The sequence below is a fragment of the Taibaiella chishuiensis genome, from assembly GCF_003014535.1.
In the GTDB taxonomy this organism is placed as follows: domain Bacteria; phylum Bacteroidota; class Bacteroidia; order Chitinophagales; family Chitinophagaceae; genus Taibaiella; species Taibaiella chishuiensis.
Map to the genome: position 1 here is coordinate 115344 of NZ_PYGD01000009.1, position 57671 is coordinate 173014.

General features: G+C 50.5%; 53 protein-coding genes (2 of these 53 cut by a window edge). 31 read left to right on the top strand and 22 right to left on the bottom strand.

Annotation, left to right across the window (positions count from 1 at the left end; genetic code table 11):
• A protein-coding gene (locus B0I18_RS19475) for a T9SS type A sorting domain-containing protein (RefSeq protein ID WP_181358538.1) crosses the window boundary here: on the top strand, window positions 1-1475 show its 3' portion. It extends 340 nt beyond the left edge of the window; 1475 of the gene's 1815 nt are visible here — the last part of the coding sequence; the start codon falls outside the window, past its left edge; its stop codon occupies window positions 1473-1475.
• 69 nt (window positions 1476-1544) lie between these two features.
• On the opposite strand, the gene B0I18_RS19480 is transcribed toward B0I18_RS19475, so the two are convergent.
• The 3 genes from B0I18_RS19480 to B0I18_RS19490 are packed head-to-tail and all read right to left on the bottom strand — an operon-like array spanning window position 1545 to window position 5395.
• On the bottom strand, window positions 1545-2567 hold the full coding sequence (locus B0I18_RS19480; RefSeq protein ID WP_106524427.1) for a T9SS type A sorting domain-containing protein: 1023 nt from the start codon (window positions 2565-2567) through the stop codon (window positions 1545-1547).
• 10 nt (window positions 2568-2577) lie between these two features.
• Window positions 2578-2946, bottom strand: a complete 369-nt coding sequence (locus tag B0I18_RS19485) for a hypothetical protein (RefSeq protein ID WP_106524428.1) — start codon at window positions 2944-2946, stop codon at window positions 2578-2580.
• Between the two features lie 28 nt (window positions 2947-2974).
• Entirely contained in the window at window positions 2975-5395 is a 2421-nt protein-coding gene (locus B0I18_RS19490) for a beta strand repeat-containing protein (RefSeq protein WP_219906009.1), read from the bottom strand.
• 243 nt (window positions 5396-5638) lie between these two features.
• On the opposite strand from B0I18_RS19490, the gene B0I18_RS19495 reads away from it, so the two are divergent.
• The 6 genes from B0I18_RS19495 (at window position 5639) to B0I18_RS19520 (ending at window position 10865) form a co-directional block, all read left to right on the top strand.
• Window positions 5639-6235, top strand: coding sequence for an acyltransferase (locus tag B0I18_RS19495; protein WP_106524429.1), 597 nt, complete (start codon window positions 5639-5641; stop codon window positions 6233-6235).
• A 105-nt stretch (window positions 6236-6340) separates the two neighbouring features.
• Window positions 6341-6814, top strand: coding sequence for a hypothetical protein (locus tag B0I18_RS19500; protein WP_146146815.1), 474 nt, complete (start codon window positions 6341-6343; stop codon window positions 6812-6814).
• A 263-nt stretch (window positions 6815-7077) separates the two neighbouring features.
• Window positions 7078-8874: a translation elongation factor 4 gene (gene lepA, locus B0I18_RS19505; protein WP_106524431.1), complete on the top strand. Its 1797-nt coding sequence runs from the start codon at window positions 7078-7080 to the stop codon at window positions 8872-8874.
• Between the two features lie 32 nt (window positions 8875-8906).
• Window positions 8907-9191, top strand: coding sequence for a 1,2-phenylacetyl-CoA epoxidase subunit PaaB (gene paaB, locus B0I18_RS19510; protein WP_106524432.1), 285 nt, complete (start codon window positions 8907-8909; stop codon window positions 9189-9191).
• Window positions 9192-9239: 48 nt separating this feature from the next.
• Window positions 9240-10055 carry a 1,2-phenylacetyl-CoA epoxidase subunit PaaC gene (paaC, locus tag B0I18_RS19515; RefSeq protein ID WP_106524433.1) on the top strand — a complete coding sequence of 272 codons (816 nt, stop codon included), beginning with the start codon at window positions 9240-9242 and terminating at the stop codon, window positions 10053-10055.
• Window positions 10056-10256: 201 nt separating this feature from the next.
• On the top strand, window positions 10257-10865 hold the full coding sequence (locus B0I18_RS19520; RefSeq protein ID WP_181358539.1) for a polysaccharide deacetylase family protein: 609 nt from the start codon (window positions 10257-10259) through the stop codon (window positions 10863-10865).
• 449 nt (window positions 10866-11314) lie between these two features.
• Here the strand turns inward: B0I18_RS19520 and B0I18_RS19525 are convergent, their stop codons facing one another.
• Both B0I18_RS19525 and dapF read right to left on the bottom strand, forming a co-directional pair.
• Window positions 11315-11728 (bottom strand): EVE domain-containing protein, encoded by a 414-nt coding sequence (locus B0I18_RS19525; RefSeq protein WP_106524435.1) that lies wholly within the window; start codon window positions 11726-11728, stop codon window positions 11315-11317.
• Between the two features lie 217 nt (window positions 11729-11945).
• On the bottom strand, window positions 11946-12725 hold the full coding sequence (dapF, locus tag B0I18_RS19530; RefSeq protein ID WP_181358540.1) for a diaminopimelate epimerase: 780 nt from the start codon (window positions 12723-12725) through the stop codon (window positions 11946-11948).
• 126 nt (window positions 12726-12851) lie between these two features.
• Here dapF and serA point away from each other — a divergent pair, with 126 nt between their 5' ends.
• On the top strand, window positions 12852-14081 hold the full coding sequence (gene serA, locus B0I18_RS19535) for a phosphoglycerate dehydrogenase (protein ID WP_106524436.1): 1230 nt from the start codon (window positions 12852-12854) through the stop codon (window positions 14079-14081).
• A gap of 187 nt (window positions 14082-14268) precedes the next feature.
• On the top strand, window positions 14269-15048 hold the full coding sequence (locus tag B0I18_RS19540; protein WP_106524437.1) for a L,D-transpeptidase family protein: 780 nt from the start codon (window positions 14269-14271) through the stop codon (window positions 15046-15048).
• A gap of 64 nt (window positions 15049-15112) precedes the next feature.
• Here the strand turns inward: B0I18_RS19540 and B0I18_RS19545 are convergent, their stop codons facing one another.
• On the bottom strand, window positions 15113-15742 hold the full coding sequence (locus tag B0I18_RS19545) for a hypothetical protein (RefSeq protein ID WP_146146817.1): 630 nt from the start codon (window positions 15740-15742) through the stop codon (window positions 15113-15115).
• Between the two features lie 49 nt (window positions 15743-15791).
• Window positions 15792-17285, bottom strand: coding sequence for a rhomboid family intramembrane serine protease (locus B0I18_RS19550; protein ID WP_219906010.1), 1494 nt, complete (start codon window positions 17283-17285; stop codon window positions 15792-15794).
• 225 nt (window positions 17286-17510) lie between these two features.
• On the opposite strand from B0I18_RS19550, the gene B0I18_RS19555 reads away from it, so the two are divergent.
• Window positions 17511-18704, top strand: a complete 1194-nt coding sequence (locus B0I18_RS19555; RefSeq protein WP_106524439.1) for a hypothetical protein — start codon at window positions 17511-17513, stop codon at window positions 18702-18704.
• A gap of 89 nt (window positions 18705-18793) precedes the next feature.
• On the opposite strand, the gene pnp is transcribed toward B0I18_RS19555, so the two are convergent.
• The 5 genes from pnp to B0I18_RS19580 all read right to left on the bottom strand — a co-directional run bounded on the left by pnp (window position 18794) and on the right by B0I18_RS19580 (window position 24210).
• Window positions 18794-21058 (bottom strand): polyribonucleotide nucleotidyltransferase, encoded by a 2265-nt coding sequence (gene pnp, locus B0I18_RS19560; RefSeq protein WP_219906011.1) that lies wholly within the window; start codon window positions 21056-21058, stop codon window positions 18794-18796.
• 130 nt (window positions 21059-21188) lie between these two features.
• Window positions 21189-21737, bottom strand: a complete 549-nt coding sequence (locus B0I18_RS19565; RefSeq protein WP_106524440.1) for a hypothetical protein — start codon at window positions 21735-21737, stop codon at window positions 21189-21191.
• 27 nt (window positions 21738-21764) lie between these two features.
• A complete protein-coding gene (locus B0I18_RS19570) occupies window positions 21765-22181 on the bottom strand; it encodes a hypothetical protein (RefSeq protein WP_106524441.1) in 417 nt (138 codons plus the stop codon).
• A gap of 251 nt (window positions 22182-22432) precedes the next feature.
• On the bottom strand, window positions 22433-22711 hold the full coding sequence (gene rpsO, locus B0I18_RS19575) for a 30S ribosomal protein S15 (RefSeq protein ID WP_106524442.1): 279 nt from the start codon (window positions 22709-22711) through the stop codon (window positions 22433-22435).
• Window positions 22712-22836: 125 nt separating this feature from the next.
• Window positions 22837-24210, bottom strand: coding sequence for a pyridoxal-phosphate dependent enzyme (locus tag B0I18_RS19580; RefSeq protein ID WP_106524443.1), 1374 nt, complete (start codon window positions 24208-24210; stop codon window positions 22837-22839).
• A 193-nt stretch (window positions 24211-24403) separates the two neighbouring features.
• Here B0I18_RS19580 and pdxA point away from each other — a divergent pair, with 193 nt between their 5' ends.
• The 5 genes from pdxA (at window position 24404) to B0I18_RS19605 (ending at window position 28318) form a co-directional block, all read left to right on the top strand.
• Window positions 24404-25453 carry a 4-hydroxythreonine-4-phosphate dehydrogenase PdxA gene (pdxA, locus tag B0I18_RS19585; RefSeq protein ID WP_106524444.1) on the top strand — a complete coding sequence of 350 codons (1050 nt, stop codon included), beginning with the start codon at window positions 24404-24406 and terminating at the stop codon, window positions 25451-25453.
• A gap of 81 nt (window positions 25454-25534) precedes the next feature.
• Window positions 25535-26179, top strand: a complete 645-nt coding sequence (yihA, locus tag B0I18_RS19590) for a ribosome biogenesis GTP-binding protein YihA/YsxC (RefSeq protein ID WP_106524445.1) — start codon at window positions 25535-25537, stop codon at window positions 26177-26179.
• A gap of 146 nt (window positions 26180-26325) precedes the next feature.
• The gene (locus tag B0I18_RS19595; protein WP_106524446.1) at window positions 26326-27240 is read left to right on the top strand and encodes a zeta toxin family protein; all 915 of its coding nucleotides are present in this window, start codon (window positions 26326-26328) and stop codon (window positions 27238-27240) included.
• Window positions 27241-27250: 10 nt separating this feature from the next.
• On the top strand, window positions 27251-27460 hold the full coding sequence (locus tag B0I18_RS19600; RefSeq protein WP_106524447.1) for a hypothetical protein: 210 nt from the start codon (window positions 27251-27253) through the stop codon (window positions 27458-27460).
• 189 nt (window positions 27461-27649) lie between these two features.
• Window positions 27650-28318: a DUF7691 family protein gene (locus B0I18_RS19605; RefSeq protein ID WP_106524448.1), complete on the top strand. Its 669-nt coding sequence runs from the start codon at window positions 27650-27652 to the stop codon at window positions 28316-28318.
• A gap of 174 nt (window positions 28319-28492) precedes the next feature.
• Here B0I18_RS19605 and guaA read toward each other — a convergent pair whose 3' ends face one another.
• Complete coding sequence (gene guaA / locus B0I18_RS19610; RefSeq protein WP_106524449.1) at window positions 28493-30025, bottom strand: glutamine-hydrolyzing GMP synthase; 1533 nt, start codon at window positions 30023-30025, stop codon at window positions 28493-28495.
• 65 nt (window positions 30026-30090) lie between these two features.
• Complete coding sequence (locus tag B0I18_RS19615; protein WP_106524450.1) at window positions 30091-30411, bottom strand: DUF3467 domain-containing protein; 321 nt, start codon at window positions 30409-30411, stop codon at window positions 30091-30093.
• 168 nt (window positions 30412-30579) lie between these two features.
• Between B0I18_RS19615 and lnt the strand changes: the two genes are divergently transcribed.
• From lnt to B0I18_RS19635, 4 genes are all read left to right on the top strand, one after another.
• Window positions 30580-32091, top strand: a complete 1512-nt coding sequence (gene lnt, locus B0I18_RS19620; protein WP_106524451.1) for an apolipoprotein N-acyltransferase — start codon at window positions 30580-30582, stop codon at window positions 32089-32091.
• A gap of 20 nt (window positions 32092-32111) precedes the next feature.
• Window positions 32112-34130 carry a PKD domain-containing protein gene (locus B0I18_RS19625; RefSeq protein WP_106524452.1) on the top strand — a complete coding sequence of 673 codons (2019 nt, stop codon included), beginning with the start codon at window positions 32112-32114 and terminating at the stop codon, window positions 34128-34130.
• Window positions 34131-34353: 223 nt separating this feature from the next.
• Complete coding sequence (locus B0I18_RS19630) at window positions 34354-36732, top strand: Ig-like domain-containing protein (RefSeq protein WP_106524453.1); 2379 nt, start codon at window positions 34354-34356, stop codon at window positions 36730-36732.
• A gap of 163 nt (window positions 36733-36895) precedes the next feature.
• Window positions 36896-37666 carry an AMP nucleosidase gene (locus B0I18_RS19635; RefSeq protein WP_106524454.1) on the top strand — a complete coding sequence of 257 codons (771 nt, stop codon included), beginning with the start codon at window positions 36896-36898 and terminating at the stop codon, window positions 37664-37666.
• A gap of 13 nt (window positions 37667-37679) precedes the next feature.
• On the opposite strand, the gene B0I18_RS19640 is transcribed toward B0I18_RS19635, so the two are convergent.
• A complete protein-coding gene (locus tag B0I18_RS19640; protein WP_106524455.1) occupies window positions 37680-38561 on the bottom strand; it encodes a 1,4-dihydroxy-6-naphtoate synthase in 882 nt (293 codons plus the stop codon).
• A 138-nt stretch (window positions 38562-38699) separates the two neighbouring features.
• Between B0I18_RS19640 and cmk the strand changes: the two genes are divergently transcribed.
• A complete protein-coding gene (gene cmk / locus B0I18_RS19645) occupies window positions 38700-39398 on the top strand; it encodes a (d)CMP kinase (protein ID WP_106524456.1) in 699 nt (232 codons plus the stop codon).
• Window positions 39399-39481: 83 nt separating this feature from the next.
• On the opposite strand, the gene B0I18_RS19650 is transcribed toward cmk, so the two are convergent.
• Window positions 39482-40561: a TolB family protein gene (locus B0I18_RS19650; protein WP_106524457.1), complete on the bottom strand. Its 1080-nt coding sequence runs from the start codon at window positions 40559-40561 to the stop codon at window positions 39482-39484.
• A 108-nt stretch (window positions 40562-40669) separates the two neighbouring features.
• Window positions 40670-43792 (bottom strand): protein translocase subunit SecDF, encoded by a 3123-nt coding sequence (secDF, locus tag B0I18_RS19655; RefSeq protein WP_106524458.1) that lies wholly within the window; start codon window positions 43790-43792, stop codon window positions 40670-40672.
• Between the two features lie 207 nt (window positions 43793-43999).
• Here secDF and B0I18_RS19660 point away from each other — a divergent pair, with 207 nt between their 5' ends.
• Window positions 44000-44371: a septal ring lytic transglycosylase RlpA family protein gene (locus B0I18_RS19660; protein WP_106524459.1), complete on the top strand. Its 372-nt coding sequence runs from the start codon at window positions 44000-44002 to the stop codon at window positions 44369-44371.
• A 75-nt stretch (window positions 44372-44446) separates the two neighbouring features.
• Here B0I18_RS19660 and B0I18_RS19665 read toward each other — a convergent pair whose 3' ends face one another.
• Entirely contained in the window at window positions 44447-44698 is a 252-nt protein-coding gene (locus B0I18_RS19665) for a type B 50S ribosomal protein L31 (protein ID WP_106524460.1), read from the bottom strand.
• 228 nt (window positions 44699-44926) lie between these two features.
• Between B0I18_RS19665 and B0I18_RS19670 the strand changes: the two genes are divergently transcribed.
• From B0I18_RS19670 to rplI, 5 genes are all read left to right on the top strand, one after another.
• Window positions 44927-45304 (top strand): hypothetical protein, encoded by a 378-nt coding sequence (locus B0I18_RS19670; protein ID WP_106524461.1) that lies wholly within the window; start codon window positions 44927-44929, stop codon window positions 45302-45304.
• 11 nt (window positions 45305-45315) lie between these two features.
• On the top strand, window positions 45316-45948 hold the full coding sequence (locus tag B0I18_RS19675; RefSeq protein ID WP_106524462.1) for a SprT-like domain-containing protein: 633 nt from the start codon (window positions 45316-45318) through the stop codon (window positions 45946-45948).
• A gap of 153 nt (window positions 45949-46101) precedes the next feature.
• A complete protein-coding gene (gene rpsF, locus B0I18_RS19680) occupies window positions 46102-46485 on the top strand; it encodes a 30S ribosomal protein S6 (protein ID WP_245882122.1) in 384 nt (127 codons plus the stop codon).
• 20 nt (window positions 46486-46505) lie between these two features.
• A complete protein-coding gene (rpsR, locus tag B0I18_RS19685) occupies window positions 46506-46772 on the top strand; it encodes a 30S ribosomal protein S18 (protein WP_106524463.1) in 267 nt (88 codons plus the stop codon).
• Window positions 46773-46780: 8 nt separating this feature from the next.
• Window positions 46781-47227 carry a 50S ribosomal protein L9 gene (gene rplI, locus B0I18_RS19690; RefSeq protein WP_106524464.1) on the top strand — a complete coding sequence of 149 codons (447 nt, stop codon included), beginning with the start codon at window positions 46781-46783 and terminating at the stop codon, window positions 47225-47227.
• 328 nt (window positions 47228-47555) lie between these two features.
• On the opposite strand, the gene B0I18_RS19695 is transcribed toward rplI, so the two are convergent.
• Complete coding sequence (locus B0I18_RS19695; RefSeq protein WP_106524465.1) at window positions 47556-48968, bottom strand: MBL fold metallo-hydrolase; 1413 nt, start codon at window positions 48966-48968, stop codon at window positions 47556-47558.
• Window positions 48969-49141: 173 nt separating this feature from the next.
• Between B0I18_RS19695 and pckA the strand changes: the two genes are divergently transcribed.
• The 5 genes from pckA (at window position 49142) to B0I18_RS19720 (ending at window position 54056) form a co-directional block, all read left to right on the top strand.
• The gene (gene pckA, locus B0I18_RS19700; protein ID WP_106524466.1) at window positions 49142-50761 is read left to right on the top strand and encodes a phosphoenolpyruvate carboxykinase (ATP); all 1620 of its coding nucleotides are present in this window, start codon (window positions 49142-49144) and stop codon (window positions 50759-50761) included.
• 119 nt (window positions 50762-50880) lie between these two features.
• The gene (locus tag B0I18_RS19705) at window positions 50881-51366 is read left to right on the top strand and encodes an RNA polymerase sigma factor (RefSeq protein WP_106524467.1); all 486 of its coding nucleotides are present in this window, start codon (window positions 50881-50883) and stop codon (window positions 51364-51366) included.
• A 7-nt stretch (window positions 51367-51373) separates the two neighbouring features.
• Window positions 51374-52207, top strand: a complete 834-nt coding sequence (locus B0I18_RS19710; RefSeq protein WP_106524468.1) for an anti-sigma factor family protein — start codon at window positions 51374-51376, stop codon at window positions 52205-52207.
• 88 nt (window positions 52208-52295) lie between these two features.
• Window positions 52296-53183 carry a hypothetical protein gene (locus B0I18_RS19715; RefSeq protein ID WP_106524469.1) on the top strand — a complete coding sequence of 296 codons (888 nt, stop codon included), beginning with the start codon at window positions 52296-52298 and terminating at the stop codon, window positions 53181-53183.
• Between the two features lie 78 nt (window positions 53184-53261).
• Window positions 53262-54056: an amidohydrolase gene (locus B0I18_RS19720; RefSeq protein ID WP_106524470.1), complete on the top strand. Its 795-nt coding sequence runs from the start codon at window positions 53262-53264 to the stop codon at window positions 54054-54056.
• A gap of 6 nt (window positions 54057-54062) precedes the next feature.
• On the opposite strand, the gene B0I18_RS19725 is transcribed toward B0I18_RS19720, so the two are convergent.
• The 3 genes from B0I18_RS19725 to B0I18_RS19735 all read right to left on the bottom strand — a co-directional run.
• The gene (locus B0I18_RS19725) at window positions 54063-56150 is read right to left on the bottom strand and encodes a ComEC/Rec2 family competence protein (protein ID WP_106524471.1); all 2088 of its coding nucleotides are present in this window, start codon (window positions 56148-56150) and stop codon (window positions 54063-54065) included.
• An 84-nt stretch (window positions 56151-56234) separates the two neighbouring features.
• Window positions 56235-57242 (bottom strand): hypothetical protein, encoded by a 1008-nt coding sequence (locus B0I18_RS19730; protein WP_146146818.1) that lies wholly within the window; start codon window positions 57240-57242, stop codon window positions 56235-56237.
• A 113-nt stretch (window positions 57243-57355) separates the two neighbouring features.
• On the bottom strand, window positions 57356-57671 hold the final stretch of the coding sequence (locus B0I18_RS19735) for a histidine kinase (protein ID WP_181358542.1). 1604 nt of this gene lie beyond the right edge of the window; the window shows 316 of its 1920 coding nt (coding positions 1605-1920); its start codon lies off the right edge, out of view — the gene reads right to left on this strand; its stop codon occupies window positions 57356-57358.

Sequence of the window (57671 nt, forward strand, 5' to 3'; positions counted from 1 at the left end):
ACATGAGTAGCTACAGCCCCGCCGACTCGGTATACCTCAGCTTTTTTTACCAGCCCAAAGGCAATGGTTTTTCGCCACGGCCGGCCGACTCCCTGATGCTGTACCTGTTGAAGTCGAACGGTACCTGGGAAAAAGTATGGTCGATGAAGGGCGATACCCTGCTGCCGTTTCGCCAGGCTATGATCCCCATTACCGATACCGGCTATTTCAATAACGGATTCCAGTTCCGCTGGGTCAACCTGGCGACGAAGGGTATTGGCGATTCCCACTGGCACCTCGACTATATCCGGCTCGACAAAGGCCGTACTTACCTCGACACAGCCGTCCGGGATATTGCCTTTACCAGCGAGCCTTTATCCATACTCAACGATTTTACGGCTATGCCCTTCCGGCATTTCAAGACCAATCCCGCCTCCTTCCTGGCTACAGAATTAAACTGTACGTTGCGGAATAACGGTAATGTACAGCAAAACGTACTAGCCGGTTATGTGGCTAAAGTAAAAGCTACGGGCGCCAGCCTGGGCACGGGTACGGCCAACTCTTCGCTGCCTGTTAATGTCAATTTTACCCGCACTTTCCCGATGTATAATGCCGGTGGTTTTTCGCCTGCCGACCCTAACGGCGCCGTGGTGTACGAACATACCTATTACTGCAACAGCAACTATCCCGGCGAATCGAAGGTCAACGATACCACCGTCTTCAGCCAGGTATTCGATCAGTACTTCGCTTACGACGACGGCTCGGCCGAGCAGGCTTATTTCCTGAACCTGCTGCCCAGCGCGCCGGGCACAACGGCTGTAGAGTACGCCGTATACCAGCCCGATACGCTCAGGGGCATTGCCATCAGGTTTGCAAGGCAGGTACCCGCCGGTACCCATAAAGAGTTCTCCATCGTCGTGTATAAAGACATCGCCTTTAACGGAGGCTCCAACCAGGTACTCTACCAGGAAGACTTTTTGCTGCCGGCTTACGAGGACACGGCCAATAAGCTGTCGGTGTACCGGTTTGAGCAGCCGCAGCTGCTCAGCACCGGCGTGTTTTATATCGGCATTATCCAGCCTGCAGGCGGCATCAGCGACTCGCTGTATATCGCACTCGATGTAAACCGTAAAGGGGGTAATCACAGGTATTATAATGTAGACGGTACCTGGCAGTCGTCGCAGCTTGACGGGGCCCTGCTGTTGCGGCCCCTGGTCGGTCCGGCACTGCCTGTAACGGGTATCGCAGATAAAACAAAAACGCAGCTCAACTGGAGCCTGGCTCCCAACCCGGCCAGCGACTATATTCATATACAGGTAGCCGATAAAGGTACTTTCGATTACCGGATCTCCGATGTGCAGGGTCGTATACTGGATAAGGGCCGTATCGTGGGGAATGCCGATATCCCCGTGGGTAAGCTTAGCCCGGGTATGTACTTTATACAGGTGGGCAACGGTAAAGGTTATGCCGCCCCCCGGAAGCTGCTTAAGTTATAAAACCGCTGATAAAAACAAGGAGCCGTCATTCGATAATGACGGCTCCTGCATTAAGGGCATCCAAACAACCTACTGTTTAACAAGCTGGGTGTTAAACAGGGCCCCTATTTTTAGCCAGTAAGTTCCTGCAGCAATACCGCTGAAATCCAGGTCGAATGCATTCGCACCCTTTACCAGCAACAGTTCGCGTGTTGCAATTACTCTTCCGGCAATATCGAGCAGGTTGCATTGCTCTTTGCCGTCGTCCTGTGCATTCAGGTCTATATGAAGCCTGGAGGCAAAAGGATTGGGATATACGGAAATGCCTGCGCCGGCTCCCGGTCCGAAGAATACCGACTCGGTCCTGGAATAGGTAAAGCCACCATCGCGGTCTACCTGTTTCAGGCGGTAATAGTTCCAACCGGCCTTCGGACTGTTATCGTAGTCCTGGTAGCTGTGTTCGCCGGCGATACTGCCCCGGGCCTCCCGCGAGAGCAGGAAACTAAAGTGGGTCGCATCGTCCGAACGTTCCACGTCAAAATGATCGCAGTTGAATTCGTTGGCGGTAACCCAGGAGATCAGCGACTTCTGCCCTGCTGCTTTTACCTTGAAATCGATAAGGTGTACGGGCAGCGGCGTGCCATTATTTACCGAGGTTATTTTCTTGATCGTAAGGGTATTGATCCCGGTTGTGGCCAGCACGTAATGGTTGCTGTTGTCGATGGTAGCTGCGCCGGCTGCGTTAAAGCCGCTTACCCCGTCGCTGTAAGCAAACGACAGCAGTGCAGCGGTATTCCCGTTCAGCTCGGCATCGGTATAATAAAGCCCCGTGTTGCCGCGGAACGCGAGGGAGGGCGTTATCTCGTATACCCGTTTGATACTGCCCAGGCCGGGGCCAACGGGCGGTACGGGGGTATAACCATGCGTAATCTGTACGTTAGCCAGGCTCATGGGCGCAACAGCAGGCTGAAAGGTAAGACTGTCGATAAACACAGCCGTACCGGGGGCCACATAGAATCCGCTACCGGAACTGAACTGCGCCCGGGCGCCATAAGCCAGCAACAGCAGCAGGATACAGGCATACCCTTGTTTAAGCTTCAGATATTTGTTCATAGCTGCAGGTTTACTGGGTTAAGTTTTTCGGAGTTTCCGGCATTTTTATAGGTGCTGTTTTCTCCGCTTTTTTATCGCTTGCAACACCGGTAGCTGATGCTGAAGATTGCTGGGTCGCAGCGCTGGCGCCGCCCGTATTGCTGGTCTTATACGGTACGCCCGGCAGTGTATTTTCTTTCAGCTGCGCACCATAGCTTTTTTGCGGCACAGCGCCTGCCTTGCTTGTTTTTACCGAAGGGTCGCTGTAGCGGGCGCCCGGTAAACTGTTGTTGACATACTGGCTGCGTACACTTGCTCCTGTTCTGTAGCGCGACTGCGACTGTGCCTGTGCGGTAGCCCCGATGGCCAGGGCAAAAAATAAAACGATTATATTTTTCATGATTCTTTTTTTTGAAGTGAGCAATGAATTATTTAATGTTTACGAAAACATTGATCTTGCCGTTACCGGTACCGGAATAGTTCTGCAATGCTTTGCCGATTACCTGGCCGGTTTTTACTTTTTTAAGATCGGCTTTCATCGCTACGCCCCGTTGAGAAGAAGTAACCAGCAGGTCGCCGCGTTTGATGGCGCCGCCTTCCAGGCAAACTTTAGTAGGGATAACGCCTACGACACCCATCGGTACTTTGCCTTTCAGGTCGCTGTCGATACCTTCTTCGGTAAGCAATACACCCGGTTTGGTGGCATATACGCCCAGTACCAGCGAAGAGTAAGCGCCGCTGCTCTTTTCTACGGTACGGTCTGCATCTTCAGCAATGCTCAGCACATCGCCGGGTTCGTATTCGGCTACATCTTCGGTTACATCAAATGCTTCTGCCAGATCCGCACCGCTGTTTTGCGTACCGTCGTTAAAGAACCCTTTACCGGCTTTGTTGATACGCGCTACGTTTGTGCCGCCGCTCTGGAAGATGGCCAGGTTGCCGGAGGGGCCGGTATGGTTGGCCAGGATAGTGGAGCCGGTACCGGTGGTGGTAATATGTACAACCGGGTTGCCATTAGCATTATTAAAGTTGGCAAAGCGGCCTGCACGACCCGTACCGAAGTTGGGAATAAAGCCATACACAGCATTGCCGCTACCATCGCAGGACGATTCGATGCCATCGCCGGTGCCGCCTGCATTGGCAGTAATCGCGTTACCTGAACCTTCGGTGAGTGAGAGTACGCCGGGGCCGTTACCTGCAGGGTTAGAGGCGTAGAAAAGGCCCGCATAGCCACCGGTACCTTCGGAACGGCCATAAATACCTGCGGTGCCGAAGTTGGCAAATATGGAATTGACAGTACCTAAAACCGCAGCGGAGGTGCCGGTTGTTCTGTCTACCATAAACTCTCCGGCGTTACCGTTACCCACGGTTTTTGCCGTTACTACCGCAAAGTCGTTGTCCGCACTGAAGTGGCGGAATTCGGCTGCACGGCCGGAGTCGCTGAAGCTCGGAACCCAAGCATATAAGGAGCGGCCATTACCATCGATATTGGCTTCAACCGCATTGCCGTTTTTGCCGGCATTGGCGGTGATGGCATTACCATTGCCATCGGTAATAGCCACGAGCGAGGGTCCGTTGCCATTGGTGTTGGAGGCATGGAAAAGGCCTGCGAAACCGCCTGTTCCGGAACTTTTGCCGAAAATGGCCGCAGCGCCGAAGTTGCCGAAGATGGTGTTCACCTCGCCGCGCACGGCTGCGCCAACGCTATTGGTGTTATTTAAAACAAATGAAGATACATTGCCCTTTGTGTTGTCGGGGATATTGCCGTTGCCGTTGGAAGCAACTTCCATGGTATTGGCAACGATATTGGTCTGGCTGAAATTTTCGAAACGCCCGGCCCGGCCGCGACTTCCGTTTACACCCACACGACCGTATACACCAATACCGGTGCTTGTCGTATCGGTTCCGATAAAGCCGTGTACACCGTAGCCGCCGCCATCGTTGCGGCCTACTACCGCACCCGCGATATTGGACGTGTTACGGCCTACAATCGCTTCACCCCCGGCGTTGTTATCCGCAACAACCCCGGCTGAAGTCTGGTTGGCAGTAATACCGTGTATCGCAAAGCCCGAGGTAGTGTTGGCAAGCAGGCCTTTACCTGTACCGGTGGTGCTAATGCTTACCACATTTCCGTTGCCGACGGTAGAGGCCGTCAGTGCATTGTTGCTGTTGGCATTATTGTTGATCACCACAGAAGCCGCAACACCATTGGTAGAGGTGGCATTGAGGCCGGTGCCGCTATTACTGTTGGCATATACGCCGTAACCGTTTGTGGTGGCGTTGCCATACACACCCAGGCCATTGGGGGTGCTGCCGTATACGCCCCAGCCGGAGCCGTCCTGCGAACCCCATACACCGATACCCAGTCCGCCGGTACCATTGTTGATACCTCTTACGGCGGAAGAGAACCCGCCCGGGGCCGTAGAGCTGATCTGGCCACGTACCGCTGCCACACTGGATGTGGTAGTACTATTGACGCCTTCGATCGAGGTGCCGTCATTGTTGTTGGTCAGCGAGAATAGCGTACCTGCATTGTTTTCAATACTCGCATAGGGAATAGTGAAGCCGCCACTCGTGATCTGGGTCCAGCCGGGACCCGTTTTGTTGAACCAGAATGTCTTGGTGTCGGTATCGTATACCAGCAGGCCGTCGGCCGGCGTGGCGATAGCCGTACGCTGGGCGGTGGTCATCCTGGGTACCAGTACGCCTTTGTTGGTGGAAGTAACATCGAGTTGTGCACTTGCATGAGGTGTCAGCGTGCCAATCCCAGTCTGGGCATGCGCCATCTCTGCATAACCTGCACCCAGCAGCATGAGGCATGCCGCCTTAATTGCATAATTTTTTTTCATAAGAAGGTTTTAAATGGTTAAAAATAAAAGGGCCGTGATCCGCCGGTTGTTTGGTGTGTGAGGAGAGAGGATGTAAAGCCGGGTTATTTTCAATACAAAATTAGAAGGGCATTGGCCCTTCTGAAATACGTAAAAACACGTATTTTAAGGGGAATTGTGTTAAAAGTTGCGTGCAACAACGAATGGCCGGCCGCCATAAGGCTCCTGCAATTCCTTACTTTTGCTCAAAATATTTTACTTCAAATGGTCTATGCATTCAAGGGGTTTATCCCGGTCGTACATCCTTCTTCTTTTATCCATCCGCTGGCAACGGTAACCGGTAATGTCGTAATCGGGCGCAATGTTTATATCGGTCCCGGCTGTGCCCTGCGCGGTGACTGGGGCGGGATCGAGATCGCCGATGGTTGTAATGTGCAGGAAAACTGTACCATCCATATGTTCCCCGGTGTTACCACCCGCCTGGAAGAAGGCGCCCATATCGGTCACGGCGCTATTATACATGGTGCGCACATCGGCCGTAATGCCATGGTGGGTATGAACGCTGTAGTAATGGACGATGTGGAGGTAGGCGATGAATGCATCATCGGTGCGCTTTCCCTCGTTACCGCGAATACCATACTGCCGCCAAGATCGCTGGTAGTCGGCAACCCCGGCAAGATCATTAAAGAAGTAAGCGACGATATGATCGCCTGGAAAACCAAGGGTACCCGGCTGTATCAGGCATTGCCCGCCGATATGCAGCAGTTCTGGCAGGCCTGCGATCCGCTGAGCGAAATGCCCGCCGACCGCCCGGCACAGGAAAGCCTCTACGAAACCTGGAACAAGATCAAAGGATCCTGATAACCCGGTTGGCCTGCTTGTACATGAACTGTTAAGATCGTCGCAGTGCTTAAACTTTTGCTTTACCCGCTTATCTATTCCTGTAGTAACCAAATCATTTTTGTTATGAAAAAGGTATTTGTAATGGCATGTTTGCTGGCCGGGTTTATGATGATGCATGGCGATGTTGCTGCCCAGGGCAGGGGACACGGGTACGATAAGCACCATAAAGAAGATAAAGCGTATCGTAAAGGTTACCGGAAAGGATATAATACCGCGGCAAGACAGAACGGTCCGCCCGCCTGGGCGCCTGCACATGGCTACCGCGCCAAAAACCATGTGTATTTTCCCGATTATTATACCTTTTACGACCCGAGTCGTAATGGTTATGTATACTGGCAAAATAATGCCTGGCTCTTTTCCCGTACGGTACCCTCCTTTATGGCCAGTGTAGACCTGGGCAGGGCAAGGATACAGGTACTGGGCGACCTGCCCTTGGCTACGCGTCCCGAGCCTAACTTCAGCAGGTATTACCGGATGTACCCTCCGGGGCCATCGGTAAACATTAATATTCCGCATCCGCCGTTTCCACGCCGTTAATAATAAAAGAACAAACAAGTAAGCAGCCTGCCGGTACCACCGGCAGGCTGCTGATGTAAACGGGACAGTGGTTTATATATTAAAGAAACGGGCTTGCCGGGTGGAATAGCTCACTGATCCCGGTTGCAAAGCCATTCCGCGTGCTGCCTTCTGTATACCTGGCGGGCCGCAGGCAACCGGCCGGTACCGGGCAGCACCTTATTATTGCCCGATGTATTAACTAATGCCACATTTTAAGTAACTTCGCGGCCTATTTAAGTAACATGAAGCATATCCGTAATTTTTGCATTATTGCCCATATCGACCATGGGAAGAGTACCCTTGCCGACCGCCTGCTGGAGCATACCAAAACGATATCCTCGCGGGATATGCAGGCCCAGGTGCTCGACGACATGGACCTGGAACGAGAGAAAGGCATTACGATTAAGAGTCACGCCATCCAGATCGACCATGTGCATAAAGGCGAAAAATACACGCTTAACCTGATCGATACCCCGGGTCACGTAGACTTCTCCTATGAGGTGAGCCGTGCGCTGGCTGCCTGCGAAGGCGCGCTGCTGCTGGTAGACGCCTCCCAGGGTATACAGGCACAGACCATTTCCAACCTCTACCTTGCTATCGAAAACGACCTGGAAATTATCCCGGTTATCAATAAGATCGATATGGACGGGGCCATGATCCCCGAAGTAACCGACCAGATCGTAGACCTGATCGGCTGCAAACCCGAAGATATTATCCTGGCCAGCGGTAAAAGCGGTATCGGTATCGACGAAATCCTCGAAGCCATTATCGACCGGATACCCTCACCCAAAGGCAATGAAGAAGCGCCTTTGCAGGCCCTGATCTTCGATTCGGTATTCAACTCCTTCCGCGGTATCATCGTATACTACAGGGTAGTAAACGGTACCATCAAAAAAGGCGATAAAGTAAAATTTGTACATACCAGTAAAGAGTACGGCGCCGACGAGGTGGGTATTCTGAAACTGGGCCTCAGCCCCAAGCAGGAAGTAAGAGCCGGCGATGTGGGTTATATCATTACGGGCATTAAAAATGCCAAAGAAGTAAAAGTGGGTGATACCATTACCCTGGTAAGCAATCCTACGCAGGAAGCCGTAAAAGGTTTCGAGGATGTGAAGCCCATGGTATTTGCCGGTATCTTCCCGGTAAGCACCGACGAATTCGAGGAGCTGCGCGACTGCATGGAAAAACTGCAGCTTAACGACGCTTCGCTTTCGTTCGAACCGGAGACCTCGCAGGCCCTGGGCTTCGGGTTCCGTTGCGGATTCCTGGGCATGTTGCACATGGAGATCATCCAGGAAAGGCTGGAAAGGGAGTTTAACCAGACGGTGATCACTACCGTGCCGAACGTTAGTTTTTATGCCTATACCACCCGGGAAAAGGATGTGAAAATTATCGTGAACAACCCGGCGCAGATGCCGGATCCCAGCAGGCTGGACCGTATCGAAGAGCCGTTTATCCGGGCGCAGATCATTACCCTGCCGGACTATATCGGTAATATTATGACGCTTTGCCTGGGTAAAAGGGGTATCCTGATCAACCAGAACTACCTGACGCCAACCCGTGTAGAGCTGATCTTCGAAATGCCGCTGGCCGAGATCGTGTTCGACTTCTACGATAAACTGAAATCCAGTACCCGTGGTTACGCCTCGTTCGACTACCAGCCACTGGACTACCGCGAAAGCGATATCGCTAAAATGGATATCCTGCTGAACGGCGATAAAGTGGATGCGCTGAGCGCACTGATCCACCGCAGCCGCGCCCAGGACTTCGGCCGCAAACTGTGTTCCAAACTGAAAGAGCTCCTGCCGAGCCAGCAGTTTATGATCGCGATACAGGCTGCCATCGGTTCCAAGATCGTAGCCCGCGAAACCATTTCTGCACAGCGTAAGGATGTAACGGCAAAATGTTATGGCGGTGACATCTCCCGTAAACGTAAACTGCTGGAGAAACAGAAGGAAGGTAAGAAACGTATGCGCCAGATCGGTAACGTAGAAGTGCCCCAGGAAGCATTCCTTGCCGTATTGAAACTCGACGATTAAATAATACTAAGTACCATACTAAAAACGAATTTATGAATAACGAATGGCCGCTGTGGGAGATCTTTATCCGCAGCAAAACAGGACTGGATCATAAACATGTAGGCAGCCTGCATGCAGTAGATGCGGAAATGGCGATCGAAAATGCCAGGGACGTGTATACCCGCCGTATGGAAGGGGTAAGCATCTGGGCCGTGGAGAGCAAATACATCCACGCTTCCAATCCCGATGATGCCGGTGAGCTGTACGATCCTGCGAATGATAAGGTGTACCGCCATCCTACCTTTTATGAATTACCGATAGAATTAAAACACATGTAAGCTGCGCCCCCCGGGGCTTATAGCTTATGCTTAATTTTTTTGCGGAGCATGTCGATCAATAAACTCAAATATGTGCTGCAGCATGCAGACAATGCCCTGATCATGGGGCACCGTATCAGCGAGTGGTGCGGGCATGGTCCTATTCTTGAACAGGACATTGCCCTGACCAATACTGCGCTCGACCACCTGGGCCAGGCACGCAGCCTGTACCAGTACGCCGCAGACCTGTACAATGGCCTGCCGGATGCGGAAAAAGCAGATTTTTTCTCTTCTCCTGTATTTGCCGGTCTGCAAACCCCGGTTACAGAAGATACCCTTGCTTACCTCAGGGATGGCTGGGACTTCAGGAATGTATTACTTGCAGAACAAGGAAACGGTGATTGGGCTTATACCATAGCCCGTTCGTTCCTGTACGATAATTATACCGTATTGCTCTATACTGCCCTGCAGCAGAGTAACGACGAGCGTCTGGCCGCCATTGCCGAAAAATCCCTTAAAGAAGCGCTGTACCATCGTAAGTGGAGCAGCGAATGGGTGATACGCCTGGGCGACGGTACCGAAGAAAGTCATGCCCGGATGAAAGAGGCTATGGAAGAACGCTGGTCGTTCGCCGGCGAAATGTTTATCGGATCGGAGGCTGACAAAGCAATGCTTGCCGAAGGCGCAGGCGCAGATCTCGAAGCCCTGAAGAGCCAGTGGAGCAACCGGGTGAACGAAGTGCTGACCGAAGCCACCCTCGACCTGCAACCGGCCGATGCCTGGATGCAAACCGGTGGTAAAGACGGCAATCACTCTGAACATCTCGGTTACATTCTCGCTGAAATGCAGTACATGCAGCGGGCTTATCCCGGTATGGAATGGTAAAAAAGAACCTGTAAATTTTTAGTTCTGAACACTAAGTTTCATTATTTCTCCCTGTTTGCACTCCTGCTATTCCTTCATGTAATAGCAGGAGTCTGTTTTAATGGCTATTCCGCCTGGTGGATCCTGGTGTGTATCCTGGCCTATGTAACGACACTGGCCTTGGGTAGTTTTTTTATAGGCTGGAATTTTTATATGCGGTCTATGAATAAGTTGCCCCTGTTGCGTATCGGCTTCCAGCAGGCGCAGTTCCAGGTGGCGCACCGGGGTAAAGAGGTGGCGCTCACCTTCGACGACGGTCCGGCAGCGCCCACGGCAGCTATATTGGATGTGCTGGCCAAAGAAAAGGTGCCGGCAACTTTTTTCCTGATCGGTAAAAACATAACCGGCAATGAGGCCCTGGTTAAACGCATGGCCAACGAAGGGCATACGATCGGCAATCATAGCTTTAACCATGCCGTTGGCTTCGACTGGCAGTCGGTCGGTGCGATGCAGTTGGAACTGGAACAAACCTCCGCTGCGATAGAAGCAGTAACCGGTAAACCGGTAAGCCTGTTCCGGCCACCCTACGGCGTTACCAATCCTAACCTGGCCAGGGCCGTTGGCCGCAGCGGGCTGCGGAGTATCGGCTGGAACCTGCGTTCGATGGATACCTTGGCGAAAGAGGAAAGCCAACTGCTCCGTAAGCTATTGCGCCGGACAAGGCCGGGTAGTATTATCCTGCTGCACGACCGTTGTGAGATAACGGCCCGTATCCTGCCGGACCTGGTTGCCGGGCTAAGGAAAAAGGGCTATACCTTTGCGGCGCTGTAGGGGAGATCGGATTTGAGATGTTAGATATTAGGAGTTAGACGATTGTCATCCTGAGCCTCGCGAAGGATCTCATCAGTAAGCTGGCTTTGTCTACGGGTGCATGTTACGCGTGTTGCACTTATCGCTTACTTGCAGTTGTCCTCCCTCCGGTAAGATCCTTCGCGAGGCTCAGGATGACAACCGGAGTAGCAAGGGCGAAGTAGCAGGTAGCAGGTATCAAGTGGTAATCCAAAATTCAACACAGCATAGTGTTATAACGAAAAAGGCAAGACTACCCGGAGGTGGTCTTGCCTTCTTTATTTAGCGTAAGTCGTCAATTAGATGTTAGATCGTAGATGTGAGTATTGGGATGAGAGATATAAGATCAAGACTAATCCAAAATTCAATACTCAACATGCAACACTACATTGAATTCATTCAAAATTCAACATTCAAAACTCAACATTAAATCAAGGTTTCGTACCGCCCATCTTCAGCACCAGTTCATATTCTTCTTTGGTCAGTGCACTCACGGATAACCGTCCCTGCCGGATCAGGCCCATGTTTTCGAGCCCGGGCTGTTGTTTCATCTCCGCCAGGGTTACGGGTTGCTTCAGCGCTTTTACCGGCTTCAGGTCTACCACTACCCAACGGTCATCATCGATGGTAGGGTCGGGATAGGCTTCCTTCGCGATCTCGGCAATACCGATCACACAAAGTCCCTCGTTGCTATGGTAGAATAAGGCACGGTCGCCTTTTTTCATGTCGCGGAGGTTGTTACGTGCCTGGTAGTTGCGTACGCCGTCCCAGAAGGTCTTGCCGTCTTTTACAAATTGCTCCCAACTGTATTTGAAGGGTTCCGATTTTACAAGCCAGTAGTTCATTGATTAAGTATTGGGTATTAAGTATTGGGTATTGAGATGTTAGATGTTAGATATTGGACGTTAGATATGAGATATCAGATGTGAGATATTAGATGTTAGGTGTTAGACGTTAGATATTAGCTATCAGATGTTAGATATTAGCTGTCAGATGTTAGACGTTAGATATCAGATGATAGCTTGCGTTGCTGACGGTGAATATTGAAATGCCGCGGTTGGGTTATGCCACGTCGATACTGCCTTTGAATACAAATTGTGCGCCGCCGGTAAGGACAATGTGTGTTGCGTTGGTCGCTTCCTGTTTTTCGAAGGTTACCCGCAGATCGCCGCCTACTGCTTTTACCGGGATATCGAAACGCCCGGTATTACGGCCCGCCGACACGATCGCCGCCGCGGTTACGCCAGTGCCACAGGCCAGGGTTTCATCTTCCACGCCCCGCTCATAGGTGCGGATTACAAGGGTATCGCCCTTGCGGCTTACAAAATTTACATTGATGCCTTTGGGCTGAAAGCGGTCTTCGTTGCGGATGCTACGGCCAGTCGCAAATACGTCGATCGCACCGGTATCGGTTACCCACTGTACATAATGCGGCGAGCCGGTATCCAGTATTTCGTAAGTGCCGGCAAAGGTGATGTCCGTTACATCCTGCATCTGCAGCGCCACGGTACCATCGGTATTGATCGTGGCTTCATGCATACCGTCTATGGCCATAAAACGCATCGAGGTACCCGCTGCGCCCAGCCGGTGTGCAAAGGCCGCAATACAACGGCCGCCATTGCCGCACATGGTGCTTTCGTTACCATCCGAATTGAAATAGACCATCTCGAAATCCGCATCCTGGCTGTGTTGCAGGTACATAAGCCCGTCGGCGCCCACACCAAAATGACGGTCGCAGATCTGTGCTACCTGAGCGGTGCTCAGGCTTACATTGCCTTCACGGTTGTCGATCAGTACAAAGTCGTTGCCCGCACCCTGGTATTTATAAAACGTAATTTCCATCCCGGCAAAATTAGTTATCTTTTGCTCAATGTCCTACATCGGCCTATCGTCAACTATTATGGCGGCCATATAGCCCGTTTGCTTTTCGCAGGGCAAACCGCTAAATTCGCAAATTCAATACCCTGTATGCAGATCACAAGTTATCCCAAAGAGAAAATCAATATCCTGTTCCTGGAAAATATCAGCGAAAAGGCTGCTTCGTTTTTTACCGACAAGGGGTATACCCAGGTAACCCGGATGAAAGGCGCTTTGAGCGAAGAAGAGCTGATAGAAGCGGTTAAACACGTACATCTGCTGGGCATCCGTTCCAAAACAATGGTTACGGAAAAGGTACTCGCCGCGGCCTCCAAATTGCAGGCAATAGGCTGCTTTTGCATCGGGGTGAACCAGGTAGACCTGCAGGCCGCGACCAGGGCCGGGGTATCTGTCTTTAATGCGCCGTATAGCAATACCCGTAGCGTGGCGGAATTGGTAATCGGGCTTTCGATTATGCTGATGCGCCGCATTACTGATAAAAACAAAGCCGCACACGAAGGTACCTGGTTTAAGGAATCGGCAGGCAGTTATGAGCTGCGGGGTAAGACTATCGGCATTGTCGGTTATGGCAATATAGGCTCACAGGTAAGCGTATTGGCCGAAGGCCTGGGACTTAAAGTCTTGTTCCACGACCTCGAAACCCGCCTGCCCCTGGGCAATGCACAGTCCTGCAAAAGCCTGGACGAACTGCTGGCGGCTTCAGACATCGTAACCCTGCACATACCTGCCAATAAGGCTACCCAGAACCTGGTCGATGCTGCGCGGTTTGCACATATGAAACCAGGGGCCATATTCATTAACTGCGCCCGTGGCGAAGTAGTCGATCTGCAGGCTTTAAAAGAAGCATTGAGCTCCGGTCATCTTTCCGGCGCCGCGGTAGATGTGTTCCCGGTAGAACCGGAAAAATCGGGCGCTGCATTTGTTACACCGCTGCAAGGGTTACCCAATGTAATTCTGACCCCGCATATCGGCGGATCTACCGAAGAGGCGCAGGAAAATATAGGGGAAGACGTGAGCCTGAAATTGTTCAACTACCTGGAAAGCGGCATCAGTTATGGCTCCCATACGATACCGCCGATCAGCCTGCCGCCGGTAACAGGTGCACACCGCATCCTGCATATTCACAACAACGTGCCGGGTGTACTGGGGGCGCTTAATGCCCGCTTGTCCGACAACGGGATCAATATCGTAGGGCAATACCTGAAAACCAACGAACAGATCGGTTATGTAGTGCTCGATGTAGACCAGCAACTTTCCCAGCAGGCCATAGAGCTGCTGAAAACCGTAAAGGAAACGATTAAAGTGCGGCTGCTGTACTAAACAGGCTGGCCTCGTATAGCGGTTATGGCCTTGGTTTTCAGTAAGAAAGGATGAGGTTCGTTAGCCTGTCCGGGACCTGTTATTTTTTTAAAAAACACTTGTTAATTGATCGGGAGTGTATTCTTTGGTTTTCAAATAAAACTTACCTTTACTTTTAACATTCAAACAAGATATTTCGCTAAGAATCATGAGTTTTAAAAATAATGCCTTTGTGTTGCGGTTAGTTGTGGCGTGCCTCACCCTTAGTTTTTCCTCCCTGTTACATGCACAAACAGATAACAATGCTTTCCGGAATTACCAGATGGGCGCTCCCCGTGTAGCCAAGGCATACAGCCAGTACAACGAGGCCCTGAAAAAAGAGTTCAAGGAAAAAGACCTGAATTATCCACCCAACGAGATTTATATACGCGCTTTTAAAGCCCATAACGAATTCGAGGTTTGGGTACGGAATAAAGGTGTAGATACTTTTACCATGTTTAAGAAGTACAAGATCTGTGCCCTGTCCGGCTCGTTAGGGCCCAAAAGGTGGGAAGGTGACCGACAGGTGCCCGAAGGTTTTTACTTCATCTCCGATTACAACCCTAAAAGCGATTTTTACCTGTCGCTGATGCTCAACTATCCCAATTATTCCGATCTCATCCTGGGCAATAAAACCATGCCCGGCGGCGATATCTATATTCACGGTGGTTGTGTTACCGTAGGTTGTATGCCCATGCAGGATGCGGGTATCCAGGAGATCTACACCTTATGTCTTAATGCGCGGCTCAACGGTCAGACCAATATACCGGTGCATGTATTCCCGGTACGCTTCAATAAAACGGGGCTTAATTTCCTGGGCCGCGAATACGGTGACGATACTACCCGCCAGCGTTTCTGGATCAATCTTAAAGCCGGTTACGACTACTTCGAAAAGACCCATAAGATACTGCCCGTCATGTATAACCAGGAAGGGAAGTACATCTTCTAAAATAAAAAAATAAAGGCCCTGCACAGGGCCTTTATTTTTTTGGCGCTCCGGCATAAAACGATGTTTATAGTTGCCGGGCTTTCCGGATAACGGCCTGTATCCTGTTGATCTTACTTTCCCTGGGCACGTCCGGCAGGCGTTGGTGCAGGATATCTATAAAAGCTTGTTTATGGTCCGCGCGGATTATGGGCAGGCTTTGCTCCGCATACATCGGCAATTGGTTGGGCGCGGCTTTCAGCAACTGTTCCAGCAATAAAGCCAGGGCATCATCGTAATATTCCGGATGGGTGCTTAAGCGCACCAGGATGCCTACGGCATGATCTTTGGTAATAACCGATCCCCGGTCTGCAACGGCAATAATCTTTCCTAAAATCGCGTACACCTGGTCCGGTACCAGGTCTGTAACTGTATCCAGGGCCGTCATAGCACCCCATTGCAGGCGGTTGTTTTTACTGGTAAGTAACTGCTCCAACGCGGCGATATGCGGTGCGACCAGCGCCGGGTTAAGGCTGCCGGTTTCATACAGCACCTTAATACAATCCTGCTGGATGGCTTTGTTTTTGTGCTGCAGGTTATCGATAAGTTCCTGTACGGCCGCCCGGTCGCCGGCGGCGGCTATGCGGGCGGCCAGTTCCTGGTTAGGCACTTCGTCCTTGCGTTGCAACGACGATGATAATTGATCGAGTACAGACATATTGTTCTACCGGGTTGTGATGATGTGTTATTTAAATATGGTGCTCCGGCTACTGCATATCTTCCATTTGCTTCCCTATAGCTTCTATTTGACTGATACACGATTTTAATTCGGCATCATACTGGTGGCTCTGTTCTGCTATGGACTTATAAGTGAGTTGATAGCTCTTTAACCTTAAGTCGTAATACGCATGTATCAGCTTTACCCTTTTCTGCAAAGGTTCAGGCAGGTCGGCTTGTTCCAGCTCACCGACAATCGACAGGCAGGCATTCCAGGCGGGTATACCTTTATTTTTGATATTGTTGAGAAAAACGGAATCGGGGGCGTTTTCCGGAAGGTTGTACAGCTCCAGGGCTTGTTGTTCCAGCAGGGTAAATTCCTGCACCTTGGCATCATACAAAGCAGCTGTATTCGGCAGTTTTTTATACACGATAAAACTACAGGTAAGGATCAGCAATGCGGGTATTAATAAGGTAAGCGTTCTGAGTTGTGCGAGTGCCGGCTTTTTTAAAGATGGGGTAACCGAATAGCCGACCAGGATACCGCTCACCAAACCGCCAATGTGGGCTGCATTGTCAATACCTCCTTTTAAACCAAATACCAGGTTATAGGCAACGAACACGCCGATGCTCGACAGCATGGCTTTCCGGGCTGAGGCTTCTACCAGGTTGGTGGTAAGTAATGCCAGGAATACACCATACATGCCGAATATTGCCCCCGAGGCCCCGGCGCTTATCGTGAGATCGTGCCACCAAAGACTTACGACACTTGCCGCAATGCCGGTAAGGACATAAGCTACGGCGAAACGCAGCCGGCCCATGAAAGGTTCCAGCAACATGCCGATGTAAACAAGCGCATACATATTCATCAACAGGTGAATGACGCCGATGTGTATAAAACAATTGGTGAGCAGGCGCCACCATTCGCCGGCGAGTGTAAGCGGTCTGAAGTTGGCGCCCCAGTTAAGCAGGCTCTGACTTTCCGGCGAAATGATGTTGACACCGGTCAGCGACATGATAATAAAGATAAGGATGTTGAGGTTGACCAGGATAGGCGTGATAAAGTAGCCCTCTACAGGTATAAACATGGCCAGGAAACCGGCGAGCTTTCCTTTTTCTTCCTGTTGGATCAGCGTGTCATCGTCGGGAGCGCCGGGAGGAACAAGTTGTTCCAGCTGAGCCTGCATAAAGGCACGGTCCGTATCGGAAGATCCGGTTTTCAGTTGCTCAAATGCGTTCAGGAAATCGGCTATGTTGCGTTGGTTCTGGCCGGTATCCTCAGTTTGGCTATGTGCGGACGTGCTTGTAATGGTTGCGGTAAGCCCCGTGAGCGGCGCCGCGATACCAAGGGTGATTTCCTCGTCAAAGAGGTCTGGCGCTGTGCCTGTAGTGGCCCGGAAGCCATTGGGTGCAGTATGCACCATGTTCCAGCCGGCTTGTTTTGCCGCTTTGAGCGCCATGGCAAGATATTGTTGCCTGCTGAGTTCGCCGAGCAGTACGGTCTGTGTAAAAGTCGGGGAGGGGGCGGTAGTCCTGTTTTTCATTGTTGATGGGATTACTGATAATACAGTATATGATGGCAGCAAAGTAAAACAAAATTCGCCGCTCTATGCGTGTCTCGCTACACCTGCGATGGGATTGGCGCAAAGCGGCGCGGTGCCCGGAAAAAATAAACGTAAACGAAGGCTTGAAACAAAGGCGTAAAGGCTATCTTTGCACTTCTTTAAGAAATGGTAAATATAATTTATGCGAAAAATTTCACTCACATTTTGTTTTCTTTTGTATTGCCTGGCATCGTTGGGCAGATAAGGTTTGAAAAAGGATATATTATCGGGCAGGATGGCGTACGCACGGAATGCCTGATTAAAAATAACGAATGGGCCAATACCCCGGTAACTGTAAAATACAAGTTACCCGGGAGCGAGGAAACACTGGAGGGCAATGCTACGACCATTAAAGAATTCGGGTTTACCAACGATTTCGGATCGTTGAAGTATATCGGGGCTACAGTCCAGATCGACCGCTCGCTGGATGCTTCTAAAGACATTGCAACGGGTGCTACACCGATGTGGCAAACCGAGAGCTTGTTTTTAAAAGAACTGGTAGGCGGCAAAGCGGTACTGTACGGATACGAAAAGGGCGAATTAAACGCTTTCTTTTATGCTGTCGAGGGCGCTGCACCCAAACAGCTGATCTATAAAGAATACTGGACTAAGGGCGCCGAGAGCCGGATTATGTACAACAAGGGGTTCCTGGGGCAGCTATGGGCCGATGTGAAATGCCCGTCTACCGATTTTGCGGCGCTCCAAAGACTGCGCTACGTGAAGAAGGACCTGGAAAAATACTTCCGGACCTATAACCAATGTGTGAGTGGCAAGGTGGAAGTGGTGCAGGCCAGGAAGAAGCGGAAATGGTTGAACCTGTACGCCATGGGTGGATTAACCTACGGCAACCTGATCTCTTCACACTTATGGACCGGTTACCAGATCGATTTCAAAAACCTGTCGGGATACCGTTTTGGAGCCGGGGCCGAGTTTGTGCTCCCGATTAATAAGGGGCGATGGAGCCTGTTGCTCGAACCCACTTTCGATTATGCGTCGGCTGAAAAGGACGCGGAACCGGAAAAACTGATTTATTATGGCAAGGTGAAAATGGTCAAGAAGATGCTGGAGATGCCGATCGGTGTACGACATTACTTCATACGGGAAAAAATGCTGAATGTCTACCTGACCGCTTATTATATGATGTTGTTTGGTAAAAGCGGTTCCTACGTGTCTTATATGATGACTAACGGTCAGCCCATTATGAAGCAGGAACTGGATCCGTATATGGGCTTTGCCGCTGGTGCGGGCGTAACGGTTTACCGCTTTGGCGGTGAGTTGCGTTACAACTATAACAGCAACAGCGGATGGGGTTCAAGGTATTATGGTATAACCTTAACCGGCCGGATCCGCATTTTCTAAGATGAATCATTACCGTTAATGCTGTAAAAGAACAAGGCCCGTTATCAACAGATAACGGGCCTTGTGTTATGTATAGCATCGGGCAAAAACTATTCTTCAGTTTTGTCTTCTGCTTTCTTTTCAGCGTTATGACGTTGCTTGAACGGCCTGTCGCCGCCTTTGCGATCGCCACGGTCACCACGATCTCCGCGGTCGCTACGTTCAGGGCGCTCCGGGCGCTCGGGCTGCTCTACATATCCTTCGGGTTTTTCCATAAGCACTTTGCGGCTCAGGCGGAATTTACCGGTTTTAGGATCGAGGCCTACCAGCTTGATCTTGATATTGTCGCCTTCGTTCAGCACGCCGTCGAGGTTGTCCAGGCGTTTCCAGCTTACTTCTGAAATATGCAGCAGGCCTTGTTTGCCCGGCATAAACTCAACGAATGCACCGTAAGGCATTACGGATTTTACCACAGAGTCGTAGGTTTCGCCGATCTCGGGCACCGCTACGATACCTTTGATCCAGTTCATCGCTTTCCTTAAGCTTTCGCCATTGCTGGAGAATACTTTTACGACACCGGTATTGTTTACTTCTTCGATATTGATCTCGGCGCCTGTTTCGCGCTGGATCTCCTGGATGATCTTACCTCCTGGTCCGATAACCGCACCGATAAACTCGCGGTCGATGATCAGTTGTTCGATACGCGGAGCGTGCGGTTTCAGCTCTTCGCGGTATACAGGAATGCAGGCGTACATAGCTTCGAGAATGTGCAGGCGGCCGCGTTTGGCTTGCTCCAGCGCGCTGCGCATTACGTCCATGCTCAGGCCGTCTACTTTAATATCCATCTGGATACCGCAGATCCCTTCGCGGGTACCGGTTACTTTAAAGTCCATGTCACCCAGGTGATCTTCGTCGCCGAGGATATCGGTCAGTACCGCCCATTTGCCATCGTCAGCACGGCTGATCAGGCCCATGGCCACACCGCCTACGTGTTTGGCGTAAGGTACGCCGGCATCCATCAGGGCCAGCGAACCGGCACAAACGGTAGCCATAGAAGACGAACCGTTGGATTCCAGGATGTCGGATACAACACGTACGGTGTACGGGTAATCTTTCGGCATCATCATTTCCAGCGAACGCTTGGCCAGGTTACCATGCCCCACCTCGCGGCGGCTCGGGCCACGTTGTGGTTTTACTTCGCCTGTAGAGAACGGCGGGAAGTTATAGTGCAGGTAGAACGTTTTGTATTCGGAGGTGCCGGCAGTTTCGATCAGCATCTCGTCGTTCTTGGTACCTAAGGTCGCTGTGGTCAAAGACTGGGTTTCACCACGGGTAAAGAGGGCAGAACCGTGCGGTGAAGGCAGGATGTCGGTTTCCATTTCCAGCGGACGTACTTCATCCAGCTTACGGCCATCGAGACGACGGCTTTCGTCCAGGATCATATTCCTTACGGTATAGTACATCAGGTCTTCGTATACGCGTTTGGCCAGGGCGATGTCTTCTTCCGGAGTTTCTTCGTCGAAAGTAGCCATCAGCTCTTCTTTCAGCGTTTTGAAGGCGCCGCTGCGTTCGTGTTTTCCTGTGCCGGCACGGGAAATTTCCAGTACGCGTGCACCGGCAAACGCTTCTACTTTATTTTTGATCTCCTCGTTTTCGTAAGGAGCGGCAACTTCTCTTTTAGCGGTTACCCCTACTTTGGCACGCAGCTCTTCCTGGGCTTTCACCTGTACGCGGATGGCTTCATGTGCTTTTTCGATGGCAATGATCATATCTTCTTCCTGGCACTCTTTCGCTTCACCTTCCACCATCATGATGTTCTTCTCGGTAGCTGCGATAATGAAATCCATATCGGACTCCTGCAGTTGCGTGGTAGTAGGGTTAACGATAAAGTTACCGTTGATACGGCTTACGCGTACCTCGGAGATAATTTCCTGGATGGGAATATCGGAAACGGCTAAAGCAGCAGAGGCAGCAAGACAAGCCAGTGCATCAGGCTGTACTTCAGGATCGTTGGAAATAAGGTTTACAATAACCTGCACTTCGCAGAAATAGTTCTCAGGGAACAGCGGGCGGAGTGCGCGGTCGATAAGACGGGAGATCAGGACTTCGTAATCGCTGATACGGCCTTCACGTTTGAAGAAGGAACCGGGGATACGGCCCGCAGAAGCGAATTTTTCCTGGTAATCGACAGTCAGGGGAAAGAAAGACTGTCCGGGTTTAGGCTCGGTTGTAGCCACTACGGTTGCCAGCAGGATGGCATTGCCACAGCGTACGGTCACGGCGCCATCGGCCTGGCGGGCAAGTTTGCCTGTTTCGATTGTAACTTCACGTCCATCGTCCAGTTTGAACGATACGGAAATTGGATTCAGCATCATATAGATTTATTTATAGTCATCTTGGGGCTTTGTTTCAGCTTGGTGTCCTTTTGCCCCGAGTATAAAAGGACGGTATTATATAAGAATGTTAGGTATTGCATTGTTCTGGATAACCAGGTTGCTTTGCCGCCTACCGGAAACAGGCGGCGGTCTCCATGATCTTTTCTCCTTTTTTACCCAGCTCAGCGGCGATTTCCCGCGAACCCGTTTCGAGTTTGAAATCGGTAGCGGGCGATTCGCTTAAAGCAGTTATGGCCGCGGCATCGGTTTTGAACCGCAGGTCATAGTGGGTATATACGGCAAGACCGGTCATATACGAAGGCAATACGTCCGTTTCGGCTGTAAGTATGATTATCTTGTCGTTGGCAAGACGCAGATAGGCCTGTTGTCCTTGCTGCACCACATCATCCCGTTTGCCCAGCATAATCACCTTAAAGGCGATAAAACGATTGCCGCCTTTTTGCTCGAAGGTCATGGTCCAGCCCACTTCACGGTTTTTACGCGTATCGATGGTCTGCGGTCCTATTTTCAACGTGGTGCTGCGCAGCTGTTCCTTGCTGAACGCATCGGTTTTATCTACGTCGTACCTGCACTTCTGGGCCATCGTTGCCGTGGTCGCAGCGGTCAGTATCAATAGCGGAAGCAATGCCTGTATCGTCTTTTTAAAGGAAGTTATCATTTTAAAAGGGATTGGGGTATTATGTTTTTATGATGCTCCCGGTACTGCTTCGTAATCTCCGGGCAGTATCTCGATGGCGCTTACCAACTTGCCTTCTCGGTCATAATAGGTATAGGTGATCCGTACGTTATGGTCGCGGAAAAAAGCGGCATTGCCCCCGGTCTGCAAACTACCCAGTACATCGAGCCGGGCCCTTTGTGCAAAAATGGTGGAGTCGAAATCCGCTTTACCATTATTGATCAGGGTAAAGTTGAACCGCAGGCGGGCGCCCGATGCAGAGGCACTGTCGATCCGGATACCACTGGGTGTTACGGCATTGCTTTGCCGGTTAAAGGCATCGGCTTCCTGTTGCAGCCTGGCGGTAACAGCCGGATCTACCGGGCTGCTGCAGCTGCTGATCAGGAGGCCTGCACCAAGCAGGGTAAGGATTGCGGGTCTCTTCATAAGGGACGGGCCGTTTTTATCGTTCATGTTCCGGGGCCGCCGGGCCGTTGCGTTGTTCACGCCGGTCCCGCAGCTTGCGCATATTATGTTTGCTTCGTGTGGTGTTGCCGGTAGTTGCGGCGCAGGCGCCGTTTGGTAATAATTATTACCGGCTCCGGAAAGGGATTGTTATCCCAGACCTATAAACACAAAAAACTATTCCCAACACGTAACCTCGGTTGGGAATAGCATTTATGGAAACCATAATATAATTATTTACGCAAGCCCAGTTTCGCGATCAGCTCACGGTAGCCTTGAAGGTTGGTGCGGCTTAAGTAAGTAAGCAGGCGTTTACGTTGTCCTACCATTTTAATCAGGCCCAGGTTAGAAGAATGATCTTTTTTGTTGCCATTCTTGATGTGAGCAGAAATGTGCAGGATACGCTCTGTCAGCAAAGCGATTTGCCCTTCAACAGAACCAGTATTTTTTTCAGAGCCGCCGTAAGTTTTAAATATGTTAGCTTTTTTAGCGTCTATGGTTGCGTTAGCCATTGTAAATTTCTAATTTTTAAATTCTTCACAAAATAAGGGTGCAAAAGTACGGACTATATTTCAAATTACAAATTTTAAATTCCTGTCCGGGACTAAATCTCCCTTCTTTAACTTTTGGTGCTTGCTTATCCTTTGGAAAGAGCGTTTAATACATCATATTTTGTTATGATGTGGTAGTCGCCGCTATCATCTTTGGCCAGTACGGCGCCATTATCCTTATTGATATAACCGGTCAGTCTTTCGATAGGCGTGTTCATAGCTACTACCGGTATGCCGGTCTCCTGTACGTTCGATACGGCCTGGTCTTTCAGGTTGAGGTCCTGCATCAGTTTTTTGAACAGGCCATGCTGTGATACCGAGCCGGTAATATCATTGCCGGTCTTAACGGGTATCTGTTCGATATCGTATTGCTGCATCAGCTCCATAGCCTGTTGTACGGTCTGTGCGGCATCGATGGTTACCAGGCGGCGGCGGCCCAGGCCCCCGATCAGGTCCTGTACCGTATTTACATCCAGGAAGCCGCGATCCAGCATCCATTCGTCGTTGTATACTTTACCTACATAACGGCTGCCGTGGTCGTGGAAGATCACGACTACCACGTCGTCCTTGGTCAGCTTGCTTTTCAGCTGCTTTAAGCCGGAGAGGGCAGAGCCGGCGGAATAACCTACAAAAATGCCTTCTTCCTTAGCAATACGGCGGGCCATTACGGCGCCATCTTTATCGGTTACTTTTTCGAAATAATCGATCACATCGCGGTCGTAGTTCTCGGGTACAAAATCCTCGCCGATACCTTCGGTAATATACGGATGCACCTCTTTCATATCGATCTCGCCCGTGTTGAACCATTTGGTCAGCAGGGAGCCATAGCTATCGATAGCCCATACCTGGATATCGGGGTTCTGCTCCTTCAGGTACTTACCGGTGCCGGTAATGGTACCGCCGGTACCGGTAGCGACTACCAGGTGGGTTACTTTACCTTCGGTCTGTTTCCATATCTCGGGGCCGGTTTGTTCGTAATGCGCCAGGCGGTTGGCCAGGTTGTCGTACTGGTTTACATACCAGCTGTTGGGTACTTCGGTAGCCAGTCTTTTAGAAACGGAATAATAAGATTTGGGGTCTTCGGGCTCTACATTGGTAGGGCAGATAATCACCTCTGCACCCAGGGCCTTCAGGATATCGGCTTTTTCTTTGGATTGTTTGTCGGTAGTGGTAAAGATACAACGGTAGCCTTTCTGGATGGCGGCCAGGGCCAGGCCCATACCGGTATTGCCGGAGGTGCCTTCGATAATGGTGCCGCCGGGTTTCAGTTTACCTTCAGCCTCTGCTACTTCTACCATTTTAACCGCCATACGGTCTTTGATGGAGTTGCCCGGGTTGAAAAATTCTACTTTGGCATATACCGGGCAGGGCAGGTCGGCTACGGTTTTATGCAGTCGGATGAGGGGCGTATCCCCGATGGTCTCGAGGATATTGTTATAAACTTTTTTATCAGCCGTCATAATTTAGGATAATGTGATTGAGGCGCGAAGTTAAGCAATTTAAGGAAAGGCAGGTATTAAGCCTCCGATAAGCCCCTGAAATGCCTTTTGCAACAAGGCTTTCAGCCTTTACCGAAGAATATGGATATCATTCTGTAATTTGCAGCTTCAATTGCCGGTAGCGTTACCGGTATAAATGCCAAGTTATTGTAACATGGAAAAACCAATTATAGGTATTACTACAGGCGATCTGAATGGCGTAGGACTGGAGCTGATCATCAAGATCTGTTCGGACAGCCGGATGCTGGACCTGTGCACCCCGGTTATTTTTGCATCGAACAAGGCGGTCAATTATTACCGCCGTATCGTTACCGATCATCCTTTCAACTTTGCCAGTACCAAGAGTTTCGACAGCCTTAACCCCAAGCAGACCAATGTGTTTAACTGCTGGGAGGAAGAAGTGGCCATAGCCCCGGGCGAGCTTACCGAAACCGGTGGCAAGTATGCCGTACGCTCTTTGTTGGTAGCGGCCCAATGCCTTAAGGACGGCGAGATCGATGCGATCGTTACCGCACCTATCCATAAAAAAAATACCCAGGGCCCCGACTTTAACTATACCGGGCATACTCCTTTTTTCAAAGATAAATTCGAAGCCAGCGATGTGGTGATGATGTTGTATAACGGCGATTTCAGGGTAGGGTTGGTTACCGAACATATACCCGTGGCCGATGTGGCTACGGCCATTACCCGCGACCTGATCGTACAGAAAGTGAAGATCCTGAAAGATGCACTGGTAAAGGATTTTGGCATTGCCCGCCCTAAAATTGCGATCCTCGGCCTGAATCCCCATGCCGGCGACGGCGGCCTGATCGGTAATGAAGAAGAAACGACCATCAAGCCTGCCATAGAACAGTTGCAGGCCGAAGGCGTACTGGCGTTCGGTCCTTACAGCGCCGATGGTTTCTTCGCCCATCATCAATACCAAAAGTTCGATGCCGTAGTGGCTATGTACCACGACCAGGGACTTATCCCTTTTAAATCGCTGACCAATGGCGAAGGGGTGAACTATACCTGCGGATTACCTGTAGTGCGCACTTCGCCGGATCATGGCGTGGCTTTCGATATTGCCGGTAAAAACATCGCTTCGCCCGACTCTATGCGCGAAGCCATCTACCAGGCAATCGACATCCTGCACCAACGTGCCGAGCATGCCGAATATACCGCCAATCCCCTGCAACGGCAGCGACTGGCCAAAGAACGATAACTAAAACAGGACAAGCCCGGTGGTGCGTAATCAGCAGCAGCCCCGGACCGGCCCGCTGCCGGATGGTCCGAAAAAAACAACATGGAAATTAATAATGCCGCCTACCTCGTAAGCAGTGCCAAAGTAGAGCAGTGCCCCAAGCCCGATCGTCCGGAATATGCCTTCATCGGCCGTTCCAACGTAGGCAAGTCGTCGCTGATCAACCTGATTACCGGTAACAACAAGCTGGCCAAGGTATCCAAGAGTCCCGGTAAAACCCAACTGATCAATCATTTCCTGATCAATGGCGAACGCAATGCCGACCAGCCCTGGTACCTGGTCGATCTGCCCGGTTATGGCTTTGCCAAACGCTCGCAGTCGCAAAGGGTGCAATGGCAGAAAATGATCGCCGACTATTTTCAGAAAAGAGAAAACCTGCTTACCGTATTTGTGCTGATCGACAGCCGGCACAGCCCGCAAAAGATCGATCTCGAATTTTTGCAGGACCTCGGTATATGGGGCGTACCCTTCAATATCGTATTTACCAAAGCCGATAAAAATACCCAGGCCGAAACGGCGAAGAATGTAAGGACCTTCGTAACCCGCATGAAGCAGGACTGGGAGTTTATACCCAAAACTTTTATTACCTCTACCGTAAAACAGTCGGGCCGGAAAGACCTGCTGGCTTATATCGGCGAGCTGAACGCCGATTTCCTGGAGCATGAGGCTGCTGATAAAAGCGTGTAACGCCGATCATTTCAGGCAAGAACATGTTATGATGGGGTTATTTATTGATCCAGCTTCCAAAAGTTCGTACCTAGAATAATTTTGAGGGTTAATTTTAAAATATATTTAAAATTGTTTAAATTTGGTGTATTAATATTTGAATTATTATGCATCCTTATTGTCGGTCTTTAACGGAAAGACTAAGCATTGAACAATTTTTAGAAATAACTTTAAAAGATAACCGGTACAGTGACTATGAATTTGTAAGCAGGATAAGGGCTTGTGAACTAGATCTTCGGGATTACGACAACCATGAAGCATCCACGCTGAACTTTCAGACTCATAGGGATATCAACTACAGGCAGCCTGTCGCAAGAAGAGGGTTGAGAATCCGAATTGTAGAAGAATTGTTCACGCAAACATTTCCAGGTGCAGAAGAAGATATTGTTTTAGGCAATCATGGCGCTATTCCGGAAACAGGTGTTAAAGCCGAAAGGAAAGCTTTTATTTTAATCGGACCGCCTGCATCCGGCAAATCCGGGATTGCATATAAAATAGCCGGAAGTTTTGGCGCAGTTATTCTTGATTCTGATTTCGCAAAAAGGAAATTGCCCGAGTTCAAGCCGAATGCTGGTGGGGCATCGCTGGTTCATGCAGAATCGAGCGCCCTCGTCTGGGGAGAGCAATCTATCGCAGAAATTACACCGCTTGTCGGAAGGTGTTTAGACGCAGGTTATAATGTAATAGCACCAAGAATAGGCAACAAACAACCTGATATTTTAAACCTGGCAAAAGGTTTCCGGGATTCCGGTTATGAAGTTCACCTGACTTTGGTAAGTATTGACCGGCTTGAAGCAACAAAACGGGCGCTAAACCGTTTTACAGAATGTGGCAGGTATGTACCCTTAAGCCTGGTATTTGATGTTTACGGAAACGATCCTATTCTAACTTATTACAGGTTGAAGGAGTATCATAAACATGACTTTAGTAGTTTTGGTAAAATATTGACCGCTGTTCCCATAAATGAGCCTTATAAAGTAATGTACAGCGAGCAAGGCAACCCTGCCGAATTATTCAAATAATCTGAAAAATATGGCTAAAAAAGAAAGAACAACGACCGCCGACGCAAGAACTGCCGTGCAAAAGAGGACCCAGAAAAAGAGGAGAATACTTGAAAAAGATACCTTCTACAAGATATCAAAAGCGATTACCCTGATGGCTGTCGAAGAAGGAGAAGAGGCCGACAATTTCCTCGCTTATGTAAAAAGCCAAAAAAACAGACGTCCCATTACGTCCTATTAAAAGAATAGCATTTCCTTAGTATTCCGCCCCTAATGAGCAATAGTGCATTACAGGGGCTGCCCTCCTTTTTCTCTCCCAAGGTTTCTCCTTCAAAAAAACTTAATATTTTCTAAGGCGCGTAACGCGTCAGGGATCGCTTTTATTGATATTGGGGCTCTCATTTTAAAAAGCCTGCTTAAATAGTTTTGCATGGCTGTTATCTACAGCTTACTTAACTTTAACCTAAAAATGATGGGATACTATATCTTCTCCTATGGTATCGACGCCAACCAGGTGCGGCAGGTGTTTGGCTCTGCGGATGCCGGCCTGATCGAGCGTGTCGAGCAAAACGAAACCTTTCGCGGTTATGCCGAAGACGATTGGGATGACTATGATACCGACCTGGAGCAGGCTTTACAGGATATTGTACGGGGCAATACCCTGCACGATAGCGCCAACCACATTTATGGTTATGCCTTGATCGGTATTTGCGCCACGCTGGGCAAGGAATTGCCGCATACGCAGGAGATCAAACTCGGTTACGAAACCGACTTTATCAATATGGCGCTGGCCGATGATTTCGGGTTTAAGGATTTTTCGATCGAGGATATACTGTTCCGCGAGCATAGCGCCGGCTTCCCGATACCAGCCATAAGCGACTGGCCGCTGATCGGCCTGCTGAAATACGAGGAACTGTTGCAGTTGAAAGAAAAACTTGATGCCGCGGTAATCACGGAGGAGCAAATCGATAAGCTGACGGCTTCGGAGGAAGAGGAAGAAGAAGAAAAGGGTTATGCTTACGAACACATCAGGGGCATACAGGAAAACATCGATTACTGTATCCGCCAGAAGCTGGATCTTATTTCATTTTGTCATTAATTCCCGGTATTTGCTCAGTTTGCCAAAATGCTGCTGTGTGGCAGCCCGAGCGCGAGCCCAATAACCATTGGCGCAACTGGGAATCCGGATCGTTCTGGTAAATAATAAGAGGAATAACATATGAATAAAGGCCTGCAGCGAGCTGCAGGCCTTTATTGTAACAAAAATCTTTTTTTATTCCCACTCGATCGTTGCAGGAGGTTTGCTGCTGATATCGTATACCACGCGGTTAATACCTCTTACATTATTGATAATATCGTTGGAAACTTTGGCCAGGAACTCGTAAGGCAGGTGTGCCCAGTCGGCTGTCATACCATCTACCGAAGTAACGGCGCGGAGCGCCACCGTAAATTCGTAGGTACGTTCGTCGCCCATTACACCTACGCTCTGTACCGGCAATAATATGGTGCCGGCCTGCCATACGCGGTCGTATTCGCCGGTATCGCGGAGCAACTGGGTATAGATGGCGTCGGCATCCTGCAGCATGGCTACCTTTTCAGGGGTAATAGCGCCCAGTATCCTGATGGCCAGGCCCGGTCCGGGGAAGGGGTGGCGTTTCAGGAAAATATCGTCGAGCTGCAGTTCTCTGCCGGCGCGGCGTACCTCGTCTTTAAACAGGAAACGCAGCGGCTCGATCAGGTCCATCTGCATTACGTCCGGCAAACCGCCGACATTGTGATGGGATTTGATCGTAACAGAAGGTCCGTTAACAGAAACCGATTCGATAACATCCGGATAGATGGTACCCTGGCCCAGGAATTTTACACCGGTCAGCAGCTGCGCCTCTTCCTGGAAGATGTCGATAAACAGGCGGCCGATGATCTTACGCTTACGCTCCGGGTCGCTAACGCCGTCCAGCTCGTCATAGAAGCGCTTTTTGGCATCTACGCCTTTAACGTTAAGTCCCAGGTGCTTGTACCCTTCCATTACCTGCTCAAACTCGTTTTTGCGCAACAGGCCGTTGTCTACAAAAATACAGTACAGGTTCTCGCCGATCGCTTTGTGGATCAGTGTGGCGGCTACCGTGGAGTCTACGCCTCCGCTCAGCGCCATCACTACTCTTTCAGCGCCTACTTTCGCTTTAATAGCGGCAATAGACTCTTCCACAAACGCAGCAGGGGTAAAGCTCTGTTCGCAACCGCATACATCTACCACAAAGTTTTTGATGATCTGCCGGCCCTCGGTACTGTGGGTAACCTCGGGGTGGAACTGGATCCCGTAAACCGGGTGCGGGTAGTTGTTGGCCTTATAAGCCGCTACGGGTATGCTGGACGTGGTGGCCAGCAGGGTAAAGCTTTCCGGCAGCTCTTTTACAGAGTCGCTGTGGCTCATCCATACCTGTGTGTCTTCTGCAACGGTGTTGAAGAGGGTTTCCTTGGTCGCGAAATGCAGGTGGGCCCTGCCATACTCGCGGCTGTTGGACTGGGCTACATGGCCGCCGTTTTGCTGTGCGATAAGCTGTGCGCCATAGCAAACACCCAGTACGGGTACTTTGGCCGCCAGTTCCGCGATGTCGGGCTTGGGGGCCGCGGCATCATTTACCGAAAAAGGGCTTCCGGAAAGGATCACACCCTTGACATCGGGTGTAAAAGTTACCGGTTTAAGGCAGGGAAGAATTTCGCAATAGATATTCAGCTCACGGATACTGCGTGCGATGAGCTGGGTATATTGGGAACCAAAATCGAGGATAATTATTTTTTCGGTCATTGTACTAAAAAGGTAAATGGTTAATTGTAGACTATTACAGGTCGCGGTCCGACGGTAACGTACAATTAAGCTTCAGCGGTCGGGCCGCCGAAAGAGAAAGGCAGGTTGTTGGCTTGCTCCTGGTCTTTGATAACGCCGTTCTGTGCTTCGTAACGTTTAACGTTATCGATCAGGGCGCGCATCAGTTTCTTGGCATGCTGCGGGGTCATTACCACGCGTGATTTTACTTTGGCTTTAGGTACGCCGGGCATTACGTTAACGAAGTCGATCACGAATTCAGCAAAAGAATGGGTGATGATAGCCAAGTTGGCATAGGTACCGTCTGCAATTTCTTCAGTCAGTTCGATGTTGATTTGTTGCTGATCTTCGGGATGTTGATTTTCCATTAGTGTGAATTGTTTTATAGATTGTAAAAGAGGGCACAAAGGTAAATGATTATTACGGAGAAAAGAAGCACGATAACAGGGCAGGAGCGTGCTGCTTAAGAAATGTTAATTAGTGTGATATTTTCCCATGAAATAATAATTAATTATTTGTGTTGACTATCTTGGAACATGAACCATTCGTTTATCCGGAAATACCTGCCTGTAATCATCGGTGCGACTTTGTACTTGTTTACATTAGGGTATTTCCAGGTGGTACTGGCCTGGATATGCCTGGTGCCGTTGTTCCTCCGGTTAGACACTTATTCGCGCAAAACAGCCTTTTGCGCCGGGGCAATTTTTGGACTGATTGTTGGTATCGTGGCCCTATACTGGTTACCGCTTACGGTATTCAGTCTCTCCAACGGGTCGCTGCTGCAAAGTATACTGATGGCTATACCCGTCATCGCTATCCCGGTCGTTTATTATGGTTTGATCCTGCTCGCGTTTTCGCTGCTTCGAAGAAAATCCAGGTGGCTATGGACCAATGCCTTGATCCTGGCCGCTATATGGACGATAGGGGAATGGTTGCTGGCCCTGGTGTTTGCCGGCATGCCCTGGCTCTCCTTTGGCGTAGGCAGCATACTGCTGGGTAACCTGTATGCTATCCAGCCAGCGGCATTCGCGGGCATTTATATCCTGCACTTCGCCGTAGTTTTTGTCAATTACCTGTTTGCTCATTTTATAGCCCGTAAACAATGGCGGGCGCTGGTCCTGCCGGTTGGTGCCGCAGCCGTTTATATGGCTGCCGGCTATGGTATATGGTACGCCTACTGTGCGCAGGCCCTGAAGCCTGAACGGCAGGTATCGGTAGTTGTGTTGAGCGGCAATATTCCCGCAACGCTCGCATGGAACGAAGCGAACGGCAGTATGCTGGCCGCACGCCTGCTCAGGCTCAACGAACAGGCCCTGAAGGCGAAGCCGGACATTGTGCTGTGGCCCGAATCGGCCGTGCCCTGGACCTATAGCCCCGGTGACGATTTTATAAAGGAAGTGGTGAAATCCTCGGCGCAATCGCCGGGTACCTGTCATATTATCGGCATGGCTACCTATCTCAACAGCCACGAAAATTATAACTCCGCGTACAGTCTCCTGGCCGATGGCCGTGTAACCGGGCGCCACGATAAGTACCACCTGGTCAGTATGGCCGAAAAGCCGCTTTCGATCGGCTCCTTATCCTTTTTTAAAGACGAAGCGCTCACTTATTGCCGGGTGGGCAGGGAGGGTACCGTATTGCCTACGCCGGGCGGGAAAGCCGGGGTGCTGATCTGCAGCGAAGTGATGGCGCCTGGCGCTGCCAGGGCCGCGGTGGCTCATGGCGCACAATTCCTGGTAAGCCTGAGTAACGATGCCTTGTTCGGCTCGGCAAGAGGGCCGATCAACCAGCAGTTTTACCGCAACCGGTTGCGGGCCGTAGAAACCCGTAAAGATATAGCCGTAAGCTGCAATATGGGTACTTCGGGTAAAGTAGCTGCCTCCGGCGAAATGATAACTTTTGAGGATACAGAAAACGGCATTGCCGAAAGTGTACAACTTGTACCCAACGACTACCAACCTACCCCGGTCTGTTATGGTACTGTGTTTTTAGGCTCCCTGGTTGCTGTGCTCCTACTGTCCATTGCATATAATCCATCCGATTCTTAACCCATTAAACGTAAAACTGCATGAGATTACCTTTACTTTCTTTTTTATTCTTCCTGTTGTCGGGTGCTGCGCAGCTCTATGCCACCACTTCGCCCAGTATGGGGCAAAAGCAGTACCGCTGGCGCAATAACGACGGCAGCGAATCGGCAGCCACCTGGCGGGCGGCCGTCAATACGGCGGTAACGATTACCAGCAGCGCCGACATCCTGCGGCTGCGTATAGAACTGGCCAATACCGGTACCGCAGCGGCTACGGTTACCGAAACCCTGGAGTACTCTGCAAACGGGGGCACTACCTGGACGATCATGAACACGCCAGCCACCAACGCGTTTACCTACCAGACCAGCACCTTCGTAACCAATGGCGCGGCCACCACCAACCAGATGGGAACCGGCACTGCGGGTACCTTTGCTGCCGGCCGCATCGTAAGCAACCCGGGTACGGCGGCTACCCTGGCCGACGGCGCCCGCACCGAGTACGAATGGGTAATAACGCCTACGGCCAATATCGTACCGGGTACTACCTATACCTTCCGTTCTACCGGGCAGCAGGCTACGCCTACCGTTTATCCCACGCTTACCATGGCGGTGGTAGCCTGTACAGGCACGCCCACGGCGGGTACGACCAATGCCGCCGCCACCTCGCTGGTATGCGGCAATACCACGCAGCTTAGTCTCAGCGGCAATACGGTATCTACCGGTATCAGCTACCAATGGCAGTATAATGTAAGCGGCACCTGGGTCAACTTCGGTACCAATGCCAATACACAAACCTCGCCACCGGTTACGGCAACCTCCACGCAGTTTCGTTGTATGCTTACCTGTACCAGTACCGGCGGAGGCAGCGCGGCTTCGGCGCCGGTTACCGTACTCACCACACCGCCGCCGCTCAATATCGGCAACGATACCACTATTTGTCCCGGTGTAACCTATGTGATCGATGCGGGCGCTAATCCCGGCGGTACCTATCTCTGGAATACCGGCGCCACCACGCAAACCATTACAACCGGTGCTGCGGGTATCTATTCCGTATTAGTAACCCGTGCCAATGGTTGTAACCTTTCCGATTCCCGTACCATTACCGCCGGTGTGGTACCGCAAAACAACCTGCCCGCCACTACCGATCTTTGCGAGGGCGAAACGGCCAACCTGAACGCCGGCAATACAGGCAGCACCTTCCTGTGGAGCCCGGGCGGCGCTACTACGCAAACGATCAATGTAACTACGGGCGGTACCAAATCGGTAGCGATAAAGAGCAATACGGGCTGTATGCTCAACAGCAGCACGAATGTAGTAATGCGTCCCCTGCCGGTCGTTAACCTCGGCGTGGATACCAATATCTGCATCGGTGCGCAGATCGTGCTCGATGCCGGTAACCCGGCCCATACCTATTTATGGACGCCCACCGGCGCTACCACGCAAACGATCAATGTAACAGATTCCGGTACGTATCATGTTTCGGTTAAGACGGCTTACGGCTGCGAAGCCACCGACAAGAAGCATGTCGGCTTTTTGCCTGCGCCTTATGTGCAGGGCTTCAATTTTATCCCTCTGTTTTACGAAAACCTGGGCAAGGTAAAGTTTGTAGCGCTTAACCCGGGCAGCACGATTACGGGCTACCTCTGGGACTTTGGCGATGGCAGTCCTGCCTCTACCCAGGTGGAGCCGGTACATACCTATGCAGCAGCGGGGCACTACACGGTGTCGCTTAAAGTAACCAACGAGTGCAGTACGTATACCACGAGCCTGGTTATCCATGTCGATAATATAACCGGGATCAGCATACCGGAGACCGAAGCGGCCAGTGTATCGCTGTTCCCCAACCCTTCGCGCGGGTCGCTGGTTATAGAAAGCCGGGACGCAGCGCTGCAGCTGCAGTCGGTAAAGCTGATCAATATGGTTGGCGCCGTAGTGTACGAGCAAACCCTGAAGGGCAGCAGGCAGCAATTACAGGTCGGACACCTGCCTTCGGGTATTTATTCGGTATACCTGCTGACCAATAAAGGGCCATTGGTCAGAAAACTGGAATTGCAGCACTAGCAGGCTGTGCGTATAAATTATGATAAAGGTCTGTATGCCGTCGCTGTTGGCGGGAGTATACAGATCTTTATCCTTCATTTTGAAATAAACATAAATAATTCCACATATTCATGTGGGAGAAGCAAACGTTTTGCCGGTTTAGAGCGGTCTTTAATTTTGGGCTTACTACAATTTGTCGGAATTTGGATTATTTTTAAGCTCTATATCTCTAAATCGGTTAAATATGAAAAGAAAATTACTCATTGCAACATTGTTTGCATTGGGGTCCTATACGGTTGATGCCGCCTATGTGCCGGTTACCGTTACCGGCTTTAATGCGGATGTGATTGTAAATGGCACAGGTACTTCAAATGCGACTTCCAGCAACGATGTCGATGGTGTAAACTACTGTTTTGTAGCTGTAGGTTGGCAATTCAGCTCGTCGAATACGCCCATTACCACCGGGCTTCCCACTACAGGGTTAATCACCAGCACCAATACCACAGGGCTTACTTACCAGCTGGCGAGTTATTCGGACGTGAACTCGTTGCGGCTTAATACCGCAACACCGGCTTCACTTACCGTGACAACGCCCATGGCCGCGCAAAACCTGTTTGTACTGGCTACGTCCGGCAGCGGGGCTTGCGTAATGACGGCGCAGGTCAATTTTACAGATGGTACCAACCAGCAGGTTACCAATATTTCCGTAGGCGACTGGTACGGTGGTTCGCCTTACGAGATCGGGCAGATCGGCCGTATCCTCAGAAACACCACGTCCACCACGATCGAAACCGCGACCAATGGTCCGCGTCTCTACCGTTATACCCTGGCCATATCCACGGCTAATCAATCCAAATTAATTTCCAGCATACAATTTACCCGTACCTCCGGTCCCGGTGTTCTGAATGTTTTTGCGGTAAGTGCAGAAGCCAATGTTTCCTGCCCTGCGCCTACAGCGCCTAATGTTACCGGTATTACCACCACCTCCGCCATACTCAACTGGACCCAGGCCGGTACCGCTACCACCTGGCAGATCCGCTATGGTGCACCACCGCTCAATACCAGCACCGGCGGTACTGCGGTTATCACTACCACTAAACCCTTCACGTTGAGCAGTCCGCCGCTTACAGCCAATACCACTTACGAGTTTGCGGTAAGAGCGATATGCGGCGCCGGCGATACCAGCCTCTGGTCGCCTATTACCAGCTTTACTACAGCCTGCGTAGCGCCTACTGTCGCCACCAAAGCAGATAGCTTCAATTGCGGTACCGGTGCAGTAGTACTGAAAGCCACGGCCTCTACCGGCGGCACCATTAACTGGTATGCCAATGCTACCGGCGGCGCGATCCTGACTTCCGGCAATACCTTTACCACGCCTTCGCTCACGACGACCACAACCTATTATATCGCCGCTGCTGCAGGTACCTGCGAGAGCACGCCACGCCAGGCTGTGGTGGCCACCATCAGGCCTATACCCATCGTAAATATCGGCAACGATACCACCATTTGCCCGGGTATAACGTATACCATGAATGCAGGCAATGCCGGTGCTACCTATCTCTGGAATACCAATGCCACCACGCAATCCATATCGGTAAACCAGGCCGGTAATTACTCTGTACTGGTAACGCTGAATGGCTGTAACGGCTCCGATGCGCGTACGATTACCAATGGTGTGGTGCCGCAAAACAACCTGCCTGCCACTACCGATCTTTGCGAAGGCGAAACCGCCAACCTGAATGCAGGCAACAGCGGCAGCACCTTCCTGTGGAGCCCGGGCGGCGCTACTACCCAAACCACCAATGTAACCACCGGCGGTACCAAATCCGTAACGATTAAGAGCACTACCGGTTGTGTTATTACCAGCAATACCAATGTGATTATGCGTCCGCTGCCGGTAATAGCCTTAGGCCCGGACACCAGCATCTGCGAAGGCGCTACCATTGTGCTCGACGCCGGTAACCCTACCTATAACCATCTCTGGACACCGGGTTCGGCCACCACGCAAACGCTGAACGTAACGGACTCGGGTAAATACTCGGTAACCGTAACTACGCCTTATAATTGTGTAAGCACTGCCGAACGCCATGTGGCCTTCCTGCCCTCGCCGCGCGTAGAAGGCTTTAACTTTATCCCGCTGTTTTACGAAAACCTGGGCAAGGTTAAATTCAACCCGCTGAATCCAAGATCGGTAGAAAGTTACCTCTGGGATTTTGGCGATGGCACAGCTACATCGACGCTCACCAGCCCGACACATACCTATGCCGCCAGCGGTTACTATACCGTAACGCTGAAGGTATTCAACGGCTGCTCGCAATACGAGACCAGCCTGCTGATCCATGTAGACAATGCAACGGGCATCGTAACCCTGGGCAAAGACGAAGCTAACGTGATCCTGTATCCCAATCCTGCCAACGGTTTCATTAACCTGGAAAACCGCAGTACGGACATCAGGCTGCAAGAAGTAACCGTATTCAACACCCTGGGTGCAGTGGTGTATAAAGCACAGCTTAGCGGCAACCGCAGCCAGCTGCCAACCAGCCGGTTTGCAGCCGGTATCTACTCCCTGCGTATCCTTACCGATAAAGGTTTTGTAGTACGCAAATTTGAAGTACGCCGTTAATCCGACCGGAATATAACGTAAAGGGCAGCCGCTGATCTCCGTGATCAGCGGCTGTCTTTTTTTATAATTTTTTAATAAAGATGAGGCTATAAAGATTGATAATTTTACCGCAGGGTAAAATGCGCTAATTTTAAGGATACAAACAGCTTAACAGAATCAATATATGAAGACAAAGTCAGAGATCGTAAATAACTGGCTGCCCCGCTATACCGGGCTTGAGTTGAAAGACTTCGGGAGGTATATCCTGTTGTGTAACTTTTACCGCTACATCGAACTATTTGCCCAGATGCACGATGTGCCGGTGGTAGGCCTCGATAAGCCCATGCCCTGTGCCACGGCCGACGGTATTACCATTATCAACTTCGGAATGGGTAGCCCGGGCGCCGCTACCATTATGGACCTGCTCTCGGCCATCGAACCTGAAGCGGTACTGTTCCTGGGCAAATGCGGCGGCTTAAAGAAGAAGAATAAAGTAGGCGACCTGATCCTGCCGATTGCCGCGATACGTGGCGAAGGTACCAGTAACGACTACTTCCCGCCCGAAGTGCCCGCCCTGCCTTCGTTTGCCTTGCAAAAGGCCATTTCGACCACGATAAGGGACTATGCCCGCGATTACTGGACCGGAACCTGTTATACCACCAACCGCCGCGTATGGGAACACGACGAAGAATTTAAGGAGTACCTGAAACGTCTGCGTGCTATGGCGATCGATATGGAAACAGCAACGATTTTTACCACCGGTTTTGCCAATAAGATCCCTACCGGCGCGCTGTTACTGGTATCCGATCAGCCGATGATACCCGAAGGCGTAAAGACATCGAAAGGGGATGCGCGGGTAACCAAAAACTTTGCCGAACTGCACTTAAGGATCGGTATCGACTCGCTGAAACAATTGATCAATAACGGGCTTACGGTAAAGCACCTGCAGTTCTGATCCCGCGAACGGGTTAAAGATATACCGAGTCCGGCAGGCTGGCAATCAGGCCATGCTCTTTCGCCTTGCTGAATAGGGTATCTACCGCCTTGCGGCCTTCCTCGCCCAGGGACGTCGAGTATTCGTTGACATAAAGGTCGATATGCTTACGCATAACGGCTTCTTCCATCTCCTGCGCATTATCGGTAATAAAAGCCGAAAGTTGCGGGTATTGTGCCCAGCTTAGTTCCAGGCTTTTCCGGATCATCGTTTCTATTTGCTTCGCCGTTGCTTCGGGTATATCCCTGCGGATGCAGATGCCGCCCAGTGGTATGGCCGAACCACTTTCTTTTTCCCACCAGTCGCCCATATCGATCAGCTTGTCCAGTCCCCGCTGGTGATAGGTAAAGCGACTCTCGTGGATGACCAGGCCGCAATCATAAGTGCCGTCGAGCACCGCCTGTTCGATCTCGCTGAACAGCACTTCCGTTTTATCTTTTGCACCCGGGAAAGCCAGGCTGAACAAGAGGTTGGCCGTGGTATGCACACCAGGGATCGCAATCTTAGCGGTTTCCAGGAACGCAGAAAGGTCGGCAAAGCTATTCAAAGCCTTGCCGGGTTTGCAGATCAGCAGCGGGCCTACGCCACGCCCCAGGGCGCTGCCGCTGTCGAGCAGCCGGTAGCGGTCCGATACGTGCAGAAAGGTATTATAGCTTAATTTAGTAATGGCCAGCTTGCCCTCAAATGCCCACTGGTTCAGGGTTTCCACATCTTCCATTACATAATCGAAACGGAAGCCGCCGGTATCCATTTTCTGGTTTACCAGGGCATCGAAAATGAATGTGTCGTTGGGGCAGGGGCTGAAGCCCAGGGATAACGTGGTTATTGCCGTATCCGGGGCAGTAAAATCGGGCATAATACAGGATTGTAGCTGCAAATTTAGGATTTTAGGCAGAGGAATACTGGCCGATTCTGCATAAATAAATTTACATTTGCATAGAGAAAAACACCCGTTGTTGTTACCGGAAAGTGTTATTAATACCCAAGGTATTTTATGAAAATAATTATTGCGATAGATGGTTTTTCTTCCTGCGGGAAGAGTACCCTGGCCAAGGAGCTGGCCGAACAGCTGCACTATACGTTTATCGATACCGGCGCCATGTACCGGGCCATTACCCTGTACCTGATCCGCGAAAATGTTTCGCTTAAAAACGTGGAAGAGATCAACGAAGCACTGAAGAATATCCATTTACATTTTGAAACGCACCCCGAAACCGGTAAATCGGAGATTTATCTCAACGACGAAAACGTGTCCCGCCATATCCGCGATATGATCGTTGCCGATAAGGTAAGCGAAGTAGCTGCCATTAAAGAAGTGCGCACCTTTGCCGTGGCCCAGCAGCAAAAAATGGGTAAACGTAAAGGCCTGGTAATGGATGGCCGTGATATCGGTACCGTTGTGTTTCCCGATGCGGAACTGAAAATATTTATGACCGCCGACCCCGAGATCCGCGTAAAACGCAGGTTCCAGGAGATGTATGCCATCAATCCCGATATTACCCTCGACGAAGTAAGGCATAACCTGGAGTTGCGCGATTATATCGACAGCAACCGCGAAGAGAGCCCCCTGCGCCGTGCCGATGATGCCCGCCTGCTGGACAACAGCGAGATGACGCGCGAGGCGCAGCTGAAACTGGCCCTGCAATGGGTGGCCGAAGCCAAGGTGGCGAACGAAGAGAAGACGCCTGCATGAAATGCTAAAACGAACGGTAAACATTCATAAAGAAAGCCCCGCTGATTCGATCAGCGGGGCCTTTTGTTATATACTGCCGGTGATTAATCCACCCAGTCGCAGATAAAAATATTGGTATCGTGCGTGCCGCCGTTATTGCGGTTGGAGCTAAAGATCAGTTTTTTGCCATCGGGCGAGAACATCGGGAAGGCATCGAAGCCATTGTCGCGGGATATCTTTTCCAGGTTGTTACCATCGAGGTCTACGATATAGATATTGAAGGGGAAGCCGTGTTTGTACTCGTGGTTCGAAGCAAAAATAATGTGCTTGCCATCAGGGGTAAAGTTAGGCGCCCAGTTGGCCTGGCCCAGGCGGGTGATCTGTTTTACATCGCTGCCGTCGGCATTGGCGGTAAATACTTCCATTTGAGTGGGCATTACCAGGCCTTGTTTCAGCAGGTCTTTGTAGGCATCCAGCTCTTCGCCGGGCTGGGGGCGGGATGCGCGCCATACGATCTTGCTGCCATCCGGCGAAAACCAGGCGCCGCCATCGTATCCGGGGGCATCGGTAATCTGTTTTACATTGCTGCCGTCGATATCCATGGTATACAGGTCGAGGTCGCCGTTGCGCATCGAGGTAAAGATAATCTTATCGCCTTTAGGAGATACAACGGCCTCGCCATCGTAGCCCGGTTCGTTGGTCAGCTGTTTTACGATCTTACCATTCAGGTCGGCTACAAATATATCGTAACCCTCGTAGATGGGCCATACGTACTTCTTGGTTACATTGCGATCGGGCACCGGCGGACAATCGGCGCTGGCCAGGTGGGTAGAGGCATACAGCACATGCTTGTTGTCGGGCATAATATAGGCGCAGGTCGTGCGGCCTTTGCCGGTGCTTACCAGTTTGGGTTTAAAGGCTTCCTTAGCCGATTTAGGCAGTACGGCATAAAAGATCTGGTCGCAGGGTACGCCGTCTTTAGGTGCGGTGCGTTGGAAGGAAATAGCCTTGCCGTTATTGCTGAAATAAGCTTCCGCATTATCGCCGCCAAAAGTAAGCTGGCGGATATTTTTGAAATGTTTTTCACCGGGAAAGGTAAGACCGGTTTCGGATTTCGTCTGCGGTTGCGCAAAAACGCTGCAGCTGATCATACTCACGCTGCAAAGCATAGCTAATTTCTTCATGCAAATAAAAATTTTTGCAAAGGTAAGTTATACCATGCAGGGCCGGGCCATACGGGCATAAAAAAAGCCTTCCCGCTGGGGGAAGGCTTTCTTATATTGTTGCAGCAATTACGCTTGCTCTTTCAGTTGTTTGATACGCTCTTCTTTATCTTCTTCGATCCTTAAAGAATCGCTCTTGTCGAGGTCAACCAGTACCGGCGCCGCAACGAAGATGGAAGAATAAGTACCGGCCAGTACACCGATCGCCATCGCGAAGGCAAAACCACGGAGGGCTTCACCACCGAAGATGAACAGGATCACGGCGGTCAGGAATACCGTAAGCGATGTCATAATGGTACGGCTCAGGGTATCGTTGATCGCGTGGTTAACGATCTCTTTCTTGTTACCGTTCGGATCCTTACGGAAGTATTCCCTTACACGGTCAAACACGATCACGGTATCGTTCATCGAGAAGCCGATTACGGTCAGTACCGCAGCGATAAAGTGCTGGTCGATTTCGAGTGCGAAAGGCACGATATCTTTAAAGAAGGAGAACACCGCCAGGGTAATGGCCACGTCATGCACCAGGGCCACGATGGTACCCATAGAGTACTGCCATTTACGGAAACGTACAAAGATGTAGATAAAGATCGCCAGTACCGCTACTGCAGTTGCCGTTACGGCACCTTTCTTCAGGTCGTCGGAGATGGTCGGTAATACGGTCTGCGTGCTCTGTACATATTTGGTGGCAAAGGTGTTCAGGTCTACATTGGCAGGGATGAAATGTTCTGCTTTCAGACCGTCATACAGTTTGCCCAGTACTTCGCTTTCCACCTGGGGACCGGATTTTTCAATCATGTAATCGGTAGTGATGTTCAGCTGGTCACTTACACCGATCTTTTTCACCACAGGGTATTTACCCAGGTGGGCGTTTAATTTTTCCCTTACTTCCGTTTCTTTCTGAGGCTGGTCAAATTTGATGGTATAGCTACGGCCACCGTCAAACTCCACACCATAGTCGAAACCATGGATCAGGGAAGCGAAACCGGCAATGATCAGGATCGAAGAGATCACATAGGAGATCTTACGTTTCTCGATAAAGTGGAATTTCGCTTTCTGGAAGATAGACTTGGACAGGCCGGTGAAGTATTTGAAGTGACGGCCACGACGCATGTAGATGTCGGTGATCAGGCGGGATACGAGGATACCGGTGAACAGGGACAGTAACAGGGCAATGATCTGTGTAGTGGCAAAACCTTTGATCGGGCCGAGACCGAACACCAGCAGTACTACTGCTGTGATCAGGCTGGTGATGTGACCATCGAGAATAGGTGCATAGGACCTGCGGTAACCTTTGCTAACGGCTTCTTCGTAAGTGTCGCCGAGTGCAAGCTCTTCCTTGATCCTTTCAAAGATAATTACGTTGGTATCTACCGCCATACCGATACCCAGTACGATACCGGCGATACCGGCCATAGTGAGCGTAGCGCCAAGGTTAGACAGTACGCCGAAGGTAAACAGCATGTTGAGGATGAGGGCGATGTTGGCTACGATACCACCGGTATTGTAGTACACGATCATCAGCACGAAGATCACGAGGAAGGCTACGATAAACGACTCGATACCACCATCGATAGATTCCTGGCCCAGGGTAGGACCTACAACCTGCTCCTGTACGATTTTTGCAGGGGCTTCCAGTTTACCGGTCTGCAGGATATTGGCGAGGTCGGTACCATCTTTCGCGGTAAAGTTACCGGTGATGGAAGAAGTACCGCCGTTGATTTCGTTCTGTACGGTAGGGGCAGAGTATACAAAGTCGTCGAGGGTAATAGCGATTGGCTTACCGATATTGGCTTTGGTCAGGCGGGCCCACAGTGCGGTACCCTGCTGGTCCATTACCAGTTGGATCTCGGCTTTGCCATTTTGCTGGTAGTCGAATTTAGCGCTCTTAACGCGGTCGCCTTCCAGTTTGGCATCATCGCTGCCGTTTACGGTTTTGATCGCATAAACGCCATAAGGTACGCGGGGATCGTTTTTCTTATCGGCAGTAACACCAGGATACTCACCCAGCAGGAATTTGATATTGGAAGGGAACTGGTTCTTAACGACATCCAGTTTCAGGTATTCCATCAGCTTATTCGCATCTTTTTTCATTACCGCACCTACGATCACGGCGTCTACAAACTGGCCGGATTGCATATCTACGATAGGCTGCATGATTGAGAACAGATCATCTTCTTTTTTATCACCGATTGCAGCAGGTGATTGGGCAGCGCCCTTAGAAGTGTCGTCTTTGGCCAGCAGGCTGCTTAAGCTACCGGTATCAGTAGTGGCAGGAGCTGCCGCTGCTACTTTGCCGGTATCTGTTTTACCGGTATCTGCTTTAGCTACTACGGCAGTATCTTTTGGCGCTTCGGCCTTACCGCCTTTCAGGTAATTTTTCAGTACGGTATTGGCTTTGATCAGGTACTGTGCCATTTCCTGGTTGGTAGCTACTTCCCAGAACTGCAGTTTGGCTGTAGCCTGGAGGTATTTACGTACGGACTCGGGGTTTTTAACACCGGCCAGTTCCACGGTAATGATACCCTTGTTCTCGTCGAGGTTAATGCTTGGCTGGGATACGCCGAATTTATCGATACGTTTGCTCAGTACGTTGTAGGTACGTTTGATGGCTTCTTTGGCTTCGGCACGGATCACGGAAAGCACCTGCTCGTTGCTGGAGCTCAGGGTGATCTTGGGTTGCGATGCCTTAGTGAACAATACTGCCAGTTTACCGTTAGGATTTACCTGCTGGTAGGCTTGTCCGAAGAGCTTCACAAAGTCGGCCTCGCTGTTGGCTTTCATGCGTACAGCTTCGGCGATAGCGCGCTGCAGGCCCGGATCTTTGGGGTTATTACTCATGGATTCTACCAGACCGTCCAGCCCGACTTCAAGCGTTACGCTCATACCTCCCTGGAGGTCGAGACCCAGCTGCAGTTCTTTTTCTTTAACCTCCTGGTAGGTATATTTCATACCCAGGAAGTTAAACACGGTTTCACCGCGAAGACTGTCGGTAATGTGCTGGTAGGCTTTGTCGAGCAGCAGTTCCCGGTCAACGCCTTTAGCGTCGGGCGCGGTACTGTTGACAAACTTCTCTGACTGAGCGTTTACTTTTTTCTCAACGTTATGGCCGATGAAGGTGAATGAGAGCCGCCATAACGAAAAGAGGATCAGGGCTGCGGTAAAAAATTTTACCATTCCTTTAAGCTGCATAGGTAATCTGTTAGATCAGTAATGAAATTTTTTGAATAAGTTCGCAAAGATAGTATTTAATTATAAAAAAATTAGCAATGATTTTGGATGCTGTTTTTTGGAATAATTACATATTTATCGTATTGTAGAAAAAGGTAAAACAAGTGTTTTATTTGCATAATCTGAGCACTTTTTTGTTACTTATTTTTAAATTAATATTGCCGGTATATGCGCACTCCTTCTGGCTTTTACCGTTTACTCCCCCTGTTGCTCCTTCTTTTTTTTGCGGCCTGCAGTCCCCGGCTCGAGGAGCGTGGACGGGCGTCTTATTATGCAAAATCGTTCCAGGGGCGTAAGACGGCCAATGGCGAAACCTTCCGCCAGGGCAGGCGTACCGCAGCTCATAAGACCCTGCCTTTCGGCACAAAGGTTAGGGTGACGAACCTGAAAAACGGGAAAACGGTTAAAGTAAGGATCAACGACCGCGGGCCTTTTGTAAGCGGCCGGGTAATCGACCTCAGCCGCAAAGCCGCGCGCAGACTGGGTATGCTCGATGATGGCGTGGCCGAAGTAAGGCTCAGCTACAAGAAGAAAAAGTAGTGGGGGAGCATCGGGCGGGCATAAAAAAGTCCCGGCATAACTGCCGGGACCAGACAAATATTTCCAGTTTGGGAATTAGTCTTTTTTCGCGTAACGCTTTTTGAACTTTTCGATACGGCCGGCAGTATCAATGAACATAGATTTACCGGTGTAGAAAGGGTGTGAAGTGTTGGAGATCTCCACTTTGATCAGCGGATACTCGTTACCATCTTCCCAGGTAATGGTTTCACGGCTGGGAGCAGTAGAACGCGTAATGAATGTGTGGTCGTTAGACATGTCTTTGAACACGACTAAACGGTAATTTTCAGGATGAACACCTTTTTTCATTATTGAAATATTTTTAGAGCATGGTTTCTAATCATGCGTAAATAAGGCTGCAAAGGTAACATTATTTTTAATTGCGGCAAAAAAATATACATGCCCCCGGCGGGGCCCAGGCTATGTCCCGCCCGCTACAGCCGCAGAATGACTATCTTTTCGGGCTTAAAATAATAAAATAGTAATAAGTTCGTTCTGATAACTTAGTACCTTTGCTCCTCAAATCAAAAATTGTCCATGACGCGTTCTTTCGTTATATCCGTAGTTGTCGCAGCGCTTTTACTTGCCGGTCTTGTTTTTTACCTGCACAGCCAGAACCCTGCCTACGATATGACCTCCCTGATGATTGGTAATGCCATCCTGGCTGCCGTGTCGCTTACCTCCTTCTACATCATCAGCCAGGGCATGAAAACAGGCAATGCCAACGCCTTCGTTAGGTCCAAGCTTACAGGCACCATGATGAAGTTTTTTGTGTGCATCGCGGTGCTCCTGATTTATATATTTGTTAAAGAAAAAATTGTTCATAAACCTTCCTTATTTTTGTTTTTAGGCATGTACATCGTGTATTCTGCAATAGAAGCGGTACCGCTTTCACGAATGGCTAAAAAGGTCTGATATCAAAGTTTATGGGCAAGCAGGAAGCTCCATTTATAATGCTGGAGCAGTTTTTACCGGAGGGCACGTACAAAAAAATAGCATCCTATTTCAAAGAATACGATATCCATCTCAGCATTACCCACGACAGGGCCACCATCCTGGGTGATTACCGTACGCCAACCAAAGATTATCCCATACACCGCATCAGCATCAACGGTTCCCTGAATCCCTACAGCTTCCTGATTACCCTGCTGCACGAGCTGGCCCATATGCTTACCTATATCCAGTACAAAAGGGGCATACAGCCCCATGGTAAGGAATGGAAAGCCATATTTGCCGGTTTGCTCAGCAAATACATGGGGCGGGGTATTTTTCCCGATAACGTGGAAGAGGCGCTTACGCAATCGCTGAGCAGCATTAAAGCCTCGACCTGCAGCGATCCCAACCTGTACCGCGCGCTTAAAAAGCACGACCGCCGGCAAAAATTTATGCGCCTGGTGGAGGACATTCCGCTGAACGAACACTTTCAAACCCTTGATGGCCGTACGTTTCAGAAAATCGAGAAGCTGCGCACGCGCTTCCGCTGCCGCGAGGTAAAAACGGGGCATCTCTACCTGTTCCCGGCCATTGCCGAGGTAAAACTGGTGCAGGCCCAGGGCTGATCCGGCCTGCAGAATATTAAATTTGGTTTTTTTTCTATCTCTTCTTACCTTTGCCGTCCGAAAAAATCCTCCGACCATTTCCGTTCGCGGACAATGACCACAAGTTGCAGTTGGAGGGTTACAAGCGGATTCATTTTTTAAACAATTTTTTGCATGGCAACAAACATCCAGAACTATGAGATGATGCTGATCTTCACGCCGGTACTGGCAGAAGAAGACTTCAAAAGCGCTCAGAAAAAGTTCACGTCCTTAATTAAGGAACATGGCGGGGAAATCGAGCATGAAAATGCTTGGGGATTGCGTTCACTGGCTTACCCGATCCAGAAAAAGACTACCGGTCTTTATTACCTGGTAGAGTACAACGCTCCAACTGATCTTAATGCGAAACTGGAAACCCAGCTGAACCGTGATGAGACGATTATGCGTCATATGATCACGCACCTGGACAAATTTGCTTTGGAGTACACCAAGCGTAAGCGTAACGCTAAAGCGAAGTCAGAAGCTGAAACTGCAAAAGCTGAAGAAGCTGCATCCTAAACCCCTTTAATTTTCCCGAAATGGCAAGAGCTAACGATATTAAATACCTGACCACCACCCGCGTGGAAAAGCGCCAGAAAAAATACTGCCGCTTTAAAAAATTAGGCATCAAATACATCGACTATAAAGATGCCGAGTTTTTGAAAAAATTCCTGAACGAGCAAGGTAAAATGTTACCACGTCGTATTACAGGTACTTCTCTTAAATACCAGCGCAAACTGGGACATGCTGTTAAAAAGGCACGCCAGATGGCTATCCTGCCTTATGTAACTGACCTTTTAAAGTAATATAAACAATGGAAGTAATATTAATAAAAGACGTAGATAACTTAGGCGCTGCCCACGAACTGGTGGAGGTGCGTCCCGGATATGCCCGTAACTACCTGATCCCTCAGAAGTATGCGATCGAGGCAAGCAGCTCTAACCGGAAAGTACTGGAAGAGCGCCGCAAAGTGCTGGCAAAACGCGAAGAAAAACTGATGGCCGAAATCGCTAAAGTATCCGAGGTGCTGAAAGCAGCTCCGGTTACCCTGGGCGCTAAAATCGGTGCAAGCGGTAAAATCTTCGGTTCTGTTACCCCAATCCAGATCGCACGCGCTATCCGCGAGCAGAAAGGATATGAGATCGACCGCCGTCGTATCAGCATCGTTGACGAAGTTAAAGAAGCTGGTACCTTCAAAGCGCAGATCGATTTCGGTAAAGAGAACGTACTGGAACTGGAATTCCAGGTAATTCCTGAATAAGATCCCGTTTAAAAATTTATAGGAAAGAGCCATCCGTAAGGATGGCTCTTTTTTTGTTGATCTGGTTGTAGATCATTTCTCGCTGCGGGGTGGTCTATTTTCCTGACTTCGTCGCGAGGTCTCCCCCAAAGGGGGCCTTGCGAAGGGGATATAACGCTTCGAAATCCGACCGGATCAACATATCCTGTAAAAATTAGTCTCGCAGCGGTGCGGCGAATGCTGCACCATCAATTGATCTTCGCCGCGAGTTCTCCAGCAAGGATCCTTGCGAAGGAAAAAAAAGCCGGGCAATACGATTGCCCGGCCCTCTGCTATGAAATTATTTGAATTAATCCAGGTTGCCCATACCCACTTCCTGGTGCTGTGCAGGGATCATCACATCTTTAAAACCTTTGCGTTGCAGTTTGGCGGCAAACTCCTGCTGTACTTCGTATTCACCGTGTACGAGGAATAACTTTTTTACCTCGCGCGCATCCTGGCAGGCCAGCCATTGGCTCATGTCGTCGTAGTCGCCGTGGGCGCTCAGGCTTTCGATCACCACTACATCGGCATTGACCTTGAACTCCTGGCCGAATATGCTTACTTCCTGTGCGCCGTTGCGCAGGCGGCCGCCGAGCGATTGCGGTTCGCAATAACCAACGATCAGGATGGTATTGCGGCCATCTTCGATATTGTTGGCGATATGGTGTTTGATCCTGCCGGCTTCGGCCATACCGGATGCGGAGATAATCACGCAGGGCTCTTTCTTGAAGTTCAGCGCCTTGGATTCTTCTACATCTTCGATCATATGCAGGCCTTTGAAGTCGAAGGGATCTTCATCTTTTTTCAGCACTTCCTGTACCCGGCTGTTAAACAATTCGGGGAACTGCTTAACGACCTCGGTAGTGGCAATAGACATCGGGCTGTCTACATAATAAGACAGTTTGGGCAGGCGGTTTTCGAGCTCCAGCTGGTTCAGGGCATAAAGCAGTTCCTGCGTACGGCCTACACTAAAGGCGGGTATGATGAGCTTACCTTTTTTATGCAGGCAGGCGGTTTCGATCTGGGTGAGTAACTGGTCGGCCGGGGGCAGCGCGCGTGGGTGCAGCTTGTTGCCATAGGTCGATTCCATAATGATGTAATCGGCCTGGGGAAAGGTTTCCGGCGATTTAAGGATATCGTCGCCATAACGTCCTATGTCGCCGCTAAAGGTGAGGCTTACCGTCTTGCCATTCTCTTTAAGTTTGAGGTGTACACAGGCGCTGCCGATAATGTGGCCGGCATCGGTATACATGAGTTGTACCTGGTCGTCGATGGTATGCCATTCGCGAAAGCTCAGCGGGGTAAATAACGGGAATACCCGGATAGCATCCTGGGTGTTGTACAGGGGCGTCACCGGCGGCTTACCCTGGTTGGCGCGTACCTTATTGGCAAATTTGGCGTCCATCTCCTGGATATGCGCACTGTCGCGCAACAGGATTTCGGCCAGGGCTGCGGTAGCTTTGGTGCAATAGATCTTTCCCTGGAAGCCTTCGTTTACCAGTTTGGGCAACAAACCTACGTGGTCGATATGGGCATGAGAGAGGATAACATAGCTGATTTCTTTCGGTTCGAACCCGAACTCTTCATTAAGACTAAGTGTGTCCTTACCCATTCCCTGGAACATGCCGCAGTCCAATAAGATTTTTTTGTTAGGATTCAGATGTACAATGTGTTTGGACCCGGTAACCGTCCTGGCTGCGCCATGAAAGGATATTTTCATACTATTTTGTATTTTATTGTTTTGTGTGTTATTTTAATTCTTCATTTATTCTTTTTCCGAAATAAAAATAACACTTTTCAGGCAAACCTGCCGGCCATGTTAAATAATGGGTGAAATAGGTAATTGCAATTATTTTTATATTAATTTTGCAGCCTAATTTCAAATAGAAAAACATGCAAGAATACGGCCTCAAAAATTCTAATGCAAACCTTGCTGACGCGGGGTTAAATGTTGCAATTGCTCATTGGAACTTATCTTCTGAAGAGCTTACAAAAAAAACGATAGAACTGGGACAAGGCGAGTTGAACGATACTAATGCCCTTTGTGTTAGCACCGGCAAATTTACCGGCCGCTCCCCTAAAGACAAATTCACCGTTAAGGATGCAATCACTGAAAAATCGGTTGATTGGGGTGATGTAAATATCCCTTTTGCTCCTGAGGCATTTGATAAGCTGTACGATAAAGTGTGCGCTTACTTATCCGGCAAAGAAGTATGGGTGCGTGACGCTTATGCCTGTGCTGATCCTAAATTCAGACTGAACATCCGCGTTGTAAACGAAACGCCATGGGCCAACCTGTTCTGCAACGACCTGTTCCTGCGTCCTACAGAAGACGAGATCAAAACACAAACTCCGGATTGGACCATCATCCAGGCTCCTGGTTTCCAGGCCGATCCTGCTGTTGACGGTACCCGCCAGGGCAATTTCACCATCGTTAACTTTACCCGTAAAGTAATCCTGATCGGTGGTAGCGCTTATACCGGCGAAATGAAAAAAGGCATCTTCGGCGTACTGAACTTCGTACTGCCGCACGATCATAAAGTATTATCCATGCACTGCTCTGCCAACGAAGGTAAAGACGGCGACGTAGCCCTGTTCTTCGGTCTGAGCGGTACCGGCAAAACCACCCTGAGCGCCGATCCTAACCGTGCCCTTATCGGTGATGACGAGCATGGCTGGGCCGATGGTTCTGTATTCAACTTCGAAGGCGGTTGCTATGCAAAATGTATCGACCTGAGCGCTGAAAAAGAACCACAGATCTTTAACGCGATCAAACCCGGCGCCCTGCTGGAAAACATCAAATTTATCGAGGGTACCAAAACGGTAGATTATGCAGATGGCAGCATCACGGAAAACACCCGTGCCGCTTACCCGATCTTCCACATCGATAATGCTAAAGAACCATCTTACGGTGGCGATCCTAAAAATATCTTCTTCCTTACCTGTGACGCATTCGGTATCCTGCCCCCGATCTCTAAACTGACCAAAGGCCAGGCTATGTACCACTTCATCAGTGGTTATACCGCTAAGGTTGCCGGTACAGAAGTGGGCGTTACCGAGCCGCAGACTACTTTCTCTGCCTGCTTCGGCCGCGTATTCCTGCCCCTGCACCCGACTAAATATGCCGAGCTGCTGGGTAAAAAACTGGAAGAGCATCCTGACGCTAAAGTATGGCTGATCAACACAGGCTGGAGCGGTGGCGCTTATGGCACCGGTAGCCGTATGAGCCTGAAATACACGCGTGCTATGATCACTGCAGCCCTGAACGGCGAACTGGACAACGTAGAATATGTACCGCACAGCGTATTTGGCGTATTGAAGCCACAAAGCTGCCCGGGCGTACCTGCTGAAATCCTGAACCCACGCGAAACATGGGCGGATAAAGAAGCGTACGATAAGAAAGCAAACGAACTGGCTGGCCTGTTCGTGAAAAACTTCGAAAAGTATGCCGACCAGGCTAACGAAGAAATCCTGGCAGCAGCGCCTAAAGTAGCTGTTGACGTGATTAACTAAGTGCATGTCCCTGATCAATAAGATACCCGCAACCCGGCCTCCAGGCCGGGTTGCTTTTTTTAAGAAAAAAAATTGTCCTTCTTTGTAACTTTTTTTACCGGCTACCGATTAACTAGTAAATGACCACTACTGAATACAATCAATGCGTACGAGAACTGGCCGATGGCCTGTATCGCTTTGCATGTAAAAGCATGAATGATCAGGAGGAGGCCAAGGATGTAGTGCAGCAAGCCTTTGTAACGTTATGGGAAAAACGGGAAATGGTAGCGGCAGAGAAAGGAAAAAGTTTCCTGTTTACCATTGTGTACCGGCGCTGTATGGATATACACCGAACGCGGGGCCGGACCCGCAGTACCGAAAACCTGAACGAAAATGTGCTGACCGAACAACCCAAACCCCACGACCTGAAAAAAATATTACAAAATGCCCTGTCTACCCTGGACACACAAGCCAAAAACCTGGTGTTATTAAAGGACTACGAAGGATACAGTTATGAAGAGATCGCTACACTAACAGATTTGAATACCACACAAGTAAAAGTGTACCTGCACCGCGCAAGAAAAGAACTGAGACAATACCTGGTAAGCAGAGCACATATAATCTGAGTTAAACATGGAAATCAATCCAAACAATATAGAAGAGCAGATCCTGTTGTACGTAGACGGGGAACTGAGCACCGAAGAGGCCGGCAACTTGCTGCAGTACATCGCCCTGCATCCGCAATGGCGTATCCTGCTCGAAGAGTACAAGAGCCTGGTGCTGCCGCCGGAGGATGAGTTGGTGTTTGAAGGGAAGGAAGCGCTCCTGCAACCGGAGCCGCAGGTACTGCCCTTTAAACCGAGCCGCAAACCGGTACTGATGCGCCGCGCCGCAGCAGTAGCATTGATTGCAGGTGCGGCAGGTCTTACCTGGCTGTTTTCCCGCCAGGATATTGGTAGCGCATTACCCGGCAGTACGCCTGTAGCCCTGGTACACCAGCCCGTTGCAGTTGATACCACGACGCCCGGGGCGCCGGCTACTGTAACGCCGACCCCAACCGTTATGATCGCCCGCAGCAATACCCAAACGATGACTACAGCGAAAAACGGGGTAGTACAACCTGCAACAGCATTGCCCGGAGCGCAGGTAGCCCGGCACGAATCGACACCTGTAGACCCGATAGCCGGCAACCTGCCTGTTGCCGTAGGCGAGGCGCCTCCCAAACAACGGGCACTTGAAATGCAGCGGCCCCTGGCTTTAACAGAAGCGGAATCTGCGGATGCCCTGGCCAGCAAGGCTTCCCTGCCCGGATGGTTGCCGGTAAGCGACCAGAAGCTGGAAGGACTGAACGGCCTGATCGCCCATATCCGCGGCGTAAAAGACAGTGTGGCGTCCAAAGCAGCACAACTGAAACGAACCACCTTTGTGATCCGTCTCGGTGAAAAAGAAATTGCTTTTAGAAAATAAAACAGAGAAAACGCCGGCAGGTGCGCAAAGCAGCTGATTGTGCAAGCCGCCGGGCTTTCGACCATTAACATCCCTAAACAAACAGATTATGTCCCGTATAAGCATTATAATAACCGCACTGACCTTAATGGCTACCACAGCAGTAGCGCAAAACAAACCGGCCGAAACCGTAACACTTACCGAAGATCAGCCCGATAAAAGCGGTATGCTGGTACTCGGCAAGAAAGATTCTGCCAGCAAAAACACGACCTATTTATCCCTGGGTACCGGGGGCGTTAGAGTAACCTCGAAAAGGCAGGATAGCATCAACAAAAGGAAAACCGTGGAAATGCATTGGCTGATGTTTGACCTGGGCATCAATGCCCTCAACGATCGCACCAATTACAATGATGCCGCGGCACAACAATACCTGCAGGTGCCCGATGATAAGAAGAACGGTAATCTCTTTTCGTTGCGGCAGGGCAAGTCGATCAACGTAAATATCTGGCCCGTACTGATGAATATTAAACTGCTGCAAAGCCGCGCACAGAAAATATCGCTGTATACCGGCGCAGGGCTGCAACTCTACAACTTTAAATTCAACAGGGACATTTCCTATGTCAACGAAACCCGGCCGATGGTGATCGAGGACAACGTACGGTTCAGCAAGAACAAACTGGCCTTTGCTTATGTAAGCATCCCCATGATGTTTAACTTCAAAACCCGTATGGGTGGCAGCAACCTCTGGCTGGTATATGGCTTTGGTGCGATTGGCGGTTACTGCTTCGACTCCTGGACCAAACAGATCTCCGACGAAAGAGGCAAACAGAAGAACCATGATGAATTCAACTTCCAGAAGTTTAACCTGAACCTCAGCGGCGAGATCGGCATCGATAACTATATCCGCTTTTATGCTACCTACCAGGTAACTAATTTATACAAAGATGCGCTGGTGCAAAATCCGTACTGTATCGGTATCCGCTTCTTCGGCATCTAAGATTTTCATGCATTTTGCTTATTTAGCAAGGGCCGCCCTTTCAAGGGTGGCTTTGTTTTTTATGCTTACCTTGCAGTTATGTCGTCACTAACCATAAGCCTGATCCAGAGCAACCTCTACTGGGAAGATAAAGAACGTAACCTGCAACAGTTTGCGGACAAGATCGCCGGCTTGCCGGCCAGCAGCCAGGTAGTGGTACTGCCCGAAATGTTCAGCACGGGGTTCAGCATGCAGCCCGAAACCTTCGCCGAAACGATGGACGGCACTACGGTAGCCTGGTTACGGCAAACGGCCAAAGCCAACCGGAAGATCATTACCGGTAGTATGATCGTAGCCGAGGACGGACAGTATTATAACCGGTTAATATGGATGCAACCCGATGGCACCTGTTATCATTACGATAAAAGGCACCTTTTCGGTTTTGCCGGCGAAGACCGTCATTATACGGCGGGCGATAAAAGGCTGATTGTCCGGGTAAATGGCTGGAAGCTATGCCTGCAGGTGTGTTACGACCTGCGCTTCCCCGTATGGGCAAGACAAAAAGGAACGCCCGACAGCACCGATGGCTTGTACGATATCCTGTTGTACGTGGCCAACTGGCCGCAAAGACGCAGCCTGCCCTGGAAGACCTTGTTACAGGCAAGGGCCATCGAAAACCAGGCCTATGTGATTGGTGTGAACCGGGTAGGTAATGACGGCAACGATATCTACCATAGCGGCGACAGCAGCCTTATCGACCCGTTGGGCAATATCATCTGGCAACAGGCCGATGAGGAAGCCGTATATACCCATACCCTGCGCAAAGAAGACCTGGAGCAGGTGCGCAGCCAATTCCCTTTCCTTAACGACGCCGATCCGTTTATGATCCTGTAAGCCGGATCAGATACTGCCTTCCAGTATCCAGGCGCCCGATTCCTGCACCCAGTGCACCTTTATGCCTAATGCCTGTAACTGCGCTTTCCAGCGTAGCGCTTTACTGCGCGAAAGACTGCCGTCGAGTATGACCATACCCGGGTGGAAAACCGCTTGCCAGGCTGTACCCCGGTACCGGCAGGCCGTACTGACCACGAGGTAGTCAACGGGGAAAGTACTGCCTGTTTTAAAATGCGCATCATCTTTAAGGTACAGCACCGATTTCGTACCAATCTTCCAGTAACAAATGCCGGTGTCCGCAGCTACTTCGGTAATCGCCCGGTATCCCAGCCGGGCGGGCAACAAAGTATAACTGCCGGTTTTCGGATCTACGGGATAATTGCCGGGCAGACCGGCGGCGGCTACGCTCTTACCCCTGAAGTGATCGGCCAGGCCCGACCTGGCGGTGTTGTAGATCACCAGTCTTTCGGTATGCAACGCCGTTACATCCTGGTATATAAAACTGCCGCATAGCAGCAGGCAACAGGCTAATGTCGCATACAGGTATTGCCTGTGCCGGTTAACGCAAAAGAGACAACAACCCACAACTGCCGCCATCATCAGCCAATAGTCTGTAAGGCTTAACCACAGGTGCCTGGCATCGTCGGGCGTAAGCTGCGCCAGTTGTAATACAATGCGATGAAACCAGGCCGTGATCCGGGCCAGCACATCGCCCAGCCAGGTACAGGAGCCGAATACCGATGCCAGCAGGAACAGCAATAGCGAACCGATCATCAGCAAAGTACTGTACAGCGCGGCAGGCAGGCTGGCGGCCAGGCCCAGTAAGGGAAACTGGTGGAAGTAATACAGCACCAGCGGGAAGACGAGTATTTGTGCCGCAATGCTTACGGCAAAAGTATCCCATGCAGCCTGCAATAATTTATTGGGAGGCATAACCAGGTTACGCACCGGTTTGTAAAACAACAGGATGGATAATACCGCCAGGAAAGAAAGCTGAACACCTACATCCCAGAGCCAGTAAGGGTTGTAGCAGAGCAGCAAAAAGGCTGTGGCTGCCCAGGTATTGATGGCATTGCCTTCCCGGCGCAGACATGTGCCGGCGGCCACAAGGGTAAAGCCCACGGCGGCGCGCACAGCAGAAGGCGGGAAACCCGTAAGCATAATATAACCCCATACGAAAGGCAGGGCCAGCAGGTATTTCAGCCAGTCATAACGTTTATAGCGGAGCCAGCTGAGCAGGAACAGCAGGATGCCGAACAACAGGGTAATATGCATACCCGATATGGCAATGATGTGTACGATACCGGTAATGGAGTAGGCCTGCCACAAGGTATCGTCGAACGAAGCCCTTTCGTTGAGCAGGGTTGCGGCGATCAGCGAACGTGTAGTGCTGTCGCGTACATTGGCGTGGATACAGTCCAGTAAGGAATTGCTTAACCGGGTCGTGAACGAAGAAGCCGGTGGTCCTGTAGTTACTACCCGTATATCTTTGGGACTGATAAATGCCTGGTGGAAAATGCCGTTGCGCGCGGCATAGCGGGCATAGTTGAAGCCAAATGGATTGCCGCTTGCCTGTAGCGGGGCCAGTTTGTTGGGGATCAGCAGTAGGGTACCTGGTGGATACACAGGCAGGCTATCGCTGCGATAGAGATACAGGTTAAGGCGCCCCGAGGCGCTTTGCCAGCGGTTATGCTGCAGGCGGTAAACTACCTGTACCGGCAATAAGCGGGTGCGTGGCTTGTCCTGTGCGGGCGCATAGAGTTGTACGGCCAGTGCTTCGGTATGCTCCAGCTCATGCCCGTACCAACCGGGACTATGGCGTATGTCCTGGTAATAACACAATACAGCGCCGAGGCTCAGCAGGGTAAGGGCCAGGCTGAACCGGCGAAGCCGGAACAATAAAGCAGATGCGTTGTGCGGGAAATGGGTGGCCAGGCTGCATACAAAAGTAGCTGCGAGTGCCGATAACCAGTACCGGCCCGGTAAGGGCGGCAGTATTTGTTGCAATACAATGCCCGCCGCAAGGAGGCACAAAAGCAATACAAAAGGATAGTGGGAAAGAACACCGGTGCGGCGTTGTACATACTTGCTCATAAAAGATCGTTTTAAGGATCTTTCCTAGCCGCGCTCAGGGTTTACTGGTGGTTTAAAGATACGCCATTGCTGCAATTGCGGCAACTATATCTTGTCCATAATGCTGTTCGTCTCTTCGATAAAGCGTTCTATCTTCCGGGTGTTGCTGAAACTGTGGATCGTAATGGCCACGCTTTTGTTCTTATCTACCGGTTGCAGCTCCATACGCACATCGGTACCGGAGTAGATCAGGTTGGTGGTTTTGCGCACGATCAGGTAACGGATAAAGTCGCCGAAGAAATATTCTTTCTTATAGATGCCGCCTGCATAAGAGAGGATGATCTTACGTTCGGCCTTATCGAATATCGTTTTATTGAAACAGGTGACCAGGAAGACCAGGCCCAGCAATACGGGGAAATAAGTAAGGAAGAAGGCATCGGAGGCTTTGGCACTATGCCTGCCGGCGCCTGTAGCCAGGGCGTATACACCCCAGGAAAGGAAGATCAATCCCATAATAGCAGGAAATATCCTGGAGGCCTTTACGACATAGCGGCTGCCTTCGTTACGGTAAAAAGTAAAGCCGGTAATGGACTTGTGCATATCGATGGCAGGCTCGGTGCGGCTTGCACCCGCTTTTATTCTTTGTTCGAGTATGGGTATCAGTTCGCGGCGAAACACCATAGCGGCGGCATGTGCGCTGTGGGCATAACCCGAAGAGATACGGATGCCTCTGCCATGGCGGTTTTCGCGGAGGAATATGCGGTAATTCATGCCGGTACTATGACTGCCGTACGATTCTATAGCCGCAATGTCGTCGTAGTTGACGGTTTTATTTTTCAGGAAACCGAAAAGATAACGCTTCATGGTCCGGTCGCCATCGTCGAATACGATACGGGTATTGCCGCCCAGGAAGAGGATAATGCCGGGTAACAGGAGCAGGATCACGAAGGGAATGGTAAAGCCCGGGTCTTTGCCATATTGCTGCATCTGGATCAGGAAAAAGGCCGCAAAAGCGCCACAGATCAGGGTTGCCATAATGCCCATCAGCTTGAAGGCGCCATTGGGGTGCAGGATAACTTCATTATTGTTGATCTCCCATTTTGTATAACGCATAATACAGTGTTTATAAAATGTATTCAAATGTACAATGCCCCTGAACCGGTAAGGCCTGCCATTTTTATCTGCGCTGCCCCCTTACATATTTGTTGCGCTTTTGTACATTTCCGTCAGCTCGACTTGATAAAAGGAATGGCCAGTTTTACAAGCGTGCCCTGACCGATGCCGGCATCGGCCTTGTTCAGGATCTCCAGGTTGGCACTGCGGCCGGTACGCCGGCTGAGAATATTAAGCCGCTCGCGGGTTATATGTGTCGACAGCGATTGCTTGCCGGGATTGCTACCTGCGGTCTTACGGATGCCGTGGCCGTTGTCGTCGATCTCACAAAGGATCATACCGTCTTCCTTCTCGATCTTTATCAGCAGTTCGCCCTTGGTACTGAGGTTCTGGATGCCGTACTGGATGGCATTTTCCACGAAGGGTTGG

Excerpts from the sequence above, each read along its gene's own strand:
- B0I18_RS19480 (WP_106524427.1), bottom strand. The coding sequence starts at position 2,567 with ATGAACAAATATCTGAAGCTTAAACAAGGGTATGCCTGTATCCTGCTG.
- B0I18_RS19485 (WP_106524428.1), bottom strand. The coding sequence starts at position 2,946 with ATGAAAAATATAATCGTTTTATTTTTTGCCCTGGCCATCGGGGCTACC.
- B0I18_RS19490 (WP_219906009.1), bottom strand. The coding sequence starts at position 5,395 with ATGAAAAAAAATTATGCAATTAAGGCGGCATGCCTCATGCTGCTGGGT.
- B0I18_RS19495 (WP_106524429.1), top strand. The coding sequence starts at position 5,639 with ATGGTCTATGCATTCAAGGGGTTTATCCCGGTCGTACATCCTTCTTCT.
- B0I18_RS19500 (WP_146146815.1), top strand. The coding sequence starts at position 6,341 with ATGAAAAAGGTATTTGTAATGGCATGTTTGCTGGCCGGGTTTATGATG.
- lepA (WP_106524431.1), top strand. The coding sequence starts at position 7,078 with ATGAAGCATATCCGTAATTTTTGCATTATTGCCCATATCGACCATGGG.
- paaB (WP_106524432.1), top strand. The coding sequence starts at position 8,907 with ATGAATAACGAATGGCCGCTGTGGGAGATCTTTATCCGCAGCAAAACA.
- paaC (WP_106524433.1), top strand. The coding sequence starts at position 9,240 with ATGTCGATCAATAAACTCAAATATGTGCTGCAGCATGCAGACAATGCC.
- B0I18_RS19520 (WP_181358539.1), top strand. The coding sequence starts at position 10,257 with ATGAATAAGTTGCCCCTGTTGCGTATCGGCTTCCAGCAGGCGCAGTTC.
- B0I18_RS19525 (WP_106524435.1), bottom strand. The coding sequence starts at position 11,728 with ATGAACTACTGGCTTGTAAAATCGGAACCCTTCAAATACAGTTGGGAG.
- dapF (WP_181358540.1), bottom strand. The coding sequence starts at position 12,725 with ATGGAAATTACGTTTTATAAATACCAGGGTGCGGGCAACGACTTTGTA.
- serA (WP_106524436.1), top strand. The coding sequence starts at position 12,852 with ATGCAGATCACAAGTTATCCCAAAGAGAAAATCAATATCCTGTTCCTG.
- B0I18_RS19540 (WP_106524437.1), top strand. The coding sequence starts at position 14,269 with ATGAGTTTTAAAAATAATGCCTTTGTGTTGCGGTTAGTTGTGGCGTGC.
- B0I18_RS19545 (WP_146146817.1), bottom strand. The coding sequence starts at position 15,742 with ATGTCTGTACTCGATCAATTATCATCGTCGTTGCAACGCAAGGACGAA.
- B0I18_RS19550 (WP_219906010.1), bottom strand. The coding sequence starts at position 17,285 with ATGAAAAACAGGACTACCGCCCCCTCCCCGACTTTTACACAGACCGTA.
- pnp (WP_219906011.1), bottom strand. The coding sequence starts at position 21,058 with ATGATGCTGAATCCAATTTCCGTATCGTTCAAACTGGACGATGGACGT.
- B0I18_RS19565 (WP_106524440.1), bottom strand. The coding sequence starts at position 21,737 with ATGATAACTTCCTTTAAAAAGACGATACAGGCATTGCTTCCGCTATTG.
- B0I18_RS19570 (WP_106524441.1), bottom strand. The coding sequence starts at position 22,181 with ATGAAGAGACCCGCAATCCTTACCCTGCTTGGTGCAGGCCTCCTGATC.
- rpsO (WP_106524442.1), bottom strand. The coding sequence starts at position 22,711 with ATGGCTAACGCAACCATAGACGCTAAAAAAGCTAACATATTTAAAACT.
- B0I18_RS19580 (WP_106524443.1), bottom strand. The coding sequence starts at position 24,210 with ATGACGGCTGATAAAAAAGTTTATAACAATATCCTCGAGACCATCGGG.
- pdxA (WP_106524444.1), top strand. The coding sequence starts at position 24,404 with ATGGAAAAACCAATTATAGGTATTACTACAGGCGATCTGAATGGCGTA.
- yihA (WP_106524445.1), top strand. The coding sequence starts at position 25,535 with ATGGAAATTAATAATGCCGCCTACCTCGTAAGCAGTGCCAAAGTAGAG.
- B0I18_RS19595 (WP_106524446.1), top strand. The coding sequence starts at position 26,326 with ATGCATCCTTATTGTCGGTCTTTAACGGAAAGACTAAGCATTGAACAA.
- B0I18_RS19600 (WP_106524447.1), top strand. The coding sequence starts at position 27,251 with ATGGCTAAAAAAGAAAGAACAACGACCGCCGACGCAAGAACTGCCGTG.
- B0I18_RS19605 (WP_106524448.1), top strand. The coding sequence starts at position 27,650 with ATGGCTGTTATCTACAGCTTACTTAACTTTAACCTAAAAATGATGGGA.
- guaA (WP_106524449.1), bottom strand. The coding sequence starts at position 30,025 with ATGACCGAAAAAATAATTATCCTCGATTTTGGTTCCCAATATACCCAG.
- B0I18_RS19615 (WP_106524450.1), bottom strand. The coding sequence starts at position 30,411 with ATGGAAAATCAACATCCCGAAGATCAGCAACAAATCAACATCGAACTG.
- lnt (WP_106524451.1), top strand. The coding sequence starts at position 30,580 with ATGAACCATTCGTTTATCCGGAAATACCTGCCTGTAATCATCGGTGCG.
- B0I18_RS19625 (WP_106524452.1), top strand. The coding sequence starts at position 32,112 with ATGAGATTACCTTTACTTTCTTTTTTATTCTTCCTGTTGTCGGGTGCT.
- B0I18_RS19630 (WP_106524453.1), top strand. The coding sequence starts at position 34,354 with ATGAAAAGAAAATTACTCATTGCAACATTGTTTGCATTGGGGTCCTAT.
- B0I18_RS19635 (WP_106524454.1), top strand. The coding sequence starts at position 36,896 with ATGAAGACAAAGTCAGAGATCGTAAATAACTGGCTGCCCCGCTATACC.
- B0I18_RS19640 (WP_106524455.1), bottom strand. The coding sequence starts at position 38,561 with ATGCCCGATTTTACTGCCCCGGATACGGCAATAACCACGTTATCCCTG.
- cmk (WP_106524456.1), top strand. The coding sequence starts at position 38,700 with ATGAAAATAATTATTGCGATAGATGGTTTTTCTTCCTGCGGGAAGAGT.
- B0I18_RS19650 (WP_106524457.1), bottom strand. The coding sequence starts at position 40,561 with ATGAAGAAATTAGCTATGCTTTGCAGCGTGAGTATGATCAGCTGCAGC.
- secDF (WP_106524458.1), bottom strand. The coding sequence starts at position 43,792 with ATGCAGCTTAAAGGAATGGTAAAATTTTTTACCGCAGCCCTGATCCTC.
- B0I18_RS19660 (WP_106524459.1), top strand. The coding sequence starts at position 44,000 with ATGCGCACTCCTTCTGGCTTTTACCGTTTACTCCCCCTGTTGCTCCTT.
- B0I18_RS19665 (WP_106524460.1), bottom strand. The coding sequence starts at position 44,698 with ATGAAAAAAGGTGTTCATCCTGAAAATTACCGTTTAGTCGTGTTCAAA.
- B0I18_RS19670 (WP_106524461.1), top strand. The coding sequence starts at position 44,927 with ATGACGCGTTCTTTCGTTATATCCGTAGTTGTCGCAGCGCTTTTACTT.
- B0I18_RS19675 (WP_106524462.1), top strand. The coding sequence starts at position 45,316 with ATGGGCAAGCAGGAAGCTCCATTTATAATGCTGGAGCAGTTTTTACCG.
- rpsF (WP_245882122.1), top strand. The coding sequence starts at position 46,102 with ATGGCAACAAACATCCAGAACTATGAGATGATGCTGATCTTCACGCCG.
- rpsR (WP_106524463.1), top strand. The coding sequence starts at position 46,506 with ATGGCAAGAGCTAACGATATTAAATACCTGACCACCACCCGCGTGGAA.
- rplI (WP_106524464.1), top strand. The coding sequence starts at position 46,781 with ATGGAAGTAATATTAATAAAAGACGTAGATAACTTAGGCGCTGCCCAC.
- B0I18_RS19695 (WP_106524465.1), bottom strand. The coding sequence starts at position 48,968 with ATGAAAATATCCTTTCATGGCGCAGCCAGGACGGTTACCGGGTCCAAA.
- pckA (WP_106524466.1), top strand. The coding sequence starts at position 49,142 with ATGCAAGAATACGGCCTCAAAAATTCTAATGCAAACCTTGCTGACGCG.
- B0I18_RS19705 (WP_106524467.1), top strand. The coding sequence starts at position 50,881 with ATGACCACTACTGAATACAATCAATGCGTACGAGAACTGGCCGATGGC.
- B0I18_RS19710 (WP_106524468.1), top strand. The coding sequence starts at position 51,374 with ATGGAAATCAATCCAAACAATATAGAAGAGCAGATCCTGTTGTACGTA.
- B0I18_RS19715 (WP_106524469.1), top strand. The coding sequence starts at position 52,296 with ATGTCCCGTATAAGCATTATAATAACCGCACTGACCTTAATGGCTACC.
- B0I18_RS19720 (WP_106524470.1), top strand. The coding sequence starts at position 53,262 with ATGTCGTCACTAACCATAAGCCTGATCCAGAGCAACCTCTACTGGGAA.
- B0I18_RS19725 (WP_106524471.1), bottom strand. The coding sequence starts at position 56,150 with ATGAGCAAGTATGTACAACGCCGCACCGGTGTTCTTTCCCACTATCCT.
- B0I18_RS19730 (WP_146146818.1), bottom strand. The coding sequence starts at position 57,242 with ATGCGTTATACAAAATGGGAGATCAACAATAATGAAGTTATCCTGCAC.